The organism is Thermanaerovibrio acidaminovorans DSM 6589, from assembly GCF_000024905.1.
GTDB classification, from domain to species: Bacteria; Synergistota; Synergistia; order Synergistales; family Synergistaceae; genus Thermanaerovibrio; species Thermanaerovibrio acidaminovorans.
Genome location: NC_013522.1, coordinates 748,380 through 805,040, shown reverse-complemented (window position 1 = coordinate 805,040; position 56,661 = coordinate 748,380). Strand labels below are relative to the sequence as shown.

Annotated in this window: 55 protein-coding genes, 3 tRNA genes and 1 other RNA gene (2 of these 59 running past the window's edge); 18 read left to right on the top strand and 41 right to left on the bottom strand. The window is 62.4% G+C overall.

Features of this window, described 5'->3' with window-relative positions; translation table 11 throughout:
- The 6 genes from TACI_RS03875 to lepA all read right to left on the bottom strand — a co-directional run.
- Window positions 1-38, bottom strand: partial view of a Veg family protein gene (locus tag TACI_RS03875; protein WP_012869518.1) — the beginning only. Its footprint begins 208 nt before the window's first position; 38 of the gene's 246 nt are visible here — the first part of the coding sequence; it begins with the start codon at window positions 36-38; its stop codon lies off the left edge, out of view.
- 134 nt (window positions 39-172) lie between these two features.
- Window positions 173-2,062: a selenocysteine-specific translation elongation factor gene (gene selB / locus TACI_RS03870; RefSeq protein ID WP_012869517.1), complete on the bottom strand. Its 1,890-nt coding sequence runs from the start codon at window positions 2,060-2,062 to the stop codon at window positions 173-175.
- Window positions 2,062-3,471 (bottom strand): L-seryl-tRNA(Sec) selenium transferase, encoded by a 1,410-nt coding sequence (gene selA / locus TACI_RS03865; protein ID WP_012869516.1) that lies wholly within the window; start codon window positions 3,469-3,471, stop codon window positions 2,062-2,064. Before selA ends, selB begins: the two co-directional genes overlap by 1 nt.
- Before the next feature lie 18 nt (window positions 3,472-3,489).
- Entirely contained in the window at window positions 3,490-4,041 is a 552-nt protein-coding gene (locus TACI_RS03860; protein WP_012869515.1) for a hypothetical protein, read from the bottom strand.
- Between the two features lie 15 nt (window positions 4,042-4,056).
- Window positions 4,057-5,157, bottom strand: a complete 1,101-nt coding sequence (gene hemW, locus TACI_RS03855) for a radical SAM family heme chaperone HemW (RefSeq protein ID WP_012869514.1) — start codon at window positions 5,155-5,157, stop codon at window positions 4,057-4,059.
- Between the two features lie 32 nt (window positions 5,158-5,189).
- Complete coding sequence (lepA, locus tag TACI_RS03850; protein ID WP_164925365.1) at window positions 5,190-6,995, bottom strand: translation elongation factor 4; 1,806 nt, start codon at window positions 6,993-6,995, stop codon at window positions 5,190-5,192.
- A gap of 164 nt (window positions 6,996-7,159) precedes the next feature.
- Between lepA and purC the strand changes: the two genes are divergently transcribed.
- From purC to mnmL, 11 genes are read left to right on the top strand one after another with little or no spacing between them, the layout of a single operon-like run.
- Window positions 7,160-7,879: a phosphoribosylaminoimidazolesuccinocarboxamide synthase gene (gene purC, locus TACI_RS03845; RefSeq protein ID WP_012869512.1), complete on the top strand. Its 720-nt coding sequence runs from the start codon at window positions 7,160-7,162 to the stop codon at window positions 7,877-7,879.
- 3 nt (window positions 7,880-7,882) lie between these two features.
- On the top strand, window positions 7,883-8,140 hold the full coding sequence (gene purS / locus TACI_RS03840; protein WP_012869511.1) for a phosphoribosylformylglycinamidine synthase subunit PurS: 258 nt from the start codon (window positions 7,883-7,885) through the stop codon (window positions 8,138-8,140).
- On the top strand, window positions 8,137-8,832 hold the full coding sequence (purQ, locus tag TACI_RS03835) for a phosphoribosylformylglycinamidine synthase subunit PurQ (protein WP_012869510.1): 696 nt from the start codon (window positions 8,137-8,139) through the stop codon (window positions 8,830-8,832). Before purS ends, purQ begins: the two co-directional genes overlap by 4 nt.
- Entirely contained in the window at window positions 8,829-10,958 is a 2,130-nt protein-coding gene (purL, locus tag TACI_RS03830; RefSeq protein ID WP_012869509.1) for a phosphoribosylformylglycinamidine synthase subunit PurL, read from the top strand. Before purQ ends, purL begins: the two co-directional genes overlap by 4 nt.
- The gene (purF, locus tag TACI_RS03825; RefSeq protein ID WP_012869508.1) at window positions 10,958-12,322 is read left to right on the top strand and encodes an amidophosphoribosyltransferase; all 1,365 of its coding nucleotides are present in this window, start codon (window positions 10,958-10,960) and stop codon (window positions 12,320-12,322) included. Before purL ends, purF begins: the two co-directional genes overlap by 1 nt.
- Window positions 12,306-13,301, top strand: a complete 996-nt coding sequence (gene purM, locus TACI_RS03820) for a phosphoribosylformylglycinamidine cyclo-ligase (protein WP_012869507.1) — start codon at window positions 12,306-12,308, stop codon at window positions 13,299-13,301. Before purF ends, purM begins: the two co-directional genes overlap by 17 nt.
- Window positions 13,298-13,900 (top strand): phosphoribosylglycinamide formyltransferase, encoded by a 603-nt coding sequence (purN, locus tag TACI_RS03815; protein ID WP_012869506.1) that lies wholly within the window; start codon window positions 13,298-13,300, stop codon window positions 13,898-13,900. Before purM ends, purN begins: the two co-directional genes overlap by 4 nt.
- Window positions 13,901-13,916: 16 nt before the next feature.
- Window positions 13,917-15,446, top strand: a complete 1,530-nt coding sequence (purH, locus tag TACI_RS03810) for a bifunctional phosphoribosylaminoimidazolecarboxamide formyltransferase/IMP cyclohydrolase (protein ID WP_012869505.1) — start codon at window positions 13,917-13,919, stop codon at window positions 15,444-15,446.
- A 19-nt stretch (window positions 15,447-15,465) separates the two neighbouring features.
- A complete protein-coding gene (gene purD, locus TACI_RS03805; RefSeq protein ID WP_012869504.1) occupies window positions 15,466-16,740 on the top strand; it encodes a phosphoribosylamine--glycine ligase in 1,275 nt (424 codons plus the stop codon).
- A 3-nt stretch (window positions 16,741-16,743) separates the two neighbouring features.
- Window positions 16,744-17,265: a 5-(carboxyamino)imidazole ribonucleotide mutase gene (purE, locus tag TACI_RS03800; protein ID WP_012869503.1), complete on the top strand. Its 522-nt coding sequence runs from the start codon at window positions 16,744-16,746 to the stop codon at window positions 17,263-17,265.
- Window positions 17,249-18,202: a tRNA modification radical SAM protein MnmL/YtqA gene (gene mnmL, locus TACI_RS03795; RefSeq protein WP_164925136.1), complete on the top strand. Its 954-nt coding sequence runs from the start codon at window positions 17,249-17,251 to the stop codon at window positions 18,200-18,202. Before purE ends, mnmL begins: the two co-directional genes overlap by 17 nt.
- A 66-nt stretch (window positions 18,203-18,268) precedes the next feature.
- On the opposite strand, the gene TACI_RS03790 is transcribed toward mnmL, so the two are convergent.
- The 7 genes from TACI_RS03790 to hpf form a co-directional block, all read right to left on the bottom strand.
- Complete coding sequence (locus tag TACI_RS03790) at window positions 18,269-19,501, bottom strand: argininosuccinate synthase (protein ID WP_012869501.1); 1,233 nt, start codon at window positions 19,499-19,501, stop codon at window positions 18,269-18,271.
- Between the two features lie 446 nt (window positions 19,502-19,947).
- Window positions 19,948-20,736: a 5'/3'-nucleotidase SurE gene (surE, locus tag TACI_RS03785; protein WP_012869500.1), complete on the bottom strand. Its 789-nt coding sequence runs from the start codon at window positions 20,734-20,736 to the stop codon at window positions 19,948-19,950.
- A gap of 69 nt (window positions 20,737-20,805) precedes the next feature.
- A complete protein-coding gene (locus TACI_RS03780; protein ID WP_012869499.1) occupies window positions 20,806-21,417 on the bottom strand; it encodes a site-2 protease family protein in 612 nt (203 codons plus the stop codon).
- 38 nt (window positions 21,418-21,455) lie between these two features.
- Window positions 21,456-24,059 carry a CBS domain-containing protein gene (locus tag TACI_RS03775; RefSeq protein ID WP_012869498.1) on the bottom strand — a complete coding sequence of 868 codons (2,604 nt, stop codon included), beginning with the start codon at window positions 24,057-24,059 and terminating at the stop codon, window positions 21,456-21,458.
- The gene (coaE, locus tag TACI_RS03770; RefSeq protein WP_242601186.1) at window positions 24,056-24,931 is read right to left on the bottom strand and encodes a dephospho-CoA kinase; all 876 of its coding nucleotides are present in this window, start codon (window positions 24,929-24,931) and stop codon (window positions 24,056-24,058) included. The genes TACI_RS03775 and coaE overlap by 4 nt, the downstream gene beginning before the upstream one ends.
- A complete protein-coding gene (locus TACI_RS03765) occupies window positions 24,900-26,861 on the bottom strand; it encodes an ATP-dependent helicase (RefSeq protein ID WP_012869496.1) in 1,962 nt (653 codons plus the stop codon). Before TACI_RS03765 ends, coaE begins: the two co-directional genes overlap by 32 nt.
- Before the next feature lie 113 nt (window positions 26,862-26,974).
- The gene (hpf, locus tag TACI_RS03760) at window positions 26,975-27,517 is read right to left on the bottom strand and encodes a ribosome hibernation-promoting factor, HPF/YfiA family (RefSeq protein WP_012869495.1); all 543 of its coding nucleotides are present in this window, start codon (window positions 27,515-27,517) and stop codon (window positions 26,975-26,977) included.
- Between the two features lie 150 nt (window positions 27,518-27,667).
- Here hpf and TACI_RS03755 point away from each other — a divergent pair, with 150 nt between their 5' ends.
- Window positions 27,668-28,831 carry a pyridoxal phosphate-dependent aminotransferase gene (locus tag TACI_RS03755; protein WP_012869494.1) on the top strand — a complete coding sequence of 388 codons (1,164 nt, stop codon included), beginning with the start codon at window positions 27,668-27,670 and terminating at the stop codon, window positions 28,829-28,831.
- A 66-nt stretch (window positions 28,832-28,897) separates the two neighbouring features.
- Here TACI_RS03755 and frr read toward each other — a convergent pair whose 3' ends face one another.
- The 4 genes from frr to rpsB form a co-directional block, all read right to left on the bottom strand.
- On the bottom strand, window positions 28,898-29,455 hold the full coding sequence (gene frr / locus TACI_RS03750) for a ribosome recycling factor (protein WP_012869493.1): 558 nt from the start codon (window positions 29,453-29,455) through the stop codon (window positions 28,898-28,900).
- 30 nt (window positions 29,456-29,485) lie between these two features.
- Window positions 29,486-30,214, bottom strand: a complete 729-nt coding sequence (gene pyrH / locus TACI_RS03745) for a UMP kinase (RefSeq protein WP_012869492.1) — start codon at window positions 30,212-30,214, stop codon at window positions 29,486-29,488.
- 97 nt (window positions 30,215-30,311) lie between these two features.
- Window positions 30,312-30,905, bottom strand: a complete 594-nt coding sequence (gene tsf, locus TACI_RS03740; protein WP_012869491.1) for a translation elongation factor Ts — start codon at window positions 30,903-30,905, stop codon at window positions 30,312-30,314.
- A gap of 2 nt (window positions 30,906-30,907) precedes the next feature.
- Complete coding sequence (gene rpsB, locus TACI_RS03735) at window positions 30,908-31,753, bottom strand: 30S ribosomal protein S2 (protein ID WP_012869490.1); 846 nt, start codon at window positions 31,751-31,753, stop codon at window positions 30,908-30,910.
- Between the two features lie 208 nt (window positions 31,754-31,961).
- Between rpsB and TACI_RS09250 the strand changes: the two genes are divergently transcribed.
- Window positions 31,962-32,255, top strand: coding sequence for a metal-sensitive transcriptional regulator (locus tag TACI_RS09250; protein ID WP_012869489.1), 294 nt, complete (start codon window positions 31,962-31,964; stop codon window positions 32,253-32,255).
- On the opposite strand, the gene TACI_RS03725 is transcribed toward TACI_RS09250, so the two are convergent.
- From TACI_RS03725 to speD, 7 genes are all read right to left on the bottom strand, one after another.
- Entirely contained in the window at window positions 32,215-32,697 is a 483-nt protein-coding gene (locus TACI_RS03725; protein WP_012869488.1) for a hypothetical protein, read from the bottom strand. The two genes, TACI_RS09250 and TACI_RS03725, sit on opposite strands and share 41 nt — an antisense overlap.
- A gap of 93 nt (window positions 32,698-32,790) precedes the next feature.
- Window positions 32,791-32,889: signal recognition particle sRNA small type (gene ffs / locus TACI_RS03720), an RNA gene on the bottom strand.
- A 90-nt stretch (window positions 32,890-32,979) separates the two neighbouring features.
- Window positions 32,980-33,073, bottom strand: a tRNA-Ser gene (locus TACI_RS03715).
- Window positions 33,074-33,156: 83 nt separating this feature from the next.
- Entirely contained in the window at window positions 33,157-33,447 is a 291-nt protein-coding gene (locus tag TACI_RS03710; protein ID WP_423218559.1) for a hypothetical protein, read from the bottom strand.
- Window positions 33,448-33,714: 267 nt separating this feature from the next.
- Window positions 33,715-33,807 (bottom strand) — tRNA-Ser (locus TACI_RS03705).
- Between the two features lie 29 nt (window positions 33,808-33,836).
- A complete protein-coding gene (locus TACI_RS03700) occupies window positions 33,837-34,289 on the bottom strand; it encodes a nucleoside deaminase (RefSeq protein WP_164925363.1) in 453 nt (150 codons plus the stop codon).
- Between the two features lie 19 nt (window positions 34,290-34,308).
- Window positions 34,309-35,139, bottom strand: coding sequence for an adenosylmethionine decarboxylase (speD, locus tag TACI_RS03695; RefSeq protein WP_012869485.1), 831 nt, complete (start codon window positions 35,137-35,139; stop codon window positions 34,309-34,311).
- A gap of 147 nt (window positions 35,140-35,286) precedes the next feature.
- Here speD and TACI_RS03690 point away from each other — a divergent pair, with 147 nt between their 5' ends.
- A complete protein-coding gene (locus tag TACI_RS03690) occupies window positions 35,287-36,495 on the top strand; it encodes an ArsB/NhaD family transporter (RefSeq protein WP_012869484.1) in 1,209 nt (402 codons plus the stop codon).
- A gap of 15 nt (window positions 36,496-36,510) precedes the next feature.
- Window positions 36,511-36,999, top strand: a complete 489-nt coding sequence (locus TACI_RS03685; protein ID WP_012869483.1) for a methylated-DNA--[protein]-cysteine S-methyltransferase — start codon at window positions 36,511-36,513, stop codon at window positions 36,997-36,999.
- A gap of 61 nt (window positions 37,000-37,060) precedes the next feature.
- Here TACI_RS03685 and TACI_RS03680 read toward each other — a convergent pair.
- From TACI_RS03680 to thrS, 13 genes are all read right to left on the bottom strand, one after another.
- Window positions 37,061-37,137, bottom strand: a tRNA-Arg gene (locus tag TACI_RS03680).
- A gap of 68 nt (window positions 37,138-37,205) precedes the next feature.
- Entirely contained in the window at window positions 37,206-39,548 is a 2,343-nt protein-coding gene (locus TACI_RS03675; RefSeq protein ID WP_012869482.1) for an endonuclease MutS2, read from the bottom strand.
- A 35-nt stretch (window positions 39,549-39,583) separates the two neighbouring features.
- Window positions 39,584-40,087 (bottom strand): CvpA family protein, encoded by a 504-nt coding sequence (locus tag TACI_RS03670; RefSeq protein ID WP_012869481.1) that lies wholly within the window; start codon window positions 40,085-40,087, stop codon window positions 39,584-39,586.
- A complete protein-coding gene (locus TACI_RS03665) occupies window positions 40,084-40,317 on the bottom strand; it encodes a cell division protein ZapA (protein WP_012869480.1) in 234 nt (77 codons plus the stop codon). Before TACI_RS03665 ends, TACI_RS03670 begins: the two co-directional genes overlap by 4 nt.
- 9 nt (window positions 40,318-40,326) lie before the next feature.
- A complete protein-coding gene (locus TACI_RS03660; protein WP_012869479.1) occupies window positions 40,327-40,626 on the bottom strand; it encodes a hypothetical protein in 300 nt (99 codons plus the stop codon).
- 12 nt (window positions 40,627-40,638) lie between these two features.
- Window positions 40,639-43,008: a phenylalanine--tRNA ligase subunit beta gene (gene pheT, locus TACI_RS03655; protein ID WP_012869478.1), complete on the bottom strand. Its 2,370-nt coding sequence runs from the start codon at window positions 43,006-43,008 to the stop codon at window positions 40,639-40,641.
- Window positions 43,005-44,051, bottom strand: coding sequence for a phenylalanine--tRNA ligase subunit alpha (pheS, locus tag TACI_RS03650; protein ID WP_164925135.1), 1,047 nt, complete (start codon window positions 44,049-44,051; stop codon window positions 43,005-43,007). Before pheS ends, pheT begins: the two co-directional genes overlap by 4 nt.
- On the bottom strand, window positions 44,051-44,716 hold the full coding sequence (locus tag TACI_RS03645) for a potassium channel family protein (protein WP_012869476.1): 666 nt from the start codon (window positions 44,714-44,716) through the stop codon (window positions 44,051-44,053). The genes pheS and TACI_RS03645 overlap by 1 nt, the downstream gene beginning before the upstream one ends.
- Before the next feature lie 11 nt (window positions 44,717-44,727).
- The gene (locus TACI_RS03640) at window positions 44,728-46,053 is read right to left on the bottom strand and encodes a TrkH family potassium uptake protein (RefSeq protein WP_164925134.1); all 1,326 of its coding nucleotides are present in this window, start codon (window positions 46,051-46,053) and stop codon (window positions 44,728-44,730) included.
- A 14-nt stretch (window positions 46,054-46,067) separates the two neighbouring features.
- Window positions 46,068-46,424 (bottom strand): 50S ribosomal protein L20, encoded by a 357-nt coding sequence (rplT, locus tag TACI_RS03635; protein ID WP_012869474.1) that lies wholly within the window; start codon window positions 46,422-46,424, stop codon window positions 46,068-46,070.
- 28 nt (window positions 46,425-46,452) lie between these two features.
- Window positions 46,453-46,650, bottom strand: a complete 198-nt coding sequence (rpmI, locus tag TACI_RS03630; RefSeq protein WP_012869473.1) for a 50S ribosomal protein L35 — start codon at window positions 46,648-46,650, stop codon at window positions 46,453-46,455.
- 13 nt (window positions 46,651-46,663) lie between these two features.
- A complete protein-coding gene (infC, locus tag TACI_RS03625; protein WP_278007115.1) occupies window positions 46,664-47,320 on the bottom strand; it encodes a translation initiation factor IF-3 in 657 nt (218 codons plus the stop codon).
- A 162-nt stretch (window positions 47,321-47,482) separates the two neighbouring features.
- Window positions 47,483-49,378 (bottom strand): threonine--tRNA ligase, encoded by a 1,896-nt coding sequence (gene thrS, locus TACI_RS03620; protein ID WP_012869471.1) that lies wholly within the window; start codon window positions 49,376-49,378, stop codon window positions 47,483-47,485.
- Window positions 49,379-49,689: 311 nt separating this feature from the next.
- Here thrS and TACI_RS03615 point away from each other — a divergent pair, with 311 nt between their 5' ends.
- Complete coding sequence (locus tag TACI_RS03615) at window positions 49,690-51,168, top strand: sodium-dependent transporter (RefSeq protein ID WP_012869470.1); 1,479 nt, start codon at window positions 49,690-49,692, stop codon at window positions 51,166-51,168.
- 198 nt (window positions 51,169-51,366) lie between these two features.
- Here the strand turns inward: TACI_RS03615 and dut are convergent, their stop codons facing one another.
- The 3 genes from dut to rpsO all read right to left on the bottom strand — a co-directional run bounded on the left by dut (window position 51,367) and on the right by rpsO (window position 54,449).
- Complete coding sequence (dut, locus tag TACI_RS03610) at window positions 51,367-51,813, bottom strand: dUTP diphosphatase (protein ID WP_207280519.1); 447 nt, start codon at window positions 51,811-51,813, stop codon at window positions 51,367-51,369.
- An 11-nt stretch (window positions 51,814-51,824) separates the two neighbouring features.
- A complete protein-coding gene (locus TACI_RS03605; protein ID WP_012869467.1) occupies window positions 51,825-54,083 on the bottom strand; it encodes a polyribonucleotide nucleotidyltransferase in 2,259 nt (752 codons plus the stop codon).
- Between the two features lie 99 nt (window positions 54,084-54,182).
- Complete coding sequence (rpsO, locus tag TACI_RS03600) at window positions 54,183-54,449, bottom strand: 30S ribosomal protein S15 (protein WP_012869466.1); 267 nt, start codon at window positions 54,447-54,449, stop codon at window positions 54,183-54,185.
- Window positions 54,450-54,674: 225 nt separating this feature from the next.
- Between rpsO and TACI_RS03595 the strand changes: the two genes are divergently transcribed.
- Together TACI_RS03595 and TACI_RS03590 are read left to right on the top strand one after the other, a co-directional pair.
- Entirely contained in the window at window positions 54,675-55,355 is a 681-nt protein-coding gene (locus tag TACI_RS03595) for a response regulator transcription factor (RefSeq protein WP_012869465.1), read from the top strand.
- Between the two features lie 24 nt (window positions 55,356-55,379).
- Window positions 55,380-56,483, top strand: coding sequence for a sensor histidine kinase (locus tag TACI_RS03590; protein ID WP_012869464.1), 1,104 nt, complete (start codon window positions 55,380-55,382; stop codon window positions 56,481-56,483).
- 44 nt (window positions 56,484-56,527) lie between these two features.
- On the opposite strand, the gene TACI_RS03585 is transcribed toward TACI_RS03590, so the two are convergent.
- Window positions 56,528-56,661, bottom strand: partial view of a Do family serine endopeptidase gene (locus TACI_RS03585; RefSeq protein WP_012869463.1) — the 3' end only. Its footprint extends 1,369 nt past the window's final position; 134 of the gene's 1,503 nt are visible here — the last part of the coding sequence; its start codon lies beyond the right edge, outside the window; its stop codon occupies window positions 56,528-56,530.

The following is a 56,661-nucleotide window of genomic DNA, read 5'->3' as shown; positions in this document are numbered from 1 at the left end:
CTGACCATTTCCCTGATCTGATCAAGAGATCTCGCCATGGGCCCCACTCCCGTTTGTCAGATTTTCCGAATAGTACACCCTAACCTAATATTTTTCAAGCCCTTTTAAGCAACGTAAGCCTATCACGGGGGTTACGGTCCCATGGCGATGTCAGGGGGCATCATTTCATCTTTCATCCGGGCTTTTTGAGGAGCACCCGCTTGTCCTGGACTCGCCGGGTTATGCCCAGGGAGTCCAGATGTTCCAGCATGGGCATCACATACTTCCTGCTCAACCCCAACCTGTCCCTCACGGTGGCCACGGTTATCTCCCCCATCTCCGCCAGGGTCCTCCAGAGGGCGTCCCTTAGCTTGGAGGACAGGAAGAGGTCACCGGGAAGGATGACCCCCAGCCCCCTCTCCTTGGCCAAGGCCACCACCCGTTTGAAGGTCTCGTCGTCAACCCCCAGGTGGGCCCTCATCTCCCAAAGTTCTGGGAGCAGGAAGCCCCTCTCATCCAGGTGGGCCTCAAGACGCTGCAGAAGCCTATCGAGCCCCTCCAGGTCCCGGGCGAACGATGGATCCTTCACCCTCCCTTCGTCCAGCTCAAGGAGCCCCGCTAGGGACTCGTGGCCGAGCCAGGATCTGAGCAACCCCTGTTCCATCCCGCAAGCCCTGGCCAGTTCCTCCAATGGCATGCCCCGCTCCGATGGATTCCTGCGGTGGAAATCCCCAACCAGTCGGCTCGCGGTCTCGATCATGTGCCCATGGTGACCAGCGCCGAAGATCCATGGATTGGGCTTGGACTGAATTATCACCCAGTGGGGGCCCTGGCGGTCCAGAAGAGCGGACACGTCACCGAGCCCCAGATCCATCTTTACCCGATCCAGGGGGGCCATGGGAACCAACTGGAGGTAGGCCTTGACCCTCTCCTCCCGGGAGGAGGCCCCCCGCATGGCCTCTAGCCCCTTGGCCCTCAAGAGCCTGTCGGCCCTACCCCTTACCCTGTCGGGGTAGGGGAGCAACACCTGGCCCCCTCCTATGGTCCTTAAGGGGCTATAGAAGCGGATGATGAACCGCTGGGAGGCCACCGCCGCCACCGGCTCCTCCAGCATCAGCTGGGCTGGGGCCTCCAGGCCGGGATCCAGCCTCGGCCTATCGAGCAACATGATCCGGGCCATGACCTCCGAGGTCCCCATGAGAAGCCTAACCCTCTGCCAATGTTTCAGCGGGTCCGCGGAGGACGGGAGGAGGTACAACCACACGTCGAGCCTATCGGTGGGACGGCAGGCCCCCTGGGCCACCAACACGTCCCCCCTCCGAATCGAGTCCAGGTCCACAGAGGGGACGTTGACCGCCACCCGCTGGCCCGCCACCGCCCGATGAACCCTCTCACCGTGGACCTGGAGGGATCTAACCTTGGACCTGAGCCCGGAGGGCAGCACCTCCAGCTCCTGCCCCTCTGTAACCGATCCGTGGTATACGGTGCCGGTGACCACCGTGCCGAAGCCGGATATGGAGAAGGCCCTATCTATGGGGAGAAAGAGATCCCCCTCCCTGTCCCTGGGGGATAGCCGGTCGATCAGGTCCCCTATGGCCCCCTTCAACTCCTCCAACCCCTGGCCGGTAACGGCGCTCACGGGGATCACCGGCGCATCCTGGAGGAACGTTCCCCGGAAGGCCTCTCTCACGTCCTCCTGGGCCAAGGCCACCAGGTCGGGTTCCACCGCATCGCACTTGGTTATCACCACTATGCCCCTACGGACCCCCAAGAGCTCCAGTATCTCCAGGTGTTCCCTGGTCTGGGGCATCACCCCCTCGTCGGCGGCCACCACCATCATAACCGCGTCGACCCCGGCGGCCCCGGCCACCATCTGGCGGATGAATCGCTCGTGCCCGGGCACGTCCACTATGCTGACCACCCGGTCCCCGAGCCTCAGGGGGGCAAAGCCCAGCTCTATGGTTATCCCCCGCCGCTTCTCCTCAAGCAGGCGGTCGCAATCCACCCCCGTGAGGGCCTTCACCAGGGTGGTCTTCCCGTGGTCTATGTGCCCCCCGGTTCCGAGGACGAAGGGATACTCCATCACCTCACCCCCAGCACCCGCTTGAGGGACCGGAGGAACCTCTCGTCGTCCCCATCGAGCAAGGTCCTGACGTGGATGCATGGCAAGCCTCGGTCGACCCCCAGGACCACCGGTGGATCCGACCGCCGGAAGAGCCCCTGGACCCTGGAAGCCCCCCCAAGGGACGGCAGGTCCAGCGCCACCCCGTAGCCCACGAGCCCCACCGCCGGGAAGGCTCCACCGCCGACCGCATCCTCCACCTCCAGGACGGAGGCGTTTCCTGGAACAGATGCCTCCCGGATGACCCGCCTCACCCGCCTGGCCAGGGACGAGGCCCTCCTCTTCATGACATCCGGCGACAGGGAAATCATCTCCCTGGTGGGGATCATCCGGTCCTCACCGCGGAGCATCATCCGGAGTATCCCCTCGAAGGCGGTCAGGGTCATCTTATCCACCCGGAAAGCCCTCATCAGGGGGTGCTTCTTTAGCCGCTCGGTGAGCTGGGACCTGCCCGCCACCACCCCTATCTGGGGTCCCCCCAGGAGCTTGTCCCCCGAGAAGGTGACCAGGTCAACCCCCTGCTGCAGGCACTCCCGGACGGTGGGTTCCTCGGAGAGGGCGTCCCCGTCGAAGGCCTCCAGAAGTCCGCTCCCCAGGTCCTCCAGGAAGATGAGCCCCCGACTGGCCGCCAGGGACGCCAGCTCCTGCCGGGACACGGAACAGTGGAAGCCCTCTATCCTGAAGTTGGAGGGGTGGACCTTGAGCAGCATGGCGGTGTCCTCTCCCAGGGCCCTCTCGTAGTCCGAAAGGTGGGTCCTATTGGTGGTGCCCACCTCCACCAGCCTGGCCCCCGCGAAGGACAGGATATCGGGGATCCGGAAGGATCCCCCTATCTCCACCAGTTCCCCCCGGGACACGATGACCTCCCCGTGGGAGGCGAGGGCCGCCAGGCTGAGCAGCACCGCCGCAGCGTTGTTGTTCACCACCACCGCTCCGTCGGCGCCGGTCAGCTGGCATATGAGCCACTCAACGTGATCGTTCCGATGCCCCCTCACCCCCTCGTCCAGGGAGAACTCCAGGTTGCTGTACCCCACCGAAACGTCCACCACGGACTCCATAACCTCCCTGGGGAGCGGAGAGCGGCCCAGGTTGGTGTGAACCACCACGCCGGTGCCGTTGACCACTCGCCTCACGCTGGGAACTGACCTGGCGGTCAGCCTGGCCAATGCCTCCCTGACTATCTCCTCGGCGCTGATCTGGGATATCCTCCCCTCCCTGAACAGGGTCCGGAACTCCCCTATAACCTCCGAGAAGACCGCCTTGACCGCCCTCCTCCCAAGGGAGGCCTCCATGGATGGCACCCATGGGAGGGAGAGAAGCTCCGACATGGGGGGTATCTGCCTCATGAACGCGTTAACATCAAAGGACACCGAAACCACCACCAATCCTCAAAGGTCGTAATCCTCCCGATCGGGGAGGTATGCGAGGAGCCAACGGACCATGAGGTCCTGGACCCTTGACGGGGGCACCTGGGGGTCCAGCTGAACCCCATCAAGGACGCTCAAGGGCATGTAGGCCACCATAATGTCCTCATCCAACCGTTCCTTCACGGGCTCGTCTATGGAGTCATCGAAGAGGACTATCCAGCCCCGGTCCGCCATGCCGATGAGTCCCCAGGAGAGACCCGGCGGGCTCGGCGGGGAGGAGTGCCACTCCCCGGGAGGCAGGTCCCGGGACAGCCCATCCAACCCCTCCCCCACCATCAGCGCCGTCCCCCGCTCCTCCGAGAAGGAGGCGTAAAGCCTCACCCAGCCGGAGGCGCTGGGGATTGGGTCATCAAAGAAGGAGAGGGTGTCCATGAGGAAGGGGCCCACGTGGGTCTCGTATCCCACCGGGATCCCACCGGGGATCTCCCCCCTCCGGGCCACCCGCTCAAGTAACCCATGAAGCCTCCCCTCCAGGGATTCGTCGTCAACCAGCTGAAGCGAGAAATAGCGCATGAAATAACACCGTCCTCAGGGCAGCAGTATCTCCCATATCAAGTTGGCGACCCTAAAGCCCCTGGGGGTAAGCACGTATCGCCCCCCCTGGAGGGCCACCAGATCACCCATCAGTGGCTCGAGGCGGCAGGCCAATGGGTCGTCCCTCCCCTCCGGGGCCCATCCGAAAGAGGTCCTCAGGGCCAGTATGGCCCGCTCCGCCCTGCGGCGGGCCCCCTCCAGGATCTCACCGCAGCAGGTCCCCCTGCCTGAGGCCTCCACCAACCGAAGCCATCCCCCAAGGGAGGGGTGGTTCCCGTATCTGGCCTCCCCAATGCAGCTCCAGGCCCCGGGTCCCAACCCCAGGAAGTCCCCACCGAGCCAGTACCTTAGGTTGTGAACCCTGAAGGCGCCGGGACGGGCGAAGTTGGACACCTCGTACTGCACGAACCCCCTGCGGCCCAGGTACCACTGAAGGTAACGATAGAACCCGTAGCCGTCGGGGGGAAGCTCCAGATCCATATCCCCAAAGGGGGTGCCCTCCTCCACCGTAAGCTCGTAGGCGGATAGGTGATCCACCCCCAGCCCCACCGCCATCTTGAGGCTGTAGGAGAAGTCCCGTAGGGACTGGCCCGGCAGCCTGAACATGAGGTCCACGCTCAAGGGGATCCCCGCCCGGAGAACCATCTCGGAGGCCCGGACCGCGTCGGAGGCGGTGTGCACCCTGCCCAGCCGCCGGAGCTCCCGGTCGAGGAAGCTCTGAACCCCCAGGCTGACCCGGAGTGGGCCGGGGGAGACTTCGGTCCAGCACTTAAGCAGGTCCACCCCCAAGCTCTCCGGGTTGGCCTCAAAGGTGATCTCCCTCACACCAGAAAGATCGAAGGACTGGCCCAGGTCCCCCATAAGCCTCTCCCAGCCGCCGGGGGAGAGCTTGGATGGGGTGCCACCCCCGAAGTAGATGGTGTGCACCCGGGGCCTTCGTAGCTGGCGGGACCAGGATCCCATCTCCTTGGATAGCCCCTCCAGGTAGGCCTCCTGGTCCCCCTTCCCCATGGGGGCGCTGGGAAATGAGCAGTAGAGGCACTTCCTGGTGCAGAAGGGCACGTGCACGTAGATGGAGATCCCCCTCTCCCCCATGGGGCCCGCCCCAGGGTTGGCCGGCGTGGTTATCAGTCCTTGTCGCCCCCCGAGACGTCCATGAAGGCCAGGAAGGCCTCCTGAGGAATGGATACCCGGCCTATCTGCTTCATCCTCTTCTTGCCCTCCTTCTGCTTCTCCAGCAGCTTCCTCTTGCGGGTTACGTCTCCGCCGTAGCACTTGGCCAGCACATCCTTTCGCACCGCCTTTATGTTGGTCCTCACTATGACCCTCTTCCCTATGGCGGCCTGGATGGGCACCTCGAAGAGCTGCCTGGGTATCAGCTCCTTCAGCTTGGTGGCCACCGCATGCCCCCGGTGGTAAGCCGCGTCCTGGTGACATATGAACGAGAAGGCGTCGATGGGCTCCTCGTTTATAAGGATGTCCACCTTCACCAGCTGTGAGGGCCTGAAGCCCAGGTGCTCGTAGTCCAGGGATGCATAGCCCCTGGTGACGGACTTAAGCCGATCGTGGAAGTCCATTATGAACTCCGCCAGGGGCAGATCGTATATGAGCCTGACCCTCTCGGGGCTCAGGTACTCCAGGCTCACGTAGACCCCTCGGCGCTCCTGGCAGAGCTGCATGGCAGGCCCCACGAACCCCTCGGGGAGGAATATGGTGCACCTTATGAAGGGCTCCCGTATCTCCTTGATCTTGGACTGATCGGGGAAGTCCGAGGGCTTGTGGGCCTCGATCACCGACCCGTCCGCCATCTCGATCTGATAGACCACGTTGGGAGCGGTGGCCACCAGCTCCACCCCAAACTCCCTCAACAGCCTCTCCTTGGCTATGTCCATGTGCAGCAGCCCCAGGAAGCCACAACGGAAGCCGAACCCAAGGGCGGTGGAGGTCTCGGGCTCGAAGGTGATTGCGGAGTCGTTCAGCTGGAGCTTCTCCAGCGCCTCTCGCAGCTGGTTTATCTCATCCCTCTCGATGGGGTAGAAGCCGCAGAAGACCACGGGCTTGACCTTCCGGTAGCCCGGCAGGGGCTCCTCGCAGGGCCTTAGTGCGTCGGTCACCGTGTCCCCCACCCGGGCCTCCGCTATGTTCTTTATGCCGCAGATGAAGTAGCCCACCTCTCCGGGGCCCAGCTGGTCAACCCGACTCATGCCGGGCCTGAACACCCCCACCTCCTCCACCTCGTAGGTGGAGGAGGTGGACATGAGCATCACCTTCTGGCCGGGACGGATCACCCCGTTCACCACCCGGACGTAGCAGACCACGCCCCTATAGTTGTCGTACACCGAGTCGAACACCAGGGCCTGCAGGGGGACATCCGGGTCCCCCTTGGGGCATGGGATCTTCTTCACCACCGCCTCAAGGATCTCTTGGATCCCCTTGCCCTCCTTGGCGCTGGCCAGGATGACATCCGAGGTGTCTATTCCCACTATCTCCTCTATCTCCTTGGCTACCCTGTCGGGCTGGGCGGACGGCAGGTCTATCTTGTTGAGCACCGGCAGGAGCTCCAGCCCCTGGTCCACCGCCAGGTATGCGTTGGCCACCGTCTGGGCCTCCACCCCCTGGGAGGCGTCCACCACCAGCACCGCCCCCTCGCATGCCGCCAGGGACCTGGACACCTCGTAGCTGAAGTCCACATGTCCCGGGGTGTCGATCAGGTTGAGCACGTACTCGTTCCCGTCCTGGGCCCGGTAGTTCATCCTTACGGGCACCAGCTTTATGGTTATGCCCCTCTCCCTCTCCAGCTCCAGGGAATCCAGCACCTGGTCCTTCATGGAGCGCTTGTCCACCGTTCCGGTGGCCTCCAGAAGCCGGTCCGCCAGGGTGGACTTGCCGTGGTCCACGTGGGCTATGATGCTGAAGTTCCTTATGTGCTCCATCCGATCCAACTCTTTCAAACTCCCCTCCGCGACCTTTTATACATGCCAACTGATTTTACCAGAGAAACCCCTACCCAAGCGGAGGCGCCGGGGATATGGTGAGGTTATCATTGACATTTATATCTTGTTGAGCTTAAATGTTAGCAATATAGGGGGTGTTACAGGTGAGCAAGGGAGAAATGGTGTACGAGGGCAAGGCCAAGCGGATGTTCCTCACCGACGACCCGGGCAGGCTAGTGGTGGAGTACAAGGACAGCCTCACCGCCTTCAACGCCCAGAAAGTGGCATCCATGGAGGGCAAGGGGCGGCTCAACAACGTGATAAGCTCCGTCATCTTCCAGTACCTCAAGGACAGGGGGGTCGACAACCACTTCGTCCGGGTGATAGACGATACCCACCAGGAGGTCTTAAGGGTTACCATACTACCAATCGAGGTGGTGGTGCGAAACATCACCGCGGGCTCCATATGCAAGAGGCTCGGCGTCAAGGAGGGGCTCCCGCTGCCAAGGCCCCTGGTGGAGCTCTACTACAAGGACGACGCCCTGGGGGACCCCATCATAACCGAGGACCACGCGGTCCTCTTCGGATGGGCCACACAGGAGGAGCTAGACCAGGTCAAGTCCATGGCCTTGAAGGTTAACCAGCTCCTGGGGGAGATGTTCGAGCAGGTGGGGGTCACCCTGGTGGACTTCAAGCTGGAGTTCGGAAGGACCAAGGATGGCCGGATCATCCTGGCGGACGAGATATCCCCTGACACCTGCAGGCTGTGGGACAAGGCCACCAACGACAGGTTGGACAAGGACCGCTTCCGGAACGACCTTGGCAGGGTCCTTGAGGCCTACGAGGAGATATGGAAGAGGCTCTCGGAGCCAAAGGAGGCATGAGGGATGAACTATCAGATATCGGCCCTGATCTTCCCAAAGAGGGGGGTCCTGGACACCCAGGGGAGGGCGGTCATGGGCACCCTGGTGGAGATGGGCTTCCGCTCCGTTAGGGACGTGTCGGTCGGACGCTTCGTAAGGCTAAGCATAGAGGCGGAGGACCAGGCGTCCGCCCTCTCCACCGCCAGGCGGATCTGTCAGGAGCTGTTGGCCAACGAGCTCATCGAGGACTTCTCCCTGAAGGAGGGTGACCTATCCCTATGATGGCGGCGGTGGTAACCTTCCCGGGGAGCAACTGCGACGGGGACGTTAGGGTGGCACTGGAGAGCGTGGGGGCCAAGGTCCAGATGGTTTGGCACCGGGAGGGCAGCCTGCCCAAGTGTCACCTGGTGGTCCTCCCCGGGGGCTTCTCCTACGGAGACTACCTAAGGCCCGGCGCCATGGCCGCCAAGAGCCCCATCATGGGGGCGGTGGTGGAACACGCCCGCAAGGGCGGCCTGGTGCTCGGCATATGCAACGGCTTCCAGATCCTAACCGAATCGGGGCTCCTCAAGGGAGCTCTGCTGACCAACCGGGATCAGCGGTTCATCTGCCGGCGATGCCACGTGAGGGTCGAGCGGACCGACACCCCCTTCACCAACCTATTCGTGGAAGGGCAGGTGGTCCAGTTCCCAATAGCCCACCGGGACGGGATGTTCTTCCTCCCCCAGGAGGACCTGGATGAGTTGGAGGGATCCAACCGGGTGGTGTTCCGCTACTGTGCCCCGGATGGAACCCCCTGTGAGGCCCCTAACGGGGCCCTAAACCGGATCGCGGGGATAATCAGCCGGGAGGGGAACGTGCTTGGCATGATGCCCCACCCGGAGAGGGCAACCCTGGCGGAGATAGGGGACTCCTTCGGGACCACCCTTTGGAGGTCCGTGGAAAGGTGGATTGAGGAGGCGGGCTTGATATGAACCCAGAGCAGGTGGGGCTGGACAGGCAGGAATGGGAACACCTCAAGGGCGTCCTGGGACGGGAGCCCAACGAGCTGGAACTCCGAATGGTGGGGGTCATGTGGTCCGAGCACTGCAGCTACAAGTCCACCAGGAAGCTACTGGCCAAGTTGCCCAAAGAGGGAAGACACGTGGTGGGGGGCGAAGGGGAGAACGCGGGGATAGTAAGGCTCTCCGATCGTCTGGGCCTCGCATTCAAGGTGGAGAGCCACAACCACCCCTCGGCGGTGTCCCCCTACGAGGGTGCCGCCACCGGTGTGGGGGGCATAATAAGGGACATACTGGCCATGGGGGCCAGGCCCATCATGTCCATGGACGGCCTATTCTTCGGGGACTCCGACTCGCCCAAGGCCAAGCACATCCGGGAGAAGGTGGTGGAGGGCATAGGGGGCTACGGGAACGCGGTGGGGGTCCCCACCGTGGGGGGTCTCACCATATACGACCCCTGCTACGAGGACAACCCGCTGGTTAACGCCTTCTGCGCCGGGGTGGTGGAACTGGACAGGCTCTGCAGCAGCAAGACCGCCCGTCCCGGCATGAGGGTGGTAGTGTTGGGGGCCAGAACGGGAAGGGACGGCATCGCCGGCGCCTCCTTCGCCTCCACGGAGCTCAAGGACCACGGGGCCTCCAACAAGCCCCAGATCCAGATAGGGGACCCGTTCTACGAAAAGCTACTCATAGAGGCCTGCCTCGAGCTCCTGAACCAGGGGGTCATCCAGGCCATGCAGGATATGGGGGCCGCGGGGCTCCTGTCCTCCTCCAGCGAGGTGGCCCACAAGAGCGGCAACGGCATAGACATCCACTGCGACAGGATCCCCCTCCGGGAGGAAATGGAGCCCTGGGAGATCTTCCTATCCGAGTCCCAGGAGAGGATGCTCATCATCTGCCTTCCCGAGGATCTGCCCAGGCTCTCCGCCACGGCGGAGAAGTGGGGCCTCGAGTGGGCGGACGTGGGGGAGATCACGGACACGGGGGTTTACCGGGTGTTCAGGGATCAGCGGCTTATCGCCCAGCTTCCGGTGAGCATCCTGGGGGGCGACTCTCCCGCCAAGGACTGGCCCTCCGCCCCACCAACCCGACCCCGTCCGAGGAGGGATGAGGAACTCCTCTCCTCCCAGGATGCGGCGGACCGCCTACGATCCCTCCTATCCCAGCGAAGCCTGATGGACCACTCCTGGATATACGAGCAGTACGACTCCATGGTGCAGCTGAGGACCGTCCTGGGCCCCGGGAATCCGGTAAGCGCCCTCTGGATGAGGGATGTGGGGACCCTGGTCTGCTCCATGGAGGCCAACCCATGGATGTGCCAGGAGGACCCGTTCAACGGCACCGCCCTGGTGGCGGCCTCCACGCTTAGGGCTCTGGGGGTGGCGGGGGCGGAAGCCATGGGCATGACCAACTGTCTGAACTTCCCCTCCCCAGAGGTGTCTCATCAGTACTGGGAGCTTCAGAGATCCGTGGAGGGCCTGGCCTGGGCCGCCCGGGAGCTGGACTGCCCCGTGGTGTCCGGCAACGTGAGCCTCTACAACGAGAGCCCCTCCTCCAGGATCATGCCCTCCCCGCTCATAGTATCCGTTGGGCTGGTCCCCCAGGGTGAGGGGTGGCTCAAGCCCAATGAGATCCCGGAGGGGGCAGCCATATGCCTTGTGGGGTCCAGCTCGGGCACCGTGGGCAGCCTCTACGGCAGCCTGTTCGGCCCCGGGGGCTCCGAGATCGCATTCGCCCCCGATCTCGAGAGGCGTTTCATCGGGAACGCCATGAGGACCGCCAGATCTGGCCTGTGCCTGGCCGGGAGGCCGGTCACCCGGGGAGGGTGGCTGTCGTCTCTGGTCAAGTCCCTGGCCCCCCTGAGTCTGGGGGCCCGCTTAGACATCGACTGGCCCTCTCCCGAGGGTTACCTCTTCGGAGAAGGGGGGCCAATGGCCATCTACTTCGTGGAGCCCCAAAGGGTACGGGAGCTGGCCGGGATATGGAGCGGCTTCGAGTTCCGGCCCATTGGGGTGGTAACGGGAAGGGCCACGCTGGATCTAGGGGGTTGCCAGCTTAACCTATCGGACCTGGGATCCCTCCGGGGGGTGAGGGGCTGATGTGCGGGGTCTTCGGCGCCTTCTCCAGGGATGGCAGGCCGGTACTGGAGGACATATACCTGGGGCTCTTCGCCCTGCAGCACAGGGGGCAGGAGTCCGCGGGCCTGTCGTGGATAGAGGGGGGGGTTGCCAGGTCCATAAAGGGCATGGGGCTGGTCCACAACGCCATATCCCAGGGCATGGTGTCCTCCATACCAGCCCGGGCCGCCATAGGTCACGTGCGCTACTCCACCTGCGGGGACTCCATACTTCAGAACGCCCAGCCCCTGACCATAAACTATGCCAAGGGACCCGTGGCCATAGCCCACAACGGCAACCTGACCAATTCCGGGGGGATCATGAGGTACCTGGAGGACCGGGGAGCCATCTTCCAGTCCACGTCGGACACGGAGGTTATCCTTCACCTCATGGCCCATCAATCCCACAAGATGCCCCTGGACGCCCTAATGGACGCCCTCAGGAGGATAAGGGGGGCGTTCAGCCTGGTGGTGCTCCTTGAGGACCGGCTCATCGCAGCCCGGGACCCCTGGGGGTTCAGGCCCCTGATCATGGGGGAGAGGGACGGGGTGGTGTACTTCTCCTCCGAAAGCTGTGCCCTGGACATGGTGGGGGCCAGGCCGGTAAGGGACGTGGAGCCCGGGGAGGTCATCGTGGTGGATCGTAGCTCCGTGTCCTCCCTTAGGATACCGGTTAAGCCCCGGAGGGGCTTCCTCTGTTCCTTCGAGTTCGTCTACTTCGCCCGACCCGACAGCGTGATCGACGGCATATCGGTCTACGACGCCAGGAAGAACCTGGGGCGACGCCTCGCCAAGCGGTGCCCTGTGAAGGCTGACCTGGTGGCGGGCATGCCTGATAGCGGCACCGTGGCGGCCCTGGGATACGCGGAGGAGGCCCGGTGTCCCTTCGAGATGGCCATAGTCAGGAATCGGTACGTGGGGAGGACCTTCATCCAGCCCACCCAGAGGGTCAGGGAGGCGGGAGTGAAGGTGAAGCTCAACCCCAACCCCAGCGTCCTATCCGGCAAGGAGGTGGTGGTGATCGACGACTCCATAGTGAGGGGCACCACCGCCTCCCGGGTGGTTAACCTGATGAGATCCGCCGGGGCATCGAAGGTGCACCTTCGGATCGCGTCCCCGCCGGTCCGGTTCCCATGTTACTACGGCATCGACACCCCCTCGTCGGAGGAGCTGGCGGCGGCCCGGTTCGACCTGGACCAACTGACCGAAGAGGTGGGAGCGGACTCGCTGGCCTACATAACCCAGGAAGACCTTTTGAACGCCATAGGGGCCCCCGAGGGCAGGCTCTGCACCGCCTGTTTCAGCGGAGAGTACATGGAGGATGATGCCAATGGGATTGACCTATGAGGGAGCTGGGGTGAGCCTCTGGGCGGCGGACGCCTGGGTAGAGAGGATAAAGGGCCTTTTGGGGGGCCGCCCATCCCAGCGGAGGAACGTTATAAGCGGGATAGGGGGCTTCGCGGGCCTGTATGACCTCGGGAACGGGAAGGCCCTCGCAGCCTGCTGCGACGGGGTAGGAACCAAGCTGGAGCTGGCCAAGAGGTTGGGGATCCTAAGGGGGCTCGGACAGGACCTGGTGGCCATGAACGTAAACGACCTGGTCACCTGCGGAGCCCGACCACTCTTCTTCCTGGACTACGTGGCGTGCGGTTCCCTGGACGTGGAGGCCCTCTCCCCCATCTTGGAGTCCATCGTGGAGAGCTGCGAGGAGTCCGGGTGCATCCTCCTGGGGGGGGAGACTGCGGAGATGCCCTGGGTATACCCCCCTCAGGGCTTCGACCTGGCGGGGTTCGCGGTTGGCATCGTGGATATTGACCAAATCGTGACCGGCGGGAACATAGAGGAAGGGGACCTGCTCCTGGGGCTAAGGAGCTCCGGGATCCACAGCAACGGGTACAGCCTGGTTAGGTTGGCGGTGGAACGGGCCCGGCTTGACCTGACACAGCCCCAACCGGGGTTCCAGCTTCCCCTTGGGGAGGAGCTTTTAAGGCCCACCAAGCTGTACGTCAGGGCCGCCATGGAGGCCCTATCCACCCGCAAGGTGAAGGGGATGGCCCACATAACCGGTGGCGGCCTCGAGGGCAACGTGAGCAGGATAATTCCCCGGGGACTCAGGGCCCAGGTGGACTACTCCTCCTGGGACAGGCCCCTCATCTTCCGCCTCCTCCGAGAATTGGGCATAGAGGAGGAGGAGATGAGGCGGGTCTTCAACCTGGGCATCGGCTTCGTCCTGGTGGCGTCGCCGGATCACCTCCCAGAGGTTGCGGATGCCCTTGCCCGGTGCGGAGAGGAGTTCATAGTGATTGGGAGGGTTTCCGGGACATGAAGCCCAACATAGGGGTCCTCATATCCGGCAGGGGTTCCAACCTGATGGCCATCAAGGAGGCCATCGACCGGGGTGACCTCAACGCCCGGATCGGCTTCGTCGGGTCCGACGTGCCGGACTGCCCCGGGATGGTCTGGGCGTCAGGCCAGGGGCTCGACACGGTCTTCCTTGACTATTCCAAAGGAAGGGAGGCGGCGGAGTGCCAGATAGACCGGGCCATGGAACTCCACCGGGTGCGCCACCTGGTGCTGGCGGGCTTCATGAGGATCCTCTCCGCCCCCTTCGTGGGACGCCACCGGGGACAGGTGATAAACCTGCACCCCTCCCTGCTACCCTCCTTCCCGGGGCGAAGCGGGATAAGGGACGCCTTCCTCTACGGGGTCCGGATCACGGGGGTAACGGTCCACCTGGTGGACGAGCAGGTGGATCACGGTCCCATCCTGGCCCAGGAGGCGGTGGAGATCCTGGAGGGGGACACTCTGGAGAGCCTGGAGGAGAGGGTCCACCGGGTGGAGCATCGGCTCTACCCCGCCACCATAGACCGGTGGCTAAAGGAGGGGGACTTCTCCCTCGCATCCTTAAGACTTCGCCCATGGTGACAGGAGGTATATCGTGATGGATCAGACCAGGTACGCGATAGTATCCGCCTACGACAAGTCCAACCTGGAGGGGTTGGTCAGGGCCATAGACCGGGCGGGGTACCGCATAATATCCAGCTCCGGCACCGCCAAGTTCATAAGAAGCCTGGGCATCCAGGTCACCGAGGTGGAGGAGGTGACCGGCTACCCGCACCTGTTCGGCGGGAGGGTGAAGACCCTGCATCCCAAGGTGGCGGGAGGCATCCTCTTCAGGGAGGCGGAGGACTCGGAGGAGGCGGCCTCCCACCAGGTACCCCGGATAGACCTGGTGGTCTGCACCCTCTACCCATTCGAGGAGGCCGCCAGGGCCCAAGCCCCCATTGAGGAGCTCATAGAGAAGGTAGACATAGGGGGGGTTACCCTCATAAGGGCCGCCGCCAAGAACCACCGCCGGGTGGCGGTGGTGTGCCACCCGGCGGACTACGAGTCGGTGGCCTCGGAACTTGACAGCCTGGGGGCCGTGTCCCCCAAGACCCGGGAGAGGCTGGCGGTGAAGGCCTTCTCGGTCACCGCCGCCTATGACGGGACCATCTCCGCGGTCCTGTCGGATCGGATCGGCACCGGATCCCCCATGAAAGACGCCTCCATAGCCAGGACCGCCATTCCCCTATGGAGGGTTCAGAGGCTTCGCTACGGGGAGAATCCCTATCAGGAGGCCAGCCTATGGGACAGGCTGGGGGAGCCCCCCTTCAGGCTCCTGGGGGGCAAGGAGCTCTCCTACAACAACATCCTGGACAGCGACGCGGCGCTCCGGGGGATCCTTCTCTTCCGGGACTCCTGCGCGGCGGTGATAATCAAGCACACCAACCCCTGCGGCGCGGCCCTGGGGGACACCATCGGGGAGGCGCTGGCGTCCGCCATCGACTGCGACCCCGTTTCCGCCTTCGGCGGCATAGTGGGATTGACCAGGCCGGTGGACCTTCAGGCGGCGGAGATCCTGGCGGACCGGTTCTTCGAGGTGGTACTGGCCCCCTCCTTCCACCCGGAGGCACTGGAGCTCCTGAGATCCCGGCGGGGCTCCTTGAGGCTTGTGGAGGCAACCTCCCCTCGTATGGAGGTGATGCTGAGGGACACGCTGCTGGGGACCCTGGTCCAGGAGGACCCCATCCCGGTCCCCCCAAGGGAGGAGGACGGGACCTGGCACGGAAAGAGGCGGCCTGACCTGTGGGATGACCTGGTTTTCGCATGGAAGTGCGCCGCCCTGGCGAAGAGCAACGCCATCGCCGTGGCCAAGGGGGGACGGCTACTGGGGCTGGGCTGCGGATTCACCAACCGGGTGGACGCCGCCGCCTTCGCCCTCGGCAAGGCCGGGGATGCGGCCCATGGGGCCGCCATGGCGTCCGACGCGTTCCTCCCCTTCCCCGACACGGTGGAGGTGGCCCACTCCAAAGGGGTAGGGGCCATAATACAGCCCGGGGGCTCCGTGAGGGACCGGGACGTGATAGATCGGGCCCTGGAGCTTGGGTTGTCCATGTTCATGGGCGGCACCAGAACCTTCCGCCACTGACCGAGGGGGGTATCTTCCCATGAGGGTTATGATCCTAGGATCCGGAGGAAGGGAACACGCCATGGGCTGGGGGGTCTCCAGGTCCCCACAGGTCCAGGAGGTCTTCATGGCCCCCGGAAACGGGGGAACGTCCAACGTGGGCAGGTCCGTCCCATTGGACATCTGCGATCCCCCTGCGGTGCTCAAGGCGGCGAAGGACTTGGGGGTGGACCTGGTCATAGTGGGACCCGAGGCCCCCCTTGTGGCCGGGGTGGCGGATCCTCTGCTGGATGCGGGGATCCGGGTCCTTGGCCCGGGCTCCAAGGGGGCCCAGCTGGAGGGAAGCAAGGCCTTCGCCAAGGCCTTCATGACGGACAACTCGGTGAGGACCGCCCAGTTCGACGTCTGTTCCAATGTGAGGGAGTGCCGTAGGGCCCTCTCGATCCGACGGCCCCCCTATGTCATCAAGGCAGACGGGCTGGCGGCGGGAAAGGGGGTCCTGATAACCCAGGACCTAGATGAGGCGATCCGTTACTGTGAGGACCTGATAGAGCGCGGGATCCTGGGCGATGCGGGCTCCAAGGTGGTCATAGAGGACCACATAGGGGGCTTCGAGATCACCGCCCTGGCCATGGTGGACGGAGACAGGGGGATTATCCTCCCCCTCAGCCAGGACCACAAGAGGGCCTACGAGGGGGACCGGGGGCCCAACACCGGCGGCATGGGGGCCTACTGTCCGGTCCCCTGGGAGAGGGAGGAACTGCTCTCCAAGATCCGAGGGGAGGTCCTGGAGCCCACCCTTAGGGGCCTCAAGGCCATGGGGATCCGGTACAGGGGCATCCTTTACATGGGTCTCATGGTGAGGGACGACGGGTCCATATGGGTCCTTGAGTACAACGTACGGATGGGGGATCCGGAGACCCAGGTCACCATCCCGGTCATAGGGGACCAATGGCTCAGCCTGTGCTGGAAGGCGGCGGATGGCAGGCTGGACGTGGACCGGGTCGTTGAGGACCACAAGACGGCCCTTGGGGTGGTCCTGGCGTCCGAGGGCTACCCTGCCAGGCCGATCACCGGAAGGCACATCCAGGGGGCGGACCCCTTTGACGATGGCACCTCCCTGGTGTTCCACTCCGGCACCCGGCTCGAATCCGGCGGCCTTGTGAGCTCCGGGGGTAGGGTGCTCACCGTTGTAGGGATCGGAGAGGACCTGAAGGAGGCCCGTGAGCGGGCCTACGATCGGATCCGCCGGATCCACCTTCAGGGGGGCTTTTACAGGAGTGACATCGGCCTTAGGGCCATGGGGGAGGTTTAAAACATGACCAAGGTTCTGATAATGCTGGGGTCAAAGTCGGACGCCAAACACGCCAAGGCCTGTGGTGAGGTGTTGGCCTCCCTTGGCATCCCGTTCCGGGTAACCGTGGCATCCGCCCACAGGAACCCTGACAGGGTGTCCACCATAGCCAACGGGGCCATTGAGGGGGGATTCAAGGTCATAATCGCCATGGCGGGGCTCTCCGCCGCCCTGCCCGGAGCGGTGGCAGCCCACACGGACCTTCCGGTGATAGGGGTCCCCTTGAGCGGAGGGGTCATGGGGGGCCTCGACGCCCTTCTCTCCACATCCCAGATGCCACCGGGGATTCCGGTGGCGTCGGTGGGGGTCGACGGAGCCAAGAACGCCGCCATCCTGGCCGCCAGGATCATCGCCCTGGAGGACAATGCGGTGCGGGATAGGCTCAAAGAGATGAGGGAGGAGAGCCGGGAGCACACCCGGAGGGCCAACCTGGAGCTGGCCCAAGAGGGCCTCCCCACCCTCGATGAGAGTGAACCCCATAAATAACCACCCGAACGACCTCTGGAACGGCTGGTCAGGGATCCTGCGCCGCCGGCACGGAGGACCGGTCCGGAAGCTGACGTTGGACACCGGATCCGGCTGCCCTAACAGGAGGTCCCTAGGCGAAGGGGGATGCATCTTCTGTGACCCCCTGGGCGGCGGAGACGGGTCCCACATGATGGGGATCCGCCTTGAGGAGCAGATCAGGATCAAGGGGGAGCGGATCTTAAGGTCCGGAACCCGAATGGTGATCCTCTACTTCCAGAGCTACAGCTTCACCAACGCTCCGATCCCTGACCTAGAGAGGGACGTGGAGCTGGCCATTGGGACCGCATCCAAGTTGGGGATCTCGGTGGTGGGGGTCTCCTTCGGCATCAGGCCCGACCAGGTTCCTATGGAGTTCCGCCGCATGCTCTCCCGGCTGGTGGATCGGGGGCTCGAGACCTGGGCGGAGGTGGGGGTCCAGACCATGGGAGACCGCAAGCTGGAGTGGCTCAAGCGGGGACACCATGGTGATGCGTCCCGTGAGGCGGTATCGTCCCTGGCGTCGATCCCCGGGGTCCTGGTTTGTGCACATCTGATCGGCGGCATACCCATGGGGGAGGTCTCCGATCTGGCCGACGACGCCAGGGCGGTCTTCAACCTGGGGGGCCGGGCGGTCAAGTTCCACCCGCTACACGTGCTGGCCGGATCCGAGCTGGATGGCCTGTACCGGGCGGGGCTCTTCAGCCCCGTCGGGGAGGAGGAGTACATGGAACAGCTGATATTGGCGTTAAGGAACATGCCCCCAGATGGGATAGTGCAGCGCCTCACCGCCGACGCCCCGAGGGACCGGCTGGTGGCCCCCGATTGGATCCTGGATAAGGGGGGCTTCATTGACCGGTTGAGGCGGAGGATGGTCCAGATGGGCCTCCGGCAGGGGGACCTATGGGGACCCCAATGATGAGGTCCCTAAGATAAAAATACGGGGGGCTTGGAGCACCAAGTCCCCCTTGTTTTCCCAGGTCCCCTACTCCATCCCGATGGCCTTGGAAACCTGATCGGACTTCTTGCCGTGCATCTGGCTCCAGGTCTTTATGGGGAGCCCCCAGACGGTTATGAAGCCCACCGCAGATTTGTGGTCGAACTTGTCGCCGTGGGAGTAGGTGGCCAGGTCCTCCCTGTAGAGGGCGTTGGGGGACTTCATGCCCACCACCATGGCTTGTCCCTTGAAGAGCCTGACCTTGACCACCCCGGAAACCACCTCCTGGGTCTTGTCGATGAAGGCATCAATGGCGTCCTTCAGGGGGGAGAACCAGTAGCCCTCGTAGGTTAGCTCCGCGTACTTGACCTCCAGTTCCCTCTTGGCCTTGAGGACCTCCTTGGGCAAGGTCAGGGTCTCCAGCGCCTTATGGGCCCCTATCAGGGTGACCGCCCCGGGGCACTCGTAGACCTCCCGGCTCTTGAAGCCCACCAGACGATCCTCTATCATGTCGATCCTGCCCACCCCGGCCTTGCCGGCTATTTGGTTCAGCATCTCTATGAGGGCCACGCCGGACATGGGCTTTCCGTTCAGGGAGACCGGCAGCCCCTTCTCAAAGCCTATCTCGATTGTCACCGGCTCATCCGGCGCGTCCCAGGGGTCCACGGTCATCTTGAAGGCATCGCTGGGGGCCTCCTCCCACGGGTCTTCCAGGATCCCGCACTCTATGGACCTGCCCCACAGGTTCTCATCGATGCTGTAGGGACTGGACTTGGTGACCGGTATGGGTATCCCGTGCTTCTCCGCGTACTCTATCTCCTCGTCCCTGGAGAAGTGCCAGTCCCTAACCGGGGCCTCCACCACTATGTCAGGGTTGAGCGCCTTGGCGCACACCTCTATCCTCACCTGATCCTGCCCCTTGCCGGTGCAACCGTGGGCGATGGCCACCGCCCCCTCCTCCTCCGCCACCTTCACCAGGTGGCTGGCTATGAGGGGCCTGGAGAGAGCGGAGTTGAGCGGGTAGGTGCCCTGGTACATGGCGTTGGCCTTAAGGGATCTCCACACGAACTCCTCCACGAACTCCTCCCTCAGGTCCGCTATGTAGGCCTTGCTGGCCCCGGACTTGATGGCCTTGGCCTTGGTCCCCTCCAGGTCTATGGGCTGCCCCACGTCGGCGGTGAAGGTTATAACCTCGTACCCCTGCTCCTTGAGCCAGGGTATGGCCACCGAGGTATCCAGCCCGCCGCTGTACGCCAACACCAACTTGCCCTTGTAAGTCATCTTAAACTTCCCCCTTCTTTTATTCTTATAAAATTAAAATTACTCCCTAATAAAAAGGAGGCCCGTCCCCTTTGGGACGGGCCTCCTAGCCCGCGGTGCCACCCAATTTGCCGTCCTGTGACGACCCCTTTACCCCGATCGTTATCGGGATCCCCCCTACTTGGCCGCGCTGGCGGGGCCTTTCTTCGGGAGGAGGCTCAGGGGCACGAGGTACTCCTAGCTATTCCGAGGGGCGCTCTCAGCCGGTGACGCCCCATCTCTGTCGGACGCAAAGGAACCAATCCCCTTCATCGCCCGTATCGAGCTGATGAAGGAACCAGAAAGACCCCCTCGTCGTCGCATCAGGACCTTGGACATCACCGTCGCACCTCCTCCCTGAACCCCAGGTCAATCTAACCTGTTGGGGAAATTATAGCCTCCTTTTCGCGGTTGTCAAGGGCCGTCCTTCAACCACGATTGAAGAGGAGATCCAGTCCCCCGGAGCTCATCTCCTTCAGCGTGTCGTAATGGGTCATGTCCATGTGAATCGGGGTGACCGAGGCGTAGCCGTTGGACACCGCCCACACATCGGTTCCCTCCTCCAGCCGGTCCTCAGGCACTCCACCCATCCAGTAACACTCCCTGCCCTGGGGATCCCTGAACTTGGTGACCTTGTCCCGGTAGAGGCGGGTCCCCTTCTTGGTGGGGAGTATGCCCTTGAGGCTCCTTATGGGGACGTTGGGGACGTTTATGTTGTAGAGGACCCCCTTCTGCCGGTGGTTTTGCTTGAACCAGTCCAGGAAGGCCACCACCACCGCCGCGGCGGTGCTGTAATGGGCCGCCGGATCGGTCCCCTTGCAGGCCAGGGAGACCGCGATGGCATCGTAACCCAAGATGAGCCCCTCCATGGCGGCGGATACCGTGCCCGAGTAGGTGAGATCGTCCCCCAGGTTGGGACCCCGGTTTATGCCGGATATCACCATGGTCACGTCCTTGGCCAGCTCCTCAACCCCTATGACCACGCAGTCAGAGGGGGTGCCATCGCAGGCGTAGGCGGGCATCATGGGGGGAAAGACACCGGGCTCCAGGTGCCAGACCCTAAGGGGCCTGTTCAGGGTTATGGCGTGACCTATGCTGCTGCGCTCCCTGTCGGGGGCCACCACCGCACACGGGATACCCCGGTCCGCCAACACCTTGGCCATTATCTGTATACCCGGAGCCAGTATCCCATCATCGTTGGACATGAGAACCTTCATACGAACAACACCTCAACGTAGGGGGCCAAAGCCCCTGGTTTTGTAATGTTATTATAATTCATCCTTGCCTCAAAGGACCAGGGAGGCCAGGAACATGACCATGGGGGACATTATCCTGGGTAGGAGGCCGGTGATAACCAACCCCAAGATGATCAGGACCCCGTACCTCTCCAGCCAGAAGTAGGAGTTGAGCCACCGAGGGGGCAACAGAACGTAAAGCACCTTGGAACCGTCCAGGGGGGGTATGGGCAACAGGTTGAAGACCCCCAAGCCGATGTTTATGAACACCATGAGCAACATCAGCTGCCTCAGGGCGAAGTTCCCCAGGAAGAAGGCGGGGAAGGCCTTGATCAACAGCCCAACCAGGCAGGCGGTGAGGAAGTTCCCCGCCGCCCCCGCGATGGATACTAACACCATGTCCCGGGAAGGGTTCTTGAAGTACCGGGAGTCCACCGGCACCGGCTTGGCCCAGCCGAAGCGGAAGATGAGGAGCATGAGAGCCCCCACCGGGTCCAGATGGTGAAGGGGGTTAAGGGATAGCCTGCCGGACCTCTTGGGGGTAGGATCCCCCAGGAGATGGGCCACATAACCGTGGCAGAACTCATGAAAGGTTATGGCCCATAGGACCGCCGGCACGCTCAACAGGATCTCCGCTATCCGGTAAGACAAGTCTCCGTACAAGTCATCTACCTCCAATTTTAAGGCCACCACATCAAAGGTCAAAGGTCCCCAAGCCTCTTGAGCACCCATGCCCGCTCATCCTCCAGGGTGTCCACCTCCCCGTCCAGCCGGGCGAACCGAAGACGGCTCAACATGGCCCCCACCGCAGGCCCCTTGGGAACCCCCAGATCTATGAGATCCCTGCCGCTGAGCATTGGGCTCACCTTGCATAGCCTGGTGAGGTACAAGAGGATCCGGCGCCTGACCCTCCAACGGGAGGTTATGCCCGCCCAGGCGAAGAGGACCACCCGATTTACGCCGTCCAAGGCCCTGCACAGGGAGGACCAGCGGATGTCCCCCTTGCCGCCTATGGCGGTCTCCAGAGTGCCGAGCCCGTTCAAGATGGCCTCCAGGACACCCCGCTCCTTCTGGGAAAGGGAGAGCCTGTCCATGGCGCTCCTGCCTCCCCAGGGGTTTCCAAAATACAAGAGGGCACCCAAAAAGGCAAGCCAGGACTCCTCCCCCAGGGGTGGAAGGTCCCTTCCCAGCCGTCGAACGAACACGTCAAGCTTCCGCAGGGCCCTCAGGCCGTCGATGGACAGCGGGACCCCGGGGAACATGGCATCCCAAGCCCCCAGCCCACAGAGCCTGTCCACCGCCCAGATAGGGTTCCTCTCCCGGAATATGAGCTCCAGCTCGCTCCTCAGCTTGGGACCCGACAGGAGGCTCAGCATGCCACCCTTTACGCAGCTAGCCGCCAAACGCTCCGTGTCCTGGCTCATCCGGAAGCCAAGTCTGCCCTCGAGCCTAACCCCCCGCAGTATCCTGGTGGGATCTTCCACGAAGCTGAGGTTGTGAAGCACCCTCAGCTGTCCTCGGTTCAGATCCCCCCGGCCGCCGAAGTAGTCCACCAACATCCCCCACCGGGGACTCAGGGATACCGCCATGGCGTTCACGGAGAAGTCCCGCCGGTACAGATCATGCTTCAGCGAGTCCATCTGGACCTTGGGCTGGGCCACCGGGTACTCGTAGAACTCCCTCCTGGCGGTGGCCAGATCCAGCTTCCTTCCGTCCGGGAACCGCACCGTTCCGGTCCCGTAGCGACGATGGATCGACACCTGAAGCCCCATGGAGGACAGTCGCTCCAGCAGGGGCACCGCGTCACCCTCGCATACCATGTCCACGTCCTCGTTCGGCCTGCCTAGCAGGAGATCCCGGACGAAGCCGCCCACCAGGAAGACCTTGAGCCCCATCCCCTCCCCTACATCCGTCACCAGCCTTATCTTGGAGGCCACCTCCTGGGGCACCCGGTCCAGGAGGGCCGATACGTCCTCCTCCCAGGGGACCTGGGGACCTGGCTGCCCCACCGACGCGGAGGTGGACGGGTAGAGGGCCCTCAGCATGTCCGTCCTGGTGACTATGCCCACCAGGTCATCCCGATCCACCACCGGCAGGCGCCCCACGTTGTGGGACACCAGGAGCCGGTGGGCCTCCCATATGGGGGCCCTGGGACTGACGGATATGACGTTCTCGGTCATGAACTCCCGCACCGGCACGGCCCCAAGGCCGTGAAGCTGGGCCTTGTCCAGGTCCTTCCGGGTGATTATCCCCCGGAGATGCCCGTCCAGGACCACCGGCAGCGCCGAGTGCCCGTAGCGGATCATCAGCCTGTAGGCCTCCTCCACCGTCTGATCCTCCCGGACCGCCATCACCGGCGAGGACATGGCGTCCTCCACCGACATGGAGGGCCTAAGGATCCCCTCCACGTTCCTCATGAGGCGCCCCAGGAGCTCCTCCGGGTCCTGCCTCGGAACCGCCGCGGCTGCCGCCTGGGGGTGTCCTCCCGCTGGCAGGTCCCCCATGGCGGATCTGGCGTCGATAGTGCCCTCTCTGCTTCGGATGACCGCGTAGGTCCTACGGTCCATGGTGACCACCGCTATGGCCACGTCCGCGTCGAAGAAGTCCATGATCCGATGGACGAAGAGGCTTATCCCCTCCGCGTAGCGGGGAAACTCAATGGCGCAGGAGACCACCCGGTATCCCTTGATGAACCTGTCCTGGCAGGCCTCTATCATCCGGTCAAGCAGCTCCCGGTCCAGGGCGGAGAAGGAGAGCTCTATCCAGGTGGGTATGGACGCCAGATCCGCCCCCCGCCGACGAAGCTCCGCCACCACCGCGTACTCCCGCTCGGTGGTGGCCCCAAAGGTAAGGGCCCCGGTGTCCTCGTATATGCCCAGGGCCAGAAGGGTGCAATCGAAGGGGGTCAGCAACACCGATCTCTCGAAGAGCCGCTCCGCCAGAATGGTGGTGGTGGAGCCCGCCCTCTCTATGATGCTGAAGCTGGAGGGGATCTCGTCCTCCACCGGGGGATGATGGTCGAACACGTGGACCTCCACCGACGGATCCAAGGCCACCTGGGCGAAGGGACCTATCCTGCCCAGGGACCGGGCATCCACCACCACCAGGTTCCGTATGGCCCCCGGGTCCACCTGCTTGGGCGTCAGCACGTTCAGCGCCCATCGGTTCCTCTTGAGGAAATCCCTTACGTTCCTGGATGCGGCGCCGGAGAAGCACATGGCCCCGTCGCCGTAGAGCTTCAGGGCGGCCCACATGCTGGCCAGGGAATCGAAGTCGGCCCCTATGTGGGTGGTTATGAGCCTCATGAGGAACAGCTCTGGACAACCCAGCGGCGGAGCTGGATCCCCATACGGTGGGGCCTCTCGAAGTACAGGGCGGGCATGTCGTAGGGATGAGACCCGAGTAGATCCCTTATGGCGGGGATGGCCCCCTCCACGGTCTTGAAGGCCAACTCCGCCTCCGGCTCGGAGTAGACCTCCCCCTCCCATCGGTAGACGCTGTCCACCCCCCTCACCCTGCAGCAAGCCGCAAGCTTCGACTCCACCATCCGGCGGGAGAATTCCAGGGCCTCATGGGCGGATGGGAACGTTACGTTGCCCAGCACCACAGAGTTCAGGAGCCGCATCTCCTGGTAGATCCTCAACGCGGAGCCCCACAGGTCCTCCATGGACCCCTGGTTATCTATCACCCAGTCCGCCATCCGCCGCTTATCCTCCGACCGCATCAGCCACCTCTCCCGGGACTCCAGCTCCCGCTGATCCCAGCCCCTGACCATAACCCGGGAGAGCCTCACCTGGGGAGGGCATCCAAGGAAGAGGGTCCCATCGATCCAATGGGGCACGCCGGACTCGAAGAGGAGGGGCACCTCCAGGACCCATATCCCGTCCTGCCCCACCATCCCCTGAAGCACCTCCCAGGTAAGGGGGTGAAGGACCGCGCACAGGAACCTGTACTCCCCCTCGTCGGAGAAGACCCGCCGGGATATCGTACCCACATCCAGGGTACCGTCGGGGTTGATTGGCACGCCCCCCCATCGGTCCGCGAAGGCCCCACGGACCCGGGGATCCTCCCAGAGCCCCTTGGCCACCAGGTCCGCCGATACGGTCCTGGCCCCCAGTCGGGCGAACATGGACAAAAGGGTGGACTTACCAGCTCCAACGTCTCCTGTTAGCGCCACCGTAAACAACGCCGGATACCTCCTTGGTCCTGTCGTCCTCCACCACGCAGCTGGAGGGTATCTCCGATAGGAATCGGGAGAAGGGGTTCATCATGAAGCTGCCGAAGAGGACCCGCCTGGCGGCCCCAGATAGGAAGAGCCTCTCCTGGGCCCTGGTCATCCCAACGTAGAAGAGCCGCCTCTCCTCCTCCAGAAGGGACCTGTCCTCCCTGCACTTGGCGTTGGGGAAGATCCCCTCCTCCAGCCCCACCATGAACACCACCGGGAACTCAAGCCCCTTGGCGGCGTGAAGGGTGAGGAGGCTCACCCGATCGTCCCCGGAGGCCACGTCCGCATCGGAGAACAGGGCCACCTCGGATAGCACGTCATCTATGCTTCCCTCGGGCAACACCGACATCAGCTCCTCCACGTTCTGAAGCCTCTCCTCGAAGGTGGACTGGTCCTCCCTCTCCAGGTGCTCCCCGTAGCCGTATTCCTCCAGTATGTAGCGCACCGCCAGCCTTATGTTGCCCCGGAGGGACAGGATTCCAAGCATCCCCCGGGCCAGGGCCCTTATCCCCTCCCGGGCCCGGCCCTTAAGGGGCGCATCTCCCTCCAGGACGGACCGCCAGAACTCCCCCGGGTCCTGGGCCTCCAGCTGGCCCATCCAGGCCCATAGGGCCTCCGTGGACTTGGCCCCTATGCCCCTCTGGGGCACGTTCACCATCCTCTCGAAAGAGACCAGGTCCCGGGGCTGGATGGCCAGCCGCATGAGGGCCAGCACGTCCTTGATCTCCTTGCGATCGTAGAAGCCCAACCCCCTTATGACCCTGTACGGGATGCCCGCCTCTATCAGCCTCTGTTCGTACAGCCGGCTCAAGGCGTTCACCCGGTAGAGAATCGCCATGTCCTTGAGGGCATACCCCTCCCCCTGAAGCTCCAGTATCCAGTCCACCAGGCAACGGGAGTCCTCCTCGTCATTCCTGGCCTTGAGGATCCGGATCTTCTCTCCCCTGCTGGCGGCGGTCCATAGGTTCTTCTTGGGCCTATCGGAGTTCCTGGCTATGACGCAGTTGGCCCCCTCCAGGATGTGCCCCGTGGACCTGTAGTTCTGCTCCAGCACCGTAACCTTGGCCCCCTGAAAGTCCTTGTCGAAGTTGAGGATCATGGACACATCGGCCCCCCTCCAGCCGTATATGGCCTGATCCGGATCCCCCACCACCACGGTCCGTTGCCCCCGGGATGACAGCCTCTTGAGCAACATGTACTGAGAGCGGTTGACGTCCTGATACTCGTCCACCAGGACCCATTCTATGGAGTCCAGCTCCCTCTCCAGGGCCTCCCGGTGGGTGGAGAGTATCTTCAGCGGCAGGTGGATGAGGTCGTCGAAGTCCAGGGCCCCCTGGGACCTCATCTTGGCCTCGTAGGCCTCGAAGAGCCTCTGGGCCTCCCCCCGGAAGTAGGCGCTGCCGTTCCCCTCCCCCTTGGCGGCGGAGAAGGCCTCCATGAGCCAGGAGGGATCCACCCGCCTCTCGTCCACGTTGTTCTCCTTGAGAAGCAATTTCAAGAGCCGCTTCTGATCGGACCTATCGATCACCACCAGGGGGGTGGCGTAGCCCATCCGGCGCATTATCTCCTCATTGCGCCTGAGGAAGTTGAGCCCGTAGGAGTGGAAGGTGCATATCCTTATGCCGTGCAGGCTTCCCCCCAGGAGGCGCTCAACCCGTTGCCGCATCTCCCCCGCCGCCTTGTTGGTGAAGGTCACCGCCAGGATCTTGGAAGGCGAGACCCCCTTGTGGCTTATTAGGTAAGCTATCTTCCTGGTCAACACCCTGGTCTTGCCACTCCCGGCCCCCGCCAGGATCAGCTGGTTGCCATCACAGTAGGTGACCGCCTCCACCTGCTTCGGATTTAGGCCATCCAGGACGTTGAAACCCTTTGGTGATGCCATTTTAACTCCCCCATGAAAGCTTTTATGGTATAAACGAGCCTATATTAACAAACGCAAAGGGGAGGGAACGGATCCCTCCCCGCAATCTTACATCAAAAAGGGTGACTTCGAGGCTACTCGGGCTTCAGGACCCCGTAGCCCCCCTCCTTGCGGCGGTAGACCACGTTGAGATCCCCCGTGTCCCCGTCCCGGAAGAGGAAGAAGCTGTGTCCCAGCAGGTCCATCTGGAGCGCCGCCTCCTCGGGGGTCATGACCCTCACGGGGAACCGCTTGACCTTGACTATGTTGACACCGCCCTCCTGCTTCTCCTCCTCCGCCACGAATGGCTCGGTCTCCAGCTCGAAGGATATGTCCTTGGTCTTAAGCTGCAGGCGATCAACCAGCATGTCCTTGTGGCGCTTCACCTGGCGCTCTATGTTCTTAAGGGACTTCTCGAAGGCCTTCCGGAGATCCGGCGCGTAATCCTCCCCCCTCATGACCATGCCGTTGATGTTGGAGGTAATCTCAACGACGTACATACCCCTCTTGAAGTCAACGGCCACCTGGGTGTCCAGGATGCGATCGAAGAACCGCTCCAGCTTGCCCAGCTTCTTCTCCATTAGATCTTTGACGGAATTCTGCAGTTCAACGTTGCGGGCCACAAAGCGTACGTCCATCCCAATCCCTCCAATCCTGCTCGGTATCGCTATTTTACCACAGGCCCCCGGATCATAACATCTAAATATTTAACTTTTTCCGCCAGCTTGCTAAGTCACCGTGGGTTTGTTTATGATCCAGGGACAACATATCCAAGGAGTGATGTGAAGATGAAGCGATCCCTGAGGGCACAGAGGATGCAACCGTCCGCCACGCTGAGCCTGGTCAACAAGGCAAAGGCCCTCAAGATGGAGGGCAAGAAGGTCATCTCCTTCGCCGCCGGGGAGCCCGACTTCGGGAGCCCCCAGGCGGCCTGCGACGCCGCCCTGGAGGCCATAAAGTCTCAGCAGACCCACTACACCCCGGTTGCTGGGATCCCGGAGCTCAGGGAGGCCATCAGGGACTACTACAGGAACCGGATGGGACTGGACTACCCGGTCTCCCAGATAACCGTGGGTAGCGGCGGGAAGCCCCTCCTCTACGAGGCGATCCAGGTGGTGGTGGACCCTGGGGACGAGGTGCTTCTCTTCACCCCTGCCTGGGTCAGCTACGTGGAGCAGATAAGGCTCGCGGAGGGCAAGGAGGTGCTGGTGGACACCATGTCCACCAACCTGGTCCCCACCCGGGAGTCGGTGATGAGGGCCCTTACCCCCAACACCAAGGGGATGATAATAAACACCCCCTGCAACCCCACCGGTGCAGTGTGGGACCAGGATGTCCTCTCCATGCTGGCCCAGGTGGCCCGGGAGAGGGACCTGTGGATCATCTTTGACGAGATGTACGAGCGGCTCGTCTACCGGGGGGCAAAGCACGTCAACATCCTCCAGGTGGCCCCGGATCTGGCAGACAGGACCCTGATCGTCAACGGGGCCAGCAAGGCCTACGCAATGACCGGATGGCGGATAGGCTACGCTCTGGGCCCCTCCCAGTGGATAGGGGACGTTAACGCCCTCCAGGGGCACCTGCTGTCCAACGCCAGCTCCATAGCCCAGTGGGCCGCCCTGGGGGCCATAAGGGACGGGGATGAGGCGGTGGAGTCCATGCGTAGGGCCTTCGAGGCCAGGAGGGACCGGATGGTGGAGCTCCTCAATGGGATGCCCCACGTGTCCTTCCACGTGCCCCAGGGGGCCTTCTACGTGTTCCTTGACATATCCAAGTCCCCCCTGCCGGACGATCAGGCCTTCTCCGCCAGGCTGCTGGACGAGAAGTGGGTGGCTGCAGTCCCCGGCTCGTCCTTCTTCGCCCCGGGTTACATAAGGCTCTCCTACTCCAACTCCATGGAGGAGATCGAGGAGGGCATGAGCCGCCTCAAGGATTTCCTATCGTCCCTATAGTGAACTTGGAGGGGGGAGCTGAAGCTCCCCCCTCCATTCTGTCGAACCATACAACCGGCGAAGGCCTCAGTCGTTGAGGATCTCCTTCTCCTTCTCCTGGGCCAGGGCGTCTACCTTCTTTATGGCCCCGTCCACGTGATCCTGGACCTCCTTCTGGAGCTTCTTGTGCTCGTCCTCGCTTATCTCTCCCGCCTTCTCCATCTTCTTGAAGGCCTCGAGCACGTCCCGGCGCACGTTCCTTATGGCCACCCGGGCCTCCTCCGCGTACTTGTTGACCAGCTTCGAGAGCTCCTGGCGCCTCTCCTTGGTGAGCTCCGGGAGCACCACCCTAACCGACTCCCCGTCGGTCTTGGGGGTGACCCCCAGGGAGGAGGACTGGATGGCCTTCTCTATGGCCTTAAGGGCGGACTTGTCCCAGGGGGTTATCACCAGCTGCCGGGGCTCCGGGACGGTGACGGTCCCCATCTGCTTTATGGGGGTCATGGTCCCGAAGTAGTCCACCTTTATCTCCTCCACCAAGGCGGGATGGGCCCTGCCGGTACGTATCCCCAGAAGGGTGCCCTTCAGGTGCTCGATGGTCTTCTCGGTCTTCTGCTTCATCTCCTTGATCTGGTTCTGGGGCATGGAACTCACTCCTTCCGTTGGCTTCGAGGCTTAGTCATCCATTGGCTCAGATGATACCAGGGATCCCACCGGGCTTCCATCCACCAGGAGGGCCCTCAGGTTCCCTTTCTTGAGGACGTCGAAGACCACGATGGGGATCTGGTTCTCCTGGCAGAGGGCGAAGGCGGCGGCGTCCATGACCTTGAGCCCCATGGTGAGGGCATCGTGGTAGCTGACGAACGGAAGGCGCTTGGCGTTGGGATTCTTGTGGGGGTCGTCGTCATATATGCCGTCCACCTTGGTGGCCTTCATGAGGCAGGAGGCACCGATCTCGGAGGCCCTCAACGCCGCGGCGGTGTCGGTGGAGAAGTAGGGGGAGCCGGTACCCGCAGCGAAGATGACTATCCTGCCCTTCTCCAGGTGCCTTATGGCCCTGCGACGGATGAAGGGCTCCGCCACCTGCCTCATCTCTATGGCGGTCTGCACCCGGGTGCTTATGCCCATCCTCTCAAGGGAGTCCTGGAGGGCCAAGGCGTTTATGACCGTGGCCAACATTCCCATGTTGTCCGCCTGGGACCTCTCCATGCCCTTCTGGACCGCCTGCTGACCACGCATTATGTTGCCTCCGCCCACCACCATGGCCACCTGGATGCCCTCCCGGGCCACCTCAGCGATCTCGGAGCATATGTTGGTCACCGCCTCCAAGTCCAACCCGAAACCTCCGCTACCGGCCAGTATCTCCCCCGAAAGCTTAAGAAGAACTCGCTCATATCGCCCCATGACAAGCCTCCTGATCTACCTCTTTAATCTAATCCCAAGAACCCCTGAGCCCAACAAAAAGGCGAGGGTCCGCCCCTCGCCCCTTGAGCCGTCTCCCCTACTCCGATATGGCGTAACGGGTGAATCGACGGACCACGATGTTCTCGCCTATCTTGGCGATGTTCTCCATCACCAGGTCCTTTATCTTCTTGTCCGGGTCCCTCACGTAGGGCTGCTCCAGGAGGCAGGACTCCTCGTAGAACTTGTTGACCCTGCCCTCGGCTATCTTGTCCACGATGTGGGCCGGCTTGCCCTCCTCCATGGCCTGCTTGCGGTAGATCTCCTTCTCCCGCTCCAGGTCCTCGGCGGGAACGTCCTCGGGAGAGATGTACTGGGGGTTCGTGGCGGCTATGTGCATGGCGATCTCGTGCCCCAGCTTCTTGAACTCGTCGGTCCTGGCCACGAAGTCGGTCTCGCAGTTCAGCTCCAGGAGGACGCCGATCTTGCCGTTGGTGTGGATGTAGCTGAACACCAGACCCTCGGCGGCGGTACGCCCCACCTTCTTGGCCGCCTTGGCCAGACCCTTCTCCCGAAGGTAGTCCACCGCCTTCTCCAGGTCACCGCCGCACTCCGCCAGCGCCTTCCTGCAGTCCAGAACGCCCGCGCCGGTGCGGGCCCTAAGCTCCTTAACCGCTTCCATATCCACAGACATCACTAGGCCTCCTTCCAGCCCTTGCGCTCCTCGAGCTCCTGGTTCACCAGGGTCTCCGCCACCTCGGAATACTCGTCGTGGAGCTTCTCCCGGATCTCGATCACGTCCTCAGCCGCGCCGGAGACGGCCTCCTCCTGGTCCGCCTGAGGGGTAGCCATCCCGTCCACCCCCTGGCGGCCCTCGATGAAGGCGCTGGCCATGAGGCCCGTGATGAGCTCGATGGCCCTTATGGCGTCATCGTTGCCGGGTATGGGGTAGGTTATGAGCTCCGGGTCACAGTTGGTGTCCACGATGGCCACCACGGGGATACCCAGCTTGGCGGCCTCCAGGATCGCTATGTTCTCCCGCCGGGGATCGATGATGAACAGCGCGTCGGGCACGTCCCTCATGTCCTTTATGCCCGACAGGTACTTCTCCAGCTTCTCCCTCTCCTTGCGGAGCTGGATGATCTCCTTCTTGGGGTAGCGGTTGATGGTGCCGTCCGCCTCCATCTTCTGAAGCTCCACCATGCGGTTCACCCGACGGCGTATGGTGGCGAAGTTGGTGAGCAGACCACCCAGCCAGCGCTGGTTGATGTAGAACTGCCCGCAACGAAGGGCCTCGTTCCGGATGGGCTCCTGAGCCTGCCTCTTGGTGCCCACGAAGAGCATACTGCCCCCCTCCTTGGCAACCTCCCGGACAAAGCTGTAGGCCCTCTCAAGCCCCTTCACCGTCTTCTGTAGGTCGATGATGTAGATGCCGTTCCTCTCGGTGAAGATGTAGGGCTTCATCTTCGGGTTCCATCGCCTGGTCTGGTGGCCGAAGTGCACCCCGCACTCCAGCAACTGCTTCATGCTTACCACTGCCATGTCCTCGTTCCCTCCTCGTTTTGACCTCCACGGACATCATCCCCATCGGGAACCTTCTAAAAGGCAACACCCAAGGGGTCCGCCCGTGTGCGGATTGCCAGAGGGCAGTATATCACGGGGGAGGTTGACCTTCAAGGCCAGGGGGCTTAGGATATATACCCATACGGGGCATACTTCAGTGCATCAAAGCACGAGGAGGCGCGGGGTTTTGGAAGATCGGAAGAGTTCCGGCAAGAGGGAGGTCCTAAATCGCCTGAAGAGGCTGGAGGGGCAGATAAGAGGCATACAGAAGATGATCGAGGAGGAGAAGCCCTGCAGCGAGATCCTCATACAGCTCAACGCGGCCCGGAAGGCCATGCAGAACGCCTCCATAGCGGTCCTCAAGAACTACCTGAGCACCTGCGTGGCCCAGGCGGCGTCGGACGTGCCTCCCGCCAGGATGGAGGAGCTGGAGAGGCTGATCAAGACCCTGATAGACCTGGAACCCGGCGGCCGAGACTGAAGGCGCCCAGGATCAGCGGGTCCTGGCACGCCTCCCCGGTGAATGGGTCCCACAGGACCCTATCCCGGGCCACGTACATGGCTTCGAAAGGGTTGGCCCGGCCCTCTAGCCCACCCCTGACGGTGGGCAACTTCAGTCCCATCAGGCTGTACGAGGGGGATATGCGGTCCAAGACCGCCCGAACGGCCCGATCCGGATCCACCCGGAAGTCCAGGACTGGCATGGCCCTAGCCCAGCCGGGCAGCTCCTCTGGGTCCAACAGGCCCAGATCCGGGGGATCCATCTGCACCACGTTACCGAAGACTCCGTGGACCAGCCCCCGGGCCCTCACATAGCTGGCCCTCCCCAACAGGGGACGGGAGAGGAACTCCACCTCCACCAGGTAGAAGGGGACGAAGATGCCATCCACGTCTCTGACCTCCGCCGGCACGTGGTACCTCACCGATCCACACCTCCATGTAAGATCCTTAAGCCTGAAGGCTCATCCTAAGATGAGAACGGGGGCCACCACAAAGGGGAAACGGGACCCCGGGCGGGAGGCCCAGCTTGCCGTGGCACCCGAAGCTTATCGCTTACCGTTGCTTCCTTCCGGACCTGGCGGGGTTCGCGAGGCTTCGCCGCACGGGGCTAGACCTCCGGCCCGAGGCCCCGATGGAGGCCCCAAGCGGGCGGATCTCTAGATCAAGGTAAAGAAGAACGGGGACCCGAGGCCCCCGTGAATTCCTGGCGGAGAGGGAGGGATTTGAACCCTCGGGGCGGCTTTTATACCGCCCACTCGCTCTCCAGGCGAGCGCCTTCGACCACTCAGCCACCTCTCCGCTCCCTGAAACGATCACGCAGGGGATGATACCTAATTACCGGAGAAATTTCAAGTCCCCTATGATATTTTCCCCCAAGGGCCTTAGGCGTCGCCCTTGATCCGATCCCTCACGAAAACCATGGCGTAGTCGGGCTCCTTGGCTATCCTCTCCGACTCGGCGGGGCTCAGGTCGGACAGGTCAAGCCCAACCACCTTAATAAAGGCGTGCCCTATTGAGAGTATGGCCTCCTGATTTTTCTTTATGAGGCGCTTCTCTAGCTTAGCCTTCCTCCTCTCCAGCTCCTGAAGCATCTCCTCAGGGCTCCTGCGGGGCCTCCTAGGCTTTTTGGCCTTATCCTCCATCTTGGATGCTTCCTCTGGCAAATCACACACCTCCCCTTCATTCTAGAAACCATATAGCCGAAGATTAGGGCAAGCAACAAAATCTGTCAACACAAATATCGAATCAAACAATAAAACCACTGGCATACAGGCAGACAGAAAAGGGGAGCAAAACAAAAAATCGGGCCGTTCAGCTTTGTTCCAAGATGCGAAACTTCAATCAAGGTGCCGTCAAAATAAATCCATTGGATGGGAAATGAAGCTTAACCTCAAAGGCTTAAAAAAGAAAACCCCACCGAAGTGGGGAAACTAAAGCAATGGCGGAGAGGGTGGGATTTGAACCCACGAGACGGCTCATCACCGCCTAGACGATTTCGAGTCGCCCGCCTTCGACCACTCGGCCACCCCTCCGCTCCGGGACGAAACGTTGAAGATTATATTCAAACCCCAACGGCTTGTCCAGCGCCCCTCAATCCCTCAAAGAAGCCCCGTAGCAGGGCCGCAGATCGATCCCGCATCTCCCCCTGGTGGACCCTGCAACGAAAGGGCTGCCTTGGGTCCCGCAGGACGTCGTAAAGGGAGCCCACCGCCCCGGCCTTGGGGTCCCGGAGGGCAAAGTGCACCTCGGATATGCGGCACTGGAGTATGGCCCCAGCGCACATCACGCAGGGCTCGAGCGTAACGTAAAGGGACGCCCCGTCCAAGCGCCAGGTGCCCAGGGCGGAGCACGCGTCCCTTATGGCCACCATCTCCGCGTGCCCCAGCGGATCACCGGTGAGCTCCCGAACGTTCCTCCCCCGGCCCACCACCAAACCATTCATGACCACCACGGCCCCCACGGGCACGTCGCCGGCCTCCATGGCCAGCTCCGCCTCCCTCAGGGCCTCGCGCATGAAGGACACGGAGAACCCCCTAGAAGGACGGGAGATTGCGGCCCGCGAAGATCTCCGCCATCTCCTTCTTTATCTCCTGCTTTATGCGCTTCTTCTCCCCCGGGAGCAAGGATTTCTTACCGGTCCCGAAGAGGTAGTTGTCCAGGTCGAAATCCTTTATTATCATCTTGGTGTTGAATATGTTCTCCTGGTATATGTTGACGTCGATGAACTGGTACAACTCCCGGGTATCCTTGGATATGAAGTTCTGTATAGAGTTTATCTTGTGGTCCAGGAAGAACTTCTCCCCCGATATGTCCCGGGTGAAGCCCCTGACCCGGTAGTCTATGATCGCGATGTCCGGCGAGAAGGTGTGAAGCAGGTAGTTAAGGGCCTTCAAGGGCGATATCCTGCCGCAGGTGGACACGTCGATGTCCGCCCGGAAGGTGCAAACCCCCCGGTCCGGGTGGCTCTCCGGGTAGGTGTGAACCGTTATGTGGCTCTTGTCCAGGTGGGCCAAGTAGGTCTGGGGAAGGGGGCCCGGGCTCTCCTCCCCGTCCTGGTCAGGGCAGCTCTCCATGGAGCTCTCCCCCACCTTCTCCTCCGATATCAAGAGCGCCACGCTGGCCCCCTGGGGATCGTAGTCCTGGTAGGCCACGTTGAGGATGTTGGCACCGATTATGTTGGCCACCTCGGTTAGGATGGTGGTCAGTCGGGTGGCGTTGTACTCCTCATCAATGTAGTTAATGTAGGCGTTCCGGTGCTCCGGAGTCTTGGCGTAGCATATATCGTACAGGTTGAAACTCAACGACTTGGTGAGGTTGTTGAAGCCGTAAAGCTTTAGCTTTTTGAGCTTCTTTACCTTCTTCATGGACTTGATTTCCAACGATCCATCCCCTTTCCGTCCCGCATGTTACTTGCTAAGCTAAGATCCAGGAGCTAAGGATACCACAACGGACCGGGGACGCAAGGACTGCAGTTTAATTTTTTTACATACTATATAAAAGGAGCCCTCCCCATGCTGGAACCCTCTGTGATCATATTCCTCCTGTCCTACACTGTGCTGGCCATAGGCGGAACACCGGTGCTCAGGATAGATCGGACCGGGGCGGTCATAATCGGCGCCTCCCTGATGGTCTTCCTGGGGATCCTGTCCCCCGAGGAGGCCTACGGAGCCATCGACTACAAGACCTTGGCCACCCTCTTCGGCCTTATGGTGCTGGTGGCCCACTTCAGGCTCTCCGGGGCGGTGAACATCCTCTGCTCCAGGATGCTTCGGCTGGTTACCACCCCAAAGGGCATGCTGGCGGTGATGATCCCCGTGGCGGGGGCACTCTCCGCCCTGTTCATAAACGACACCATCTGCCTCATGTTGACCCCGGTGGTGCTGAGCCTTACCTACTCCATGGGCACCGATCCCAGACCCCACCTCATAGCCCTCTGCATGGCGGCCAACATCGGAAGCGTCATGACCATAACAGGCAACCCCCAGAACCTGATCATAGGCCTCTCATCCGGCATATCCTACGGCCGCTTCTTCATCAAGATGCTGCCCCCCACCATAATGGGCCTCACGGTCACCTATCTGGTGATACGGCTGAACTACCGGGATGAGCTGTCCCGATGGAGCCCCAGGGGACACCAGGAGGGGGGCTTCGTCTACCACCGGTGGATGGTCATCAAGTTCTCCATCCTCAGCCTGGCGTGCATTGGGGGTTTCTTCCTGGGGATGCCCATAGAGGTGGTGTCCATGGCGGTGGCCTCCGCGTTCCTCATCACCCGGCGGGTCAAGCCCGACAAGGTCTACGCCATGATCGACTTCAAGCTCCTGCTACTCTTCCTGGGGCTCTTCATAATAATGGGGGCCTTTCAGCGCTCAAACGCCTTCGCCCTGCTGGAGTCCAAGGCGGCCCTGATGTTGGGGGGAAGCTGGAGGCTCGTCTGGAGCTCCACGATCCTCTCCAACCTGGTCAGCAACGTGCCGGCGGTCATGCTCTTCAAACCCCTCATCCAGGGACTGGGGCTAGGGGAGAGGGCCTGGTTGCTCCTGGCCATGAGCTCCACCTTCGCTGGCAACCTGACTATCCTGGGCTCCATCGCCAACATCATAGTGGTGGAGGGGGCCTCCAGCCGGGTCAGGATATCCTTCCTGGAACATCTACGATCCGGAATTCCCATAACCCTGGCCAGCATCTCCCTGGGCGCCCTTTGGCTCATATTTTTTTAACTGGAGGCCACCATCATGAGCACCGATAGGATGTCAAAATGCCACATTGAAACCCCACTGGGGACCCTGGAGATCACCGAATCGGGTGGATCCATCACGTCCGTAAGACTTGCGAACCCCCTCCCCGGCGAGGAGGCGCTACCCCCCACGGGCTCCGTGCTTGGCTCCGCGGCCCTACAGCTGAAGCAGTACTTTGCGGGGGAACGGCGGGAGTTCTCACTGCCCCTGAGGCTACTGGGCACCCCATTCCAGGTCCGGGTCTGGAGGCGTCTCATCTCGATCCCCTATGGGAGGACCGCCACCTACGGTGAGCTGGCCAGGGACATGGGAATGCCAAGGGGGGCCAGGGCCGTCGGGGGAGCCTGCGGAAGGAACCCGCTACTGATACTGATCCCCTGTCACCGGGCGGTGGGGGCGCGGAGCCTGGGCGGCTTCTCCGCTCCTGGAGGCCTCAAGACGAAGGAGCTCCTGCTCCAGATTGAAAGGAACCGGTCGGGGGGTTAGGGGTCAGAAAGCCGGTGGAAAAAGGAAAGAGAAAAGGGGCCTTGCGGCCCCTTGCGTCCTATGGCGTGCCCGCCGGGATTCGAACCCGGGACCTTTGGCTCCGGAGGCCAACACTCTATCCAGCTGAGCTACGGACACGCTTTACGATGCATATATTACCATGATCCCCCGGAATGTGCAACACCCTTAATGGCGTCTTCCGATGTTTACCTTGCAAACCTGACGATGGTGACCCCGTGCCCCCCTTCGCCGGGGCCTCCGAGGCGGAAGGACTCCACGAAGGGGAGCCGCCTGCAGAGGTCGTGGACCGCCCTCCTTAGGATACCCTCCCCCCGGCCGTGGATTATCTCCACCTCCCCGTAACCGGCCCTGTAGGCCTGGTCCAGGTACCTCTCCACTATGGGCATGGCCTCGTCCAGGGTCATACCCCTGACCATTATGGAGCTTGACACCTTCTCCGGGCTGGACACCAGAACCCTCGATTGGGGAACCGGCAACGGGGACGAGGACCTCACCAGCTTCTTCAACGGGACCCTTATCCTCATGGGCCCAGAGACCACCACCCCGTGATCCCCATCCACCTGGGCCAGCTCCCCCTTGACCGCGCTACCCCTTATCTCCACCGGATCCCCCACCGACAGGCTCTGGGGGCCGGGCAGCGGAGAGGCCTCCATAACGTCCCTGCCCAGATCCTCAACAGCCTGCCCCAACTTCCTCAGCCTGTCCCTATCCCGCTGGTAGGTCCTCTGGGCCTCCGCGTGAGACTTGTCCCTAAGCTCCTTCAAAAGGGCCTTGGCCTCCTCCTCCGCTCGCTTTATTATCCCCTGGGCCTTGGCCCGGGTCTCCCGTATGATGCCCTCCGAGTCCGACAGGATCCGGCCGTACTTCTCCTCGTAAAGCCTCTCCCTCTCCTGGAGATGGGCTCGCAATGCCTCCACCTCCCGGAGCCGCTCCTCCAGCTCAGCCCTCCGGGCCTCAAGCCCCTTGAGAAGCGCCTCGGTACCGTCCGACCGGGTCTCCATCTCCTCCCGTGCCCGCTGAATCACCTCCCGGGGCAGCTTAAGCCTCTCGGCTATGAGTATGGCATTGCTGCTCCCAGGTATGCCCACCAGAAGCCTGTACGTGGGCTGGAGGGTGGTGGAGTCGAACTCCATCGAGGCCGCCTCAACCCCCGGGGTGGTCATGGCGAAGAGCTTTATCCTGTTGTAGTGGGTGGTGGCCATGAGAAGACAGCGCCTCCTGAGGAAGAACTCCAGGATGGCCACCCCGAGAGCGGATCCCTCCTCCGGGTCCGTGCCGGCCCCAAGCTCGTCCAAAAGCACCAGCGACCGGTCCTTGGCGCTCTCCATTATGTACCGGAGCTGCTTTATGTGGCCGCTGAAGGTGGAGAGGTTCTGCTCGATGCTCTGCTCGTCCCCTATGTCCGCCAGCAGCTCCCCCAGGTTCCCAACCACGGTGCCCTCCGCACAAGGCACCGGGAAACCGAGCCACGACAGGTAGACGCAGACCCCAACGGTCTTCAGCGCCACCGTCTTGCCCCCCGTGTTGGGACCGGTTATGACCATCATCCTGGCGTGCTCCCCACAGGACACGTCCAGCGGCACCGCCCTCTCCCCCAGCAGGGGGTGTCTTGCGGACCTCAGCTTGAAGGACCTGTCGTTGGAGACCTCCGGCACCACCCATGAGGACTCCGACAGGAGCTCCACCTGGGCGTTCAATAGGTCCAGGTAGCCCAACCCCCGGTCGGTCTCCAGAAGGGCCCCCTCCCGGGAGAGCAGCATCTCCGTCAGGGCCCTGAGGATCCGTTGCTCCTCCTCCCTCTCCTCCCCGGCTATAACCGCCATCCGGTTGTTGAGGGGCAGAATGGGGGCGGGCTCCACGTAGACGCTATTGCCCGACGAGGACCTCTCCACCACCAGCCCCGGGAAGGATCCCGCCATGTCAAGCCTCACCAAGGCACAGAACCGCCCGTTCCGAAGGGTCAGCACCCGGTCCTGCAACATGGAGGCCAGGGACCCGTTTGAAAGGATCTCGTTCCACCGCTGGCGCGCCAGGGACCGGAGCTCCCGGCCCTTGAACCTCAGCTCCTTCAGCTTGGTCGACGCACCATCGTAGAGGGCCCCGTCCTCGTCCAACACCTCAAGGCGCCCCAGCTCCTCTTCCCAGTCGGGGAAGTGACGGAGGAGGTCCCTTAGGGCCTCAAACTCGGAGCAGTCCTCCTTGAGACGGACCTTTATCCGGGAGGATAGGATCAGGCTGTTCCTCACCTTCACCAGCTCCTGCCCGTTGAGCCACCCATAGGTCTTGGCGTCCCTCACCAACCCCTCCATGGGGGTAACCCGCTGATCCCACGGATAGTCGCCACGCCTGGCCACCGCGGAGCTGTAGGCCCTCAGAAGGTCAAACCGCCTCCTCAAGGACTCCACGTCCCTGGCGGGTGACGACCGAAAGGCCCTAGCCACCCCGAGTTCGCTCCTGCACCTCCCGGCCACGATGGCTAGGGCCTTCTCTATCTCCAGGACCCGGTACGTATTAGGGTCACACCTCAAGCGTCAAAAACCTCCCATTCTCGCCCCTTAACAGATCAGCGTCCCTCCCCTTCCGGGTGGTAGACCGCCCCCAAGATCAGCTCCCGATGCCGATCCGCCATCCTCATGAACAGGCTCCTATCCTCCCACCCCTGAGGGAGAAACGGGGAGAGGGCGTTGGCCACCACGAAGGACACCGCCACCAGCAGGGCCAGCTTGGCCAACCCAACCGCCCCGCCCATCAAACGATCGAAGGCGGAGAGGTGGGCCTTCACCAGGATGCCCCTCAAAAGCCCACCGACCAGGCGGGCCACCAAAAGGGCGAACACCAACAGCCCAACCGCCGCCAGGGCCCTGCATGCCCAGGGGCTCTCCACCAACCCAAGGCTCATGACCAGGGGCTCCAAATGATCCGAGAGCTCCACCGAGAGGAAGAGCCCCAAGGCCCAACCCGCCATGGACGCCACCTCCCGGGAGAAGCCCCTCAGGAACCCCTTCGCTATCCATATGAGCCCCACCAGGGCTATGCCCCAATCCAGCCCGGACATGGCCAAACTCACGGGATCTCCTCCCCGCCGGCCAGCTCCCTCAGCCGGTCCTCAACCCTGATGAGCTCCCCCGATAGGGTCATGGCGGCCAGGAAGAGCATCTCGTCCTGGCTAAGGGAGGAGTCCAGGGACTCCACCACGGACCTCAACAGGTCCGCCGCCCTCTGGACCTCCTCCTCCCTGGAAGTGACTATTGGATAGGACCTCTTCCCTATCAGGAGCGCAAGGCGCTTGGACGTCATCTGCTGAGGCTATACCCCCGGCCTCGGAGACCCGTCCTCCGGCAGGAGGGATCTAATCTTGCCGAAGAGCTCGGAGACCCTCTGCTCCTGCTGCTGGAGCTCCTTCTGAAGGTTCACCTTCTCCCTCTCCAGCTGCTCTATGGTCCTCTGCATGTCCTTCTTAACCCTTATGAGCTCCAGCTCCTTCTCCTGGAGCTGCCCCTTAAGGCTGGCCAACTCCGCCTGGGCGGCGTCACGCTCCTTTTGAAGGGTGGAGAGCCTCCCACCCAGACGGTCCAACATGCGCTCTATCTGATCGAACTGCTGCATATTCCTTCCCCCCTACCTAAGCTTGTATCCCCTCTCCGCCAGGGCGGACCTGAGGGCGTTGTGGACATGGTCCACCTCCTCGTCCCGGAGGGTTCGATCCGGGTTACGGTAGACCACCGAGAAAGCCAGGCTCTTGAGCCCCTCCGGTATGCCCTTACCGGCGTAGACGTCGAAGAGCTCAACCCCCTCCGCCAGGGACCGGTCCATCAGGGACTCTATGTCCCGTCTGACCTGGTCGGACTGGACGTGGGCCTCCACCATGATGGCCACATCCCGGCTAACCGACGGGAAGCGGACGGATCCTCCGAACCGGGGTAGACGCCACCCCTCCAGGGCGGATAGGTCCACCTCGAACCCGTAGGCCCCCTCCTCAACCCCCAGCTGGGACTCTATGGAGGGCTTGAGTCGGCAAAGGAAGCCCACCTTCCTCCCATCCACCATCACGCTGGCGGTCTGCCCCCGGTGGCCGAAAGGCTCCTCTCCCCTCTCCCACCGGACCTGGAAACCGCAGGAGGACAACAGGGCCTCCACGTCGCCCTTCAGGGTGAAGAAGTCCTCCTCGGCCCTGGGGCCGTGTACGGACCGCCTGTCCTTGCCCACGTAGACCAGGCCAGCCATGTGCTGGGCCTCCCGGTCCTTAGCGGGAAACACGGTCCCCCACTCGAAGAGACGGACCGGCCTCTTCCATCCGAAGTTAAGGTTGCTACGAAGACCCCTGATGAGGCCCGGCAGGATCAGGGGCCGCATTATCACCTGATCCTTGCTTATGGGGTTCACTATGGCGGGACACTGGGATGGGTCCATACCAAGGGGGTGCAACTCCTCCGGGGAGGTGAAGCTGTAGGTCATAACCTCCACGTAGCCCCTCGACATGGCCACCCGCCTTATCTCCTGCCACCTCTCCAGGTCCTGGGGGATGATCCCCCTCCCCCTAAGGGCGCCGGGGATCCGGGGCTTCACCACCTCGTAGCCCCTAACCCGGCCCACCTCCTCCACCAGGTCCTCCTCCGCCTCCACGTCGCTCCTCCAGGAGGGCACCTTGAAGGCCGCCTCCCCCGCCTCGTTCGAGCAGGCCTGGAAGCCCAGCCTCTCGAGGACCTCCGTGGCCTCCTCAAGGGAGTCCATCAGAAGCACCCGCCTAAGGGAGGAGGTCCTGAGTTTCACAACCCTATCGATGGAGAAGTCCTCCCGGTGGGATATGAAACCCGCCCCCACCCGGACGCCATCGGAGGCCATCAGGGCCAGGGCGTACTGGGCGGCCCTCCTACTCTCGGCCCAGTCCACGGCGCGGCTGTAGCGGAACGCCGCCTGGCTCGGTATGCCAAGGCGCCGGGAGGTGAGGCTTACCCGGGCGGGATCGAAGACCGCGGACTCCAGGAGGATCCTGGTCGTCTCGGGCCGCACCTCCGAGTCCTCCCCTCCCATGACACCAGCGATGGCAACCGGTTCGCCTCCACTGCAGATGAGAAGGTCCTCGGGCTGAAGTGCCCTGTCCCTGCCATCCAAGGTGCGGATCACCTCCCCCTCCCTGGCGGGCCGGACCTCTATGGAAGGGGCGTTGAGCCGGTCCGCATCGAAGGCGTGAAGGGGGTGGCCGAAGAGGAGCATGGCCAGGTTGGTGGCGTCCACCACGTTGTTGACCGGCCGCATGCCCGCCAAAACGAGCCTGAGCCTGGAGTGGAAGGGGGATTCGCATATCCGGACCCCTTCCGCATACCCAAGCAGGTACTTCCAGCAACCAGGATCATCCACCCGCAGGGAGAACCGGTCACTCCAATCCTCCAGCACGTCGGTGGGGGAAGGTATCTCTATGGGGAGAAGCTCTCCCCCGAGCAGGGCCTTGACCTCCCTGGCGACCCCGAGCATGGAGCAGAGGTCACCCCGGTTGGGGGTTACGGACAGGTCCAGCACCGGAAGGTGAAGCCCCGCCCAGGAGATGAAGTCGGCACCGACCGGCACATCCTCCGGCAGTTTAAGCAATCCCCCGGAGGAGTCAAGCCCCTCCAGTCCCAGCTCCTCGCAGGAGAGCAACATGCCCTGGCTCTCTACCCCATCGAAGGCCCTGCTCCCTAACTGGGTGCCGTCCCATATCCTGGCTCCTGGGGGTGCATAGGGATAGAGATGCCCCTCCTCCACGTTGGAGGCCCCGGTGACCACCTGGGCCTGGTTTTCGCCATCGAACACCCGGGCGATCCGGAGGGACTCCCTGGTGGGGTGTGGCTCCACCGAGAGCACCTTGGCCACCAGGATACCGGCGGAGGCGCCGGCGGGGGATATGACCTCCTCCACCTCGGTGCCGGTCATGGTGAGGCGATCCATGAGCCTATCCAACGAAACTTCGAGGCTCAAGAGCTCCTTGAGCCAACCAAGGTGAACCTTCATCGTCCGTTACCTCCCGTAAGGTAGAAAAGGTCCGCTTCGAAGAGGGGCCTAAGATCCGATAGGCCGTACTTAAGCATGGCTATCCGGTCCACCCCCATGCCCCAGGCGAAGCCTCCGAAGCGCTCCGGATCCACCCCTCCGCTCTTCAGCACGTTGGGGTGCACCATGCCGGCCCCCAGGATCTCCAGCCAACCGGTCCCCTTGCAGACCCGGCAGGAGGGATCCTGCCCGTTGCAGACCACGCACTCCACGTCCATCTCCATGGAGGGCTCGGTGAATGGGAAGTAGCTCCCCCTAAACCGGGACTTGAGCTTGCGGCCGAAGATGGAGTCCACGAAGACCTGGAGGCAGCCCTTCAGGTCCGCCACGGACACGTCCTCGTCCAGCAACAGTCCCTCCACCTGATGGAACATGGGGGAATGGGTGGGATCGCTGTCCCTCCTGTAGACCCTCCCGGGGATCACTATCCTGAGGGGGGCCCCCAGGGAGAGCATTGACCTCACCTGCACCGGGGAGGTGTGGGTCCTCAGCAGCCGCTGATCCTCCAGGAAGAAGGTATCCTGCATGTCCCTGGCGGGGTGATGGGCCTTGAAGTTGAGGGCCTCGAAATTGTAGAAGTCGGTCTCTATCTCCGGGCCGGTGGCCACCGAGAAGCCCAGGGAGACGAAGACCTTGATTATCTCCTCCATGGTCTGGGCCACCGGGTGAAACCGGCCATAGGGCCTGCCGCATGGGGGGATGGAGACGTCCACCACGTTCCTCTCCTCCTCCATGCGCTGACGGAGGACCTCCATCTCCCGCATGCGATCCCTGACCGCCTGATCGCAGGCCTCCTTCACCAGGTTCAGCTCCTTGCCCACCCGGGGCCGCTCCTCCTGGGGCACCCCTCCGAGGGATCTCATCAGGGAGGTGATGAGCCCCTTCCTCCCCAGGTACTTGACCATCAGGGCCTCCACCGCCGCCAGGTCCGCCGCGGACGACAGCTCCCCCTCCAGCGACGCCTTGAGCCGCAGGGCCTCCTCAACCAAGCTAGCCAACTCCATCACCCTTCCATGCCCAACCAAGCCATGAACTTGGTCACGTTATCGTTCTCTCCCGCTATCCAGAGCTTGTCCTCCTGTAGGATGACCGTATCACCCCGGGGGACGTATCTCTTGCCATGGCGCTCCGCAAATAATACCAATACCCCATGTCTCTTGGTAAGGTCCAGATCCTTCAGCGACTTCCCCGCCAGCCGTTTGCCCAGCACGTAGGTTATCGTTATGTCCGGATCCCCTCCAAGGCTAAAGTAGCTCATCCAGGGATGTACTATCTGCTCCGCCATCACCGCCCCCATGTCCCTCTCGGGGAAGAAGACCTTGGAGGCCCCCACGGCGGACAGGACCTTGGCGTGGATGTCGCTTATGGCCCTGGCCCAGACTGGAACTCCCAGCCCGTTAAGTATTGCGGTGGCGAGCACGCTGGCCTCAAGGCCCTCGCCGATGGCCACCACCGCCAGGTCCACTTCCTTGGCTCCCACCTTGAGGAGGGCCTCCTCGTCGCTGGCGTCCATCTGGGCGACGAAGTCCACCTCCTCCGCCAACTCCTCCACCCTGGCCTTGACCCGGTCCACTCCTATGACCCGGTGCCCCATCTGGGTCAGCCTAAGGCACAAGGACTGTCCGAACCTGCCAAGCCCTATTACCAGGACCGTCTTCTTCTTGCTCAACCATGAACACCTCAGCCTATTGGCATGTCCAGGTTGGGCAGGGAGACCCTGCCCGGCTCATGCCTTCTGAATATGGAGTACAGGAACGTCACTATCCCCACCCTTCCCCAGTACATGAGGAAGATCAAAACCATCTTCCCATCCGGGGAGAGGTGAGGGGTAACCCCCAACGAGAGACCCACGGTGCCCATGGCGGATATGGCCTCGAAGACCAGGCTGGATATGTCCACCTCGGGCTCGAAGACAGCCAGCATGAACACCGCAACGAACACGGCAAGAGTATACAGCACCGCCACCGTGATGGCCTTCCTCTGGGTTCGCCAGTCCACGTGTCGCCTGGCCAGGCACACGTCCGACCTGCCCCTTATCTCCGATGTACAAGAGGACCACAGCACCGCAAAGGTGGTCACCTTAACTCCCCCACCGGTGGATGAGGGGTTTGCCCCAACCCACATCAGAAAGGAGGTGAAAAGGAGGGATACCCCGGACATCCTCCCCAGGGGAACCGAGTTGAACCCAGCGGTTCGGGGGGTAACGCTCATGAAAAGGGCGTTGATCAGCTTATGGGGCCAGGGCATGTCCCTAAGCACCCCGTTTATCTCCCCAAGCAGGAAGACCACGGAGCCAAGGAGGATGAGGACCGGGGTGAAGGTGAGCACCACCCGGGTGTAGCTGGATGGTCGCCATCGTCGGGATCTCACGCTCTTTAGGACGTCATCCAGCACCGGGAAACCAAGCCCCCCCACCACGATGAGGACCGTTATGGGGAGCATCACCAGGGGCTCGGTGGCGAAGGAGACCAGGCTGTCCGAGTAGGGAGAGAAGCCCGCATTGCAGAAGGCGCTGATCGAGTGGAAGATGGCCATGTAGGCACCCCTAACCGCTCCCTCCCTCCTGGCGAAACCCACGAAGAGGGGCACCGCCATGACCGTCTCGGCGATCAAGGAGACCCGGATGACCAGTAGAAGGAGCCTGATGGCCCCCCTTGGGGTGTCAAGCCCCATGCTCTCCGCCCAAGCCAGGCGTTCCTTGAAGCCCACCTTGGCACCCAACATTAGGTAGAAGGATGTGGTGGCCGCCATGACCCCAAGCCCCCCAAGCTGGATCAGGAGCAGCAGTACCAGTTGGGACGGCAGGGGCAGGGCGGTGCCCACATCGACGGTCGAGAGGCCGGTGACGCAGACCGCGGAGGTGGCGGTGAAGAGGGCGTCTATGGGGTCCAGAGGCCGTCCCACCAACTCACCGATCCCCCAAAGAGCAAGGGCTCCCGCCGCTATGAGCAACAGGAACCCGTAGACCAACCACAGCTCAGGCTTGAACGAGCTATATGATCGCATGCTCCTATCCAGACCTAGCGGCTCAGGGCCTCCTTGGCCTTTGCGACGATGGCACCGAAGGCGGCGGAGTCGTTGACCGCCAGATCCGCCAACATCTTGCGGTTGACGGAGATGCCGCCCTTCTTGAGACCCGATATGAGGGAGTTGTAGCTCATGCCGTGCATCCTGGCGGCGGCGTTGATCCTTATTATCCAGAGCCTGCGGAAGTCCCGCTTCTTGGCCCTGCGGTCGCTGTAGGCCTTGGAGAGGGCATGCAGGTACGCCTCCCTGGCCCTCCTGTATACGTTCTTCTTCCTTCCCCAGAAGCCCTTAGTTATGTTGTAGAGCTTCTTCTGCTTGCGTCGGCTTGCGCTGGAGCCCTTTACCCTCATCTAGAGTTCACCTCTTCCTTAAAGTCCCTTAAGCGTAGGGCATCATCTTCTTGATGTTCTCTGCGATGGTTCCGGTGAGGACCCCCTGCTTGCGGAGGCGGCGGCGCCGCTTGGCGTTCTTGCACTCCAGAAGGTGGCTCCTGCCGCTCTTCTTGAAAACCAGCTTGCCGGATCCGGTCACAGAGAATCGCTTCTTCGCCCCGGAATGGGTCTTTACCTTTGGCAATTTAAGTCCCTCCTCAAGATTCGTCGGACCCAGGGTCCAATGAATTGGAATTGCGGCTATCCTTCGAGACCGGACGTGCGGACTTAGAACCCCCCTGGTCCTTCGAGGCCTGCTGAAGTAGCGGAGCTATCATCATCCTCATGTAGGACCCCTCCATCCTGGGCTCCATCTCAACCTTGCCCAGGTCCTCCACGTCCTTGCGGACCCTGTCAAGCACCTCACGCCCCCGATCCAAGAAGGCCATCTCACGTCCCCGGAAGAAGACCGAGACCTTCACCCGATGCCCATCCTCCAGGAAGGACCTTACCGCCTTCACCTTGAAGGTGTAGTCGTGGACATCGATCTTGGGCCTCATCTTTATCTCCTTGAGGGCCTGGCTTTTCTGCTTCTTGCGGGCGTCCTTGTCCCTCTTCTGCTGCTGGAACCGATACTTGCCGTAGTCCATTATCTTGCAGACCGGCGGCTTGGCCAGCGGGGCCACCTCAACCAGGTCCAGCTCCCTCTCCTCAGCCATCCTGAGGGCCTCCTGGATGGGCACCACCCCCACCTTCACGTTCTGATCGTCGATCAGAAGCACCTCCGCCGCCCGGATCTCCAAATTGACGCGGGGTTCATCATCCTTGAAGCTTATAGCACGCCACCTCCCGATGGAAATTTGCTGGCGGTCCAACGCAAAGAGGCTGGGCAGAGTACGCCCAGCCTCGACTGACTTCTTCGCGGCAACCTGACAACTCAAGTCGGCAGGTGAGAGGGCGTCAACTCCTCTGCTTGCTATCTTGCGGTGAAACCGACTGATGGAGCATATCACAGACCATGGAACATTTCAAGCGCATCAGCTGGGCTTGAACTCCCCCTGGAGCCTGTCCCTCAGGACGTCCATGGACATGGTCCCCAGGTCGCCGTCGGACCTGTGGCGGACCGAAACGCCTCCGGTCTCCGCTTCCTTGGCGCCTATGACTATCATGTAAGGAACCTTGGAGAGCTGGGCGTCCCGGATCTTCTTGCCCAGCTTCTCGTCCCTCACATCCACCTCCACCCTAACCCCCCAGGACTTGAGGGCCGCCTCCACCTGGCGGGACCTGTCCTCGAACTCGGGCTTCACGGGAAGCACCCTCACCTGAACCGGTGCCAACCAGAAGGGGAAGGCACCCGCATAATGCTCGATGAGGATCCCCAGGAACCTCTCCAGGCTTCCGAAGACGGTCCGGTGGATCATCACCGGCCGGTGGTCCGCCCCATCGGCCCCCACATAGGATACGTCAAACTTCTCGGGCATCTGGAAGTCCAGCTGTATGGTGCCGCACTGCCAGGTCCTCCCTATGGAATCCTCCAGGTGGAAGTCGATCTTTGGCCCGTAGAAAGCCCCGTCCCCAGGGTTGATCTTGTAATCGGTGCCGGTGGCCTCCAGGGTCTGCTTCAGCTTCTCCTCCGCCAGGTTCCACAGCTCCAGGCTGCCCATGTAGTTATCCGGCCGGGTGGACAGCTCCACCCGATAGTTAAAGCCGAACACCTGGCTGTAGACGTACTTCATGAGGTCGATGACCCCGGCTATCTCGTCCCCCACCTGATCGGGGGTGCAGTAGATGTGGGCATCGTCCTGGGTGAAGCACCGGACCCGCATGAGGCCGTGCAGCACCCCGGACCTCTCGTGCCGATGGACCACCCCCAGCTCGGACATGCGAAGGGGAAGGTCCCTATAGCTCCGGGTGGAGCTCTTAAAGACCAGAATGCCTCCGGGACAGTTCATGGGCTTGATGGCGAAGGGCCTGTCGTCAATGGAAGTGAAGTACATGTTGTCCCGGTAGTGATCCCAGTGGCCAGACCTCTCCCACAGGGACCTGTCCAGGATGAGGGGGGTCCGGATCTCGTTGTACCCCCGCCGTTTGTGCTCCCTCTTCCAGAAGTCCACCAGCTCGTTGAGGATCACCATCCCCTTGGGGTGGAAGAAGGGGAACCCGGGCCCCTCGGGCTGAATGCTGAAGAGGTCCATCTCCCGGCCTATCTTGCGGTGGTCCCTCTGACGGGCCTCCTCCAGCCTATTCAGGTATGCCCCAAGGGACTCCCCGTCCATGAAGGCGGTGCCGTATATGCGGGTGAGCATCACGTTCTTCTCGTCCCCCCGCCAGTAGGCCCCCGCCAGGGACAGGAGCTTGACGTGTTTGAGCATCCCGGTGCGGGGAACATGGGGCCCCCTGCAGAGGTCCACGAACTCCCCCTGCCGGTAGAGCGAAACGGTGTCGTCCTGGATCTCCGATATGAGCTCCAGCTTGAAGTCCTCCCCCCGGGAGCGGAAAAGCTCCAGGGCCTCGTCTCGGCCCATGACCAACCGCTCCACCGGCAGGTCATCCCGGACTATCCGCATCATCTCCTCCTCTATCCTGGGCAGATCCTCGTCGGTGACCTGGGACGGGAAGAGGATGTCATAGTAGAAGCCGTCCTTGATGGATGGCCCGATGCCCAGCTTGGCCCCAGGGAAGAGACGCATCACCGCCTGGGCCATCAGATGAGAGGCCGAGTGCCTCAGGATATCGAGCCCCTCCTCGCTGGAACCCAGGACGGGCTCCAGCTGCCCCCCCTCCACGTTGGCGCCGAGATCCACCAGAACCCCATCCACCCGGGCGGCCACCACCCCATCCAGTGAAACCCCAAGCGCCTTAAGGGCCTCCCCCACCGAGATCGGCCCCGAAGACTCATACCTATCGCCAGAAGCGCTAACGAAAACCGCCATGCGATCCCCTCCGTATCAAGGTGGAGCTTGACGCCCCTCCATGCGAACTATGTTCGTTTGAATTGTATCACGCCCCGAGTGGCATGGCCCCATGAGGCTCGCAACAAAAAGTAACGTAATACGTATCAATGCATAAAAGTCGCAAATTTTGGCCTTGCACTGAACGTTGGTATGTATTATCCTGTATTCCGTAACCGACAGGGCGTCATCCTGTCCAAGAGATCCCTGTTTAAATCGAGAGAGGGGGTGAAACGGGGGCTAATCTGCTCTTCTCCTAAGAGACATACCACAACAAAAGGAGGTCAAGGAGCATGGCAGAACAGATCAAGGGACAGAATGAGCAATGGTCTAGTCGTTGGGGACTCGTGTTCGCCGCCATCGGCATGGCGGTGGGGACCGGCAACATCTGGCGCTTCCCCCGGGTGGCCGCCACCAACGGGGGCGGAGCGTTCCACATAGCCTACTTCTTCGCCCTCATACTTTGGGCCATACCCCTCCTCTGCGCCGAGGCGGTGTGGGGCAAGTCCGCCCGGATGGGGGTCATCGGCTCCTGGAAGGAGATGCTGGGCAGGAAGTGGACCTGGGTGGGTGGCTTCATTGCCTGGGTCTGTCTCGCAATCACGTTCTACTACGCGGTCGTCATAGGTTGGTGCATAAGATACTTCCTCTACGCCGTAAGCGGAGTGATAAAGCCGGGGGTCGATACCGAAGCCCTCTGGAAGGCCTTCATCAACGACCCAATGGCGGGGCTTCTCTTCTTCGCCATAGCGGTTGGTATGTCGCTCTTCATCTGTCTGGCGGGGGTCCAGAACGGCCTCGAGAGGGCCAACAAGATAATGATCCCCTCCATCTTCATTCTCCTGATCTTCCTGGCCATCAGGGCAAACTTCCTGCCCAACTCCTGGAAGGGACTGGAGTACCTCTTCACCGTGCGGGCCGATGACGTTTTCAGAGCAAAGACCTACCTGGAGGCCTTCACCCAAGTGGCCTGGTCCACCGGGGCCGGGTGGGGGCTGTTCCTGACCTACTACGTCTACACCAGCAAGAAGGAGGACATACTTCTCAACTCCATTACCACCGCCTTTGCGGACACAACCGCCGCATCCCTGGCAGCCCTATGCGTTATCCCCACCATATTCGCCTTCGCCCCGGATCCCATGGCGGCAGTCAAGTCTGGCAACAACGGCATAGCCTTCATCCACCTGACCAGGCTGTTCGCCGAGATACCGGGGGGCGTGATAATGGCCATAGCCTTCTTCCTGGCTCTCATAATGGCGGCCCTGAGCTCCGAGATATCCATGATGGAACTAGGGTGCCGGATCCTGGCCGACGCAGGCTGGGACCGCAAGAAGGCCGCCTGGACCATTGGCATCGCCTGTCTTGTGTGCGGGGCCCCCTCTGCCATGGACAACACCTTCTTCGAGAACCAGGACTGGGTCTGGGGGGTGGGGCTCCTCATATCGGGACTCCTCTTCTCCATTGGCGCCATGAAGGTGGGGGTCAAGAAGCTCTGGGTGGAGTGGATCGAGCCCTGCTCGGACGTGAAGGCGGAGTGGATGTGGAGCCTGGTCAAGCTCTTCCCCGTGTGGTTCGTGATAATCTTCGGCTGGTGGCTCATGCAGTCCATCAGCTGGTACCCGGGTGAGTGGTACAAGTTCCTCCCCATCTCCAAGTACACCTACACGCCCGGAACCATGTTCGTCCAGTGGGCCATCGCCGCCGCGGTGTTCTTCCTCCTCAACAACTGGCTTGCGGACACCATGAAGTACAAGCTCCAGCCCAAGGACTAGAGGGGGGATAGGCTATGTGGCAGGTCACTATGGTTGTAATCTTGGGTCTGGTGTTCGGCGGGTTCATCTGGTGTCTTTGGACCGCCATGAAGGCGGAGGAGAGGAAGCGGTCCGCCTAGCGGATCCGGATCTCACATGAAAGGCTAAGGGGGAGGTGGGACCTCCCCCTTAGCCTTTGTTCGGGAACTGGCTGGGCCACTATCTGACCCCGGTACTTCCGAACCCCCCTGAGTCCCTCTCGGTGCCGCTAAGGGAGTCCACCTCCACGAAGACGGGCCTCAGCACCGGACACAGGACCATCTGGGCAATCCGATCTCCCCTCCTAACCTGAAAGGGCTGGGCCCCCGCGTTATACAGGATCACCCTCACCTCTCCCCGGTAGTCCGCGTCCACGGTGCCGGGGGAGTTGAGCACCATCACCCGGTTCTTAAGCGCCAGGCCGCTCCTGCTGCGGACCTGGAACTCGTAGCCCGGGGGTATCTCCACCGAAAGTCCCGTGCCGAAGGCCCTCACCTCGCCGGGCTGCAGGACCCCCTCCTCGTTGGATCTGAGGTCCACCCCGGAGGCGTGGACCGTCCCATGGCTGGGCAGGGGCAGATCCGCGGCGGAGGGGTCCCTCTTTATCTTGACCAGAACGTCCGTCATGTCCATCCGGATCATCGGTGGTGCTTGTCCCTCCTGTCTCCGCCGGAGGGCCTCCTGTCCGAGTCCCTGCGCCCCTGGGGCCCCTTGGGGGATCCACCTTCGGGCTTAAGGGTCCCATAACGGATCTCTCGGGCCCTCTCCACCTCCACCTGGGCAGCAAGCGCCGGGTCCTTGGCCAGCTGGTCGTAGCGATCGATCAGGCGCCGGCGGGAGAGGTTTATCCGGTTCATGTCGTCGATCTCCCGGACCACCACCAGGACCTCGTCACCGATGGAGAACGCGTCCTCTATCTTGGGTATGTGGTGGGAGCTTATCTCGCTCACGTGCAGCAACCCCTCCTTGCCGGGCAGCACCTCCACGAAGTAGCCGAAGCCCAGCATCCTGGTGATGCGGCCCACGAAGATCTCCCCAGCCTGAACCTCCCGGGTGAGGTCCGATATGATCTTTATGGCCTGGCTGGCCGCCTCCTCGGTCTGGGCCGCCACGCAGACCCGACCGTCGTCCTGGACGTCCACCTTGGCCCCCGTCTGGGCGATTATGGACCTTATGGTCTTGCCACCGGGGCCTATGACGTCCCGGATCTTATCCGGATCGATGGTAATGGTCATTATCCTGGGGGCGTTGGGGGATATCTGATCCCTGGGGGACCTTATGGCCCCGTCCATTATGTCCAGGATCCTCATCCGGCCATCCCGGGCCTGATCCAGGGCCCTCTTGAGGATCTCCCTGGTGATGCCCCCCGCCTTGTTGTCCATCTGAAGGGCGGTCACCCCGTCCCGGGTGCCCGCCACTTTGAAGTCCATGTCCCCGTAGTGGTCCTCGAGACCCTGGATATCGGTGAGGATGCAAACCCTGGATCCGTCGGTGACGAGCCCCATGGCAACCCCGGCCACCGCCTTCTTTATGGGGACTCCCGCATCCATCATGGAAAGGCTGCCGCCGCATACGCTGGCCATGGAGCTGGATCCGTTGGACTCCAGTATGTCGGACACCACCCTCACCACGTAGGGGAACTGATCCTCGGAGGGCAGCATGGGGCGAAGGGCCCTCTCCGCCAAGGCCCCATGGCCTATCTCCCTCCTGCCGGGCCCCCTCATGGGGCGCACCTCCCCCACCGAATAGGGGGGGAAGTTGTAGTGCAGAAGGAACCGCTTGGCTGGCTCGTCTATCTTGAGTCCGTCCAGGATCTGATCATCCTCCCCCATCATGCCCAGGGTGGTGACCGCCAGGGCCTGGGTCTCACCCCGGGTGAACAGGGCGGAGCCGTGCACCTTGGGGAGCACTCCCACCTCGCAGGTGATGGGACGCAACTGGTCCATGGCCCTGCCATCCGCCCTACGGCCCTCGTCCAGCAGGAGCCGGCGGAGCCCCTTCTTGACCCACTCCTCCACCACCGAGGCCACGTATCCGGCACAACCCGGGTGGGACTCCTCGAAGCGCTCCACCGCCCTCTTGGTTATGGCCGACAGGGCGTCCTTCCGCTCCACCTTGTGGTGGATCTGGACCGCCTTGTATATCTCCTCCTTGAGCTCCGCCTCTATCCAGGCGTCTATCTCATCGATCCGAGCGGGGGGGGCTATCTCCACCTTCTTGAGCCCCACCTGGGCCTGGAGGTCCCTTATGAAGGCCACTATGCGCCTTATCTCCTGGTGGGCCAACTCCATGGCGTCCACCAGCAGGTCCTCGGAGACCTCGTTGGCCCCCGCCTCCACCATGGTTATTCCCCCGTCGTGACCGGCCACCAGCAGGTCCAGGGTGCTCTCCGCCATCTGGGGCTCCGTGGGGTTCACCAGCAGCTGACCGTCTATGCATCCTATCCGCACCGCACCTATGGGGCCATCCCATGGGATGTCCGATATGGCCAGGGCGGCGGACGCGGCGTTTATGGCCAGGACGTTCGGCGGATTGTGCTGATCCACCGACAGGACCGTGGCCACCACGTGGACATCGTTCCTCATGTGCTCCGGGAAGAGGGACCTTATGGACCGATCCACCATCCGCCCGCTCAGGATGGCGGTCTCAGAGGGTCTCCCCTCCCTCTTTATGAACCCTCCGGGGATCTTGCCAGCGGAGTAGAACCTCTCTTCGTAGTCCACCAGCAGGGGGAAGAAGTCCAGCCCCTCCCTGGGCTTCTCGGACATGACCGACGTGACCAGCACGGCGGTCTCCCCGTAGCTGGCGTAAACCGCCCCGTTGGCCTGCTTGGCCATCCTGCCGGTCTCAAAGGACAGGACGCGGCCCCCTAACTCCAACTGTACAACCTTGTGCATTCATAATCCTCCCTATCTTCCCTTTCATCTATGACGGTTAAGCATAGCACAAAAAAAAGGGCGAGGCCACAGAGTGGCCTCGCCCCATGAGAGAACCGATCAGTGCCGGAGCCCGAGACGCTGGACCAGGTTCTTGTAGCGGCCAAAGTCCTTCTCCTTGAGGTAGGCCAGGAGCTTGCGCCTCTTGCCCACCATGGCGAGAAGGCCCCGCCGGGAGTGGAAGTCCTTCGGATGCTCCCTCATGTGCTCTGTGAGCTCCCTTATGCGGTGGGTCAGTATGGCCACCTGGACCTCCGGGGATCCGGTGTCGGCCCCGTGGACCTTGAACTCCTCGATGATACGCTGCTTTGCCTCCTTGGATATCAAACCTATCCTCTCCTTGCTTTGATGTCCCTAAACCCAGGCATGGGCACCCCATGTCCGCGTAGAGGGCATCAGTAGTATATACACCTAATCCCAACTTATCAACCGCTTCCCCTGGGACCTAAGTTAATTTGAGGGCTCGACAAACTCGGCACCCATGTGTTAACTTAATGAACAAGGTATAATTAAACCTAGTGGCTTCAGGGCCAACGGGAGGTATAGCGTAGGATGAGGCTTCTGATCATCGAGGACAACGAGGATCTCTGTCAACTGCTCCGGGAGGGTTTTGAGGAGCTGGGGCACGAGGTTGACACCGCCGGCGACGGCAGGAACGGCCTTGACCTCATAAGGTCCGGGAAATACGACTGCGTGATCCTGGACATCATGCTCCCCGAGATGGACGGCTTCGAGGTGATGGATCAGGTCAGGGACGAGGGGCACGACGTTCCGGTCATCATGCTCACCGCCAAGGACTCGGTGGAGGATCGGGTTCACGGGCTGGAGCAGGGGGCGGACGACTACCTGACCAAGCCCTTCGACTTCAAGGAACTGATGGCTCGGGTCAACGCCCTCATGAGGCGAAGCGGGGATCAGCGGAGGTCCATCCTCAAGTGCGGGCCCCTGACCCTGGATCCGGTGGCCCGGGAGTGCCGGGTTGGGGACATCAAGGTTCCCTTGAGGCGGCGGGAGTTCGACATCCTGGAGCTTCTCATGCGCTATGAGAACCAGGTGTTCAGCCGGGACAAGATAATAGCCCAGGTGTGGCAGAAGGAGTACGACGGGACCAGCAACGTGGTGGACGTCCACATAAAGTACCTGAGGGACAAGCTTCGTCCATTCAACCTGGACATGATGGTGGTCACCGTCAGGGGAGTGGGCTACAAGGTGGCGAATCCCGAAGGGGAGTAAGCGAGGAAGTCGATCCTTCAGACCATGAAGATCAAGGATCCCTTGTTCGGCATCCTGTCACCCAAACAGCTTAGGTCCGCCCTGCTGAAGACCCTGATAGGCGAGGCGCTACTCATGGGTTTCTCCCTCATGTTGCTGATACTGGCCTCCATCCTCTGGCAGAGGGAGACCGAGTCGGTATCGCTGGACAGGGTCGTGGTCTTCAGCTTCTCCCAGCCGGGCATAGCCAGGTCCATCCTGGTGGCGCTAATGGGGGCCCTACCCTTCGTCTTCATCCTCTCCATCCTTGACGAGCTATCCTACGAGCGCAGGTTGAGGAGGCTCTTCTGGGCCCTGAAGGACGTTGGGGAGGGGAAGAGGTCCCCCACGGAGGGGTTCGACGGCACCTACGAGGAGCAGATAGCCGAGCTTCTTGGGAGCTACTCCATCCTGGCCCGGGACAAGGGGGTAAACCTCAACAGCCAGTTCCTGTCCGACGCGGGACACGAGATCCGAACCCCCCTCTCCATAATCAAGGGGAGAATCGAGCTGGCCCTGATGAAGGAGCGAAGCGGCCCCTATTACAAGGAGAAGCTGGAGGACGTGCTGAGGCAGGTCTGCTCCCTGGAGCGGCTCACCAAGGGGATCCTGGAGCTGTCCCGGCTGGAGGGCATGAAGGAGCTGGACCTGGGGATGACGGACCTCTCCATCGTTGCTGAGGAGGCCCTGTCATCCCTCAAGGATCAGATCCGGGCCAAGGGGCAGAGGGTAAAGCTGGTCACCGAGGAGGCGCCGGTCCTTGGGGATGAGGACATGCTGGTTCAGATGTGCCGGGCTATATTGGACAACGCGTCCAAGTACAGCCCCAACGGGTCCCTGATCGAGATGACCGTCCGACGGGATGACAAGGGGGGGCTTGGGGTCATCTCGGTGAAGGACTATGGGATGGGCATGGACCCGGGGACGGCAGTCAAGTGTTTTCAGCCCTTCTGGAGGAAGGAGGCCTCCAGGTCAAGCGAGGGTTATGGCCTGGGGCTCTCCATGGCCCAGCGGATCGCACGGCTTCACGGGGGGCACATATCGGTGAGGTCCACCGATGGGATGGGAAGCACCTTCACCTTCAGCATGCCCCTCAAGGAGGGGGACTAGGGGAAAAAGGGGAGGCAGGGGATATCCCTCGCCTCCCTTCTCGCTTAACCCGCGGACAGGTAGACGGTGTTGCCCTCCCGCCAAACAAATACCGCCACGGTTGACAGCTTTCCCCGGGCGACCGCCGCCAGGTCCTCCAGGCGGGTAACCTTTCGCCCGTTGAATTCCATGATCACGT

Coding starts and splice junctions, on each gene's coding strand:
- purL (WP_012869509.1), top strand. CDS start 8,829: ATGAACCCAGAGCAGGTGGGGCTGGACAGGCAGGAATGGGAACACCTC.
- purH (WP_012869505.1), top strand. CDS start 13,917: ATGGATCAGACCAGGTACGCGATAGTATCCGCCTACGACAAGTCCAAC.
- TACI_RS03595 (WP_012869465.1), top strand. CDS start 54,675: ATGAGGCTTCTGATCATCGAGGACAACGAGGATCTCTGTCAACTGCTC.
- surE (WP_012869500.1), bottom strand. CDS start 20,736: ATGAAGGTTCTCATGTCCAACGATGATGGGATACTGGCTCCGGGTATA.
- rplT (WP_012869474.1), bottom strand. CDS start 46,424: ATGAGGGTAAAGGGCTCCAGCGCAAGCCGACGCAAGCAGAAGAAGCTC.
- pyrH (WP_012869492.1), bottom strand. CDS start 30,214: ATGGGGCGATATGAGCGAGTTCTTCTTAAGCTTTCGGGGGAGATACTG.
- thrS (WP_012869471.1), bottom strand. CDS start 49,378: ATGGCGGTTTTCGTTAGCGCTTCTGGCGATAGGTATGAGTCTTCGGGG.
- TACI_RS03605 (WP_012869467.1), bottom strand. CDS start 54,083: ATGCACAAGGTTGTACAGTTGGAGTTAGGGGGCCGCGTCCTGTCCTTT.
- TACI_RS03640 (WP_164925134.1), bottom strand. CDS start 46,053: ATGCGATCATATAGCTCGTTCAAGCCTGAGCTGTGGTTGGTCTACGGG.
- TACI_RS03685 (WP_012869483.1), top strand. CDS start 36,511: ATGAGCACCGATAGGATGTCAAAATGCCACATTGAAACCCCACTGGGG.
- selB (WP_012869517.1), bottom strand. CDS start 2,062: ATGGAGTATCCCTTCGTCCTCGGAACCGGGGGGCACATAGACCACGGG.
- purD (WP_012869504.1), top strand. CDS start 15,466: ATGAGGGTTATGATCCTAGGATCCGGAGGAAGGGAACACGCCATGGGC.
- TACI_RS03660 (WP_012869479.1), bottom strand. CDS start 40,626: ATGCAGCAGTTCGATCAGATAGAGCGCATGTTGGACCGTCTGGGTGGG.
- purS (WP_012869511.1), top strand. CDS start 7,883: ATGAACTATCAGATATCGGCCCTGATCTTCCCAAAGAGGGGGGTCCTG.
- TACI_RS03700 (WP_164925363.1), bottom strand. CDS start 34,289: ATGCGCGAGGCCCTGAGGGAGGCGGAGCTGGCCATGGAGGCCGGCGAC.
- TACI_RS03860 (WP_012869515.1), bottom strand. CDS start 4,041: ATGCGCTATTTCTCGCTTCAGCTGGTTGACGACGAATCCCTGGAGGGG.
- TACI_RS03765 (WP_012869496.1), bottom strand. CDS start 26,861: ATGGCATCACCAAAGGGTTTCAACGTCCTGGATGGCCTAAATCCGAAG.
- TACI_RS03790 (WP_012869501.1), bottom strand. CDS start 19,501: ATGACTTACAAGGGCAAGTTGGTGTTGGCGTACAGCGGCGGGCTGGAT.
- pheS (WP_164925135.1), bottom strand. CDS start 44,051: ATGGAGTTGGCTAGCTTGGTTGAGGAGGCCCTGCGGCTCAAGGCGTCG.
- tsf (WP_012869491.1), bottom strand. CDS start 30,905: ATGTCTGTGGATATGGAAGCGGTTAAGGAGCTTAGGGCCCGCACCGGC.
- purN (WP_012869506.1), top strand. CDS start 13,298: ATGAAGCCCAACATAGGGGTCCTCATATCCGGCAGGGGTTCCAACCTG.
- purM (WP_012869507.1), top strand. CDS start 12,306: ATGGGATTGACCTATGAGGGAGCTGGGGTGAGCCTCTGGGCGGCGGAC.
- TACI_RS03665 (WP_012869480.1), bottom strand. CDS start 40,317: ATGACGTCCAAGCGCCTTGCGCTCCTGATAGGGAAGAGGTCCTATCCA.
- rpsB (WP_012869490.1), bottom strand. CDS start 31,753: ATGGCAGTGGTAAGCATGAAGCAGTTGCTGGAGTGCGGGGTGCACTTC.
- purQ (WP_012869510.1), top strand. CDS start 8,137: ATGATGGCGGCGGTGGTAACCTTCCCGGGGAGCAACTGCGACGGGGAC.
- speD (WP_012869485.1), bottom strand. CDS start 35,139: ATGAAGAAGGTAAAGAAGCTCAAAAAGCTAAAGCTTTACGGCTTCAAC.
- TACI_RS03755 (WP_012869494.1), top strand. CDS start 27,668: ATGAAGCGATCCCTGAGGGCACAGAGGATGCAACCGTCCGCCACGCTG.
- TACI_RS03775 (WP_012869498.1), bottom strand. CDS start 24,059: ATGAGGCTCATAACCACCCACATAGGGGCCGACTTCGATTCCCTGGCC.
- lepA (WP_164925365.1), bottom strand. CDS start 6,995: ATGGAGCACATAAGGAACTTCAGCATCATAGCCCACGTGGACCACGGC.
- purE (WP_012869503.1), top strand. CDS start 16,744: ATGACCAAGGTTCTGATAATGCTGGGGTCAAAGTCGGACGCCAAACAC.
- frr (WP_012869493.1), bottom strand. CDS start 29,455: ATGCCCCAGAACCAGATCAAGGAGATGAAGCAGAAGACCGAGAAGACC.
- purF (WP_012869508.1), top strand. CDS start 10,958: ATGTGCGGGGTCTTCGGCGCCTTCTCCAGGGATGGCAGGCCGGTACTG.
- dut (WP_207280519.1), bottom strand. CDS start 51,813: ATGACGGACGTTCTGGTCAAGATAAAGAGGGACCCCTCCGCCGCGGAT.
- TACI_RS03590 (WP_012869464.1), top strand. CDS start 55,380: ATGAAGATCAAGGATCCCTTGTTCGGCATCCTGTCACCCAAACAGCTT.
- TACI_RS03615 (WP_012869470.1), top strand. CDS start 49,690: ATGGCAGAACAGATCAAGGGACAGAATGAGCAATGGTCTAGTCGTTGG.
- pheT (WP_012869478.1), bottom strand. CDS start 43,008: ATGAAGGTTCACCTTGGTTGGCTCAAGGAGCTCTTGAGCCTCGAAGTT.
- hpf (WP_012869495.1), bottom strand. CDS start 27,517: ATGGACGTACGCTTTGTGGCCCGCAACGTTGAACTGCAGAATTCCGTC.
- hemW (WP_012869514.1), bottom strand. CDS start 5,157: ATGGGGGAGAGGGGGATCTCCATCTACGTGCACGTGCCCTTCTGCACC.
- TACI_RS03690 (WP_012869484.1), top strand. CDS start 35,287: ATGCTGGAACCCTCTGTGATCATATTCCTCCTGTCCTACACTGTGCTG.